Raw genomic sequence first — 55,191 nt, forward strand, 5'->3', positions numbered from 1 at the left:
ATGGACATCACCGCCGCCCTGCCCCTGCGCCATCTGGCCGTTCGCGACATCGCCATCCGTCGCCCGGGAGCCACGGCCGTCTTCCGTCGCTTCAAGATCGACTACTGCTGCGGCGGCGGGGCGTCGCTGGCGTCGGCGGCGGAGAAACGCGGCGTCGAGGTCGACAGGCTGATCGCCGCGCTCGAGGCGGCGACGCCGACGGACGAGCCCGCGCCTACCGAGACCGCCGCGCTGATCGACCATCTGCTGGAACGCTATCACGAGGTCCATCGCCGCCAGTTTCCTGAGGCGATCCGCCTGGCCGCTCGCGTCGAGGCGGTGCACCGCGACGACCTCGACTGCCCCACCGGCCTCTCGCAGCACCTGGCCTTCATGTTCGACGACCTGGAGATGCACCATCAGAAGGAGGAGATGGGCCTCTTCCCGATGATGCGGCGTGGCGACGCCGACGCGGCCGGCCCGATCGCCTGCATGGAGGCCGAGCACGAGGACGTCGTCGAGCAGCTGAAGGGCCTGGCCCGGCTGACGCACGACTTCGCTCCGCCCCCCGAGGCGTGCAACACCTGGCAGGCGCTCTACGCGCTGTGCCGCGAGATCGACGCCGACCTGCGCGACCACATGCACCTGGAGAACAACATCCTGTTCCGACGTTTCGGCTAGGGCCTGTCTAGTCGGGCTCCCTGACCGACAAGGCCATGCGCACGAGCTCGGAGAGGCTGCGCGCCTGCATCTTGGTCATCAGGTTGGCGCGGTAGATTTCCACCGTGCGCGGGCTGATGCCCAGGTCGTAGGCGATGACCTTGTTGGCCTTGCCTTCGACCAGGCCGCCCAGCACCTCGCTCTCGCGCGGGGACAGGGCGGCGATGCGCTTGCGGGTCTCCGACAGGGCGGCGTCCTGCTCGCTCTGGGCCTTGCCCTGCTGCAGCGCCGTGCGGAGCGCGGACAGCAGCAGCTCTTCGTCGAAGGGCTTTTCGATGAAGTCTACCACCCCGGCCTTCATCGCCTCGATCGCCAGCGGCACGTCGGCGTGGCCGGTCATGACGACCACCGGCGCGCGATAGCCCCGCTCCTTGAGACGACGGACCATCTCGATGCCGTTCATTTCGGGCATGCGCACGTCGGTGAGAACACAGCCGCCATCCTCGGGCAGGTCCTCCAGGAACGCCACGGCGGACTCGAACAGGCGATACGGGATGCGATTGACCTGCAGCAGGAAGCCCAGCGAGTCGCGCATGGCCGCATCGTCGTCGATGATGTGAACGACACCCTCACTCAAGATCCAGGTCTCCTTCCACGGTCTTCAGGGTGAACTTGAAGGTCGCGCCGCCGCCTTCGGTGGCTTCGACCCACAGCCGGCCGCCGTGCGCCTCGATGATCGTCCGCGAGATCGACAGTCCGACACCCATACCGGTTCGCTTGGTGGTCATGAACGGCGAGAACAAGCTGTCGGCGATTTCTGGGGCGATTCCAGGCCCCGTGTCGCTGACCGTGACCAGAGCCTCGTCGTCCAGGCGCCCGACGCTGATGTTCAGCTCGCGCCGCTCGCTCTCTTCCATGGCGTCGACAGCGTTACGGACCAGGTTGACGATCACCTGCTGGACCTGGACCCGGTCGGCCAGCACCTGGTCGACCTCGTTGTCGTAGCCGAAGCGCACGTCCACGCCCAGCTCGCGCACCCCGACCAGGGCCAGGGCCGCGGCCTCCTCGACCATGCGCTTGAGGCTCTCGATGTGCTTTTCCGTTTCGCCGCGAGCCACGAAGTCGCGCAGGCGGCGGATGATGGCCCCCGCGCGCAGAGCCTGTTCGCCGGCCTTGTCCAGCGCGCCGCCCAGCAGGGCGCGGTCGATCTCGGGCTCCTCCAGCAGCCGACGGCCGCCCTTCAGGTAGTTGGCCATGGCCGAGAGCGGCTGGTTGATCTCGTGCGCCAGGGCCGAGGCCATCTCGCCCATCGAGGTCAGGCGGGCGATGTGCACCAGTTCGCCCTGCAGCTCCTGAAGCCGGGCCTGGGTGCGCTGGGTCTCGGTCAGGTCGCGCACGAAGCCGGTGAAGAAGCGACCTCGCCCGGTCCGAATCTCGCCGACCGCCAGCTCCATCGGAAAGGTCGAGCCGTCCTTGCGTTCGCCGATCACCACGCGCCCCAGGCCGATGATCCGCCGCTCGCCCGTGGCGTAGTAGCGCTGCAGATAGCCGTCATGCGCCGAGCGGTAGGGTTCGGGCATCAGCCGGCTGACGTTCTGGCCGGCCATCTCGGCCGCCGTCCAGCCGAACAGGCGCTCGGCGGTGGAGCTGAACGACCGCACCAGACCCGCCTCGTCGATCAGCACCATGGCGTCGGGCACGGTGTCGAGGATCGAGGCCAGGTGGGCCTCGCGCAGTAGGAGATCCTCGGTCACCCCGTCCCCCCGCCGGCGCGCGATGCGGAACCGCTCGCCGCCGAAGCTGATGGCGCCGCTGACGGCCACATAGAGCCCCGCGCCGATCCAGTCGCCCAGGTCCAGGCCGTCGTGTCGGCTGCCCAGTCCCAGCAGCGCGACCAGCCCCAGGGCGCTGGCCAGCAATCCGCCCGCCAGCCCGCGATAGGCCGCGGCGGCGACCACCGCCGGAAAGAAGAAGAGATAAAGCCCGCGATCGCCCAGCAGCGGCTCGAACAGCAGGCGCGTGGCCGCGCCCAATATGACGAGCCCCACCGCGATGCCCGCGGCCATCGCCCATTCCCGCACGGGGTCCGGCCGCGATTTGAGGAACTCGTCGATGGTCATGTCTCCGCGCTAGGGCCCGTCGACGAGCCTGGCCACCCAGGGATTCTCCTTAGGGTCAGACCAGAATTTTTCGACCAGCCGCGCGGCCGTATCAAGCTTCTCATCGGGCGGCCAAGGGCTCGTCACCTGTATAAGGGCAGCGGCCATGACTGGTCCCCAAATTAATCTGGACGTCCACCACCGGCCCAAGGGCGTTTCGGACGTCGTCGCCTTCGGTTTCGTCAAGGCCCTGCGCTTCTGCGCCGACACCTTCTTCGCCAAGCGCTACGGCCACCGCGCCGTGGTCCTGGAAACCGTCGCGGCGGTGCCCGGCATGGTCGGCGCCACGCTGAACCACCTGAAGTGCCTGCGCCGGATGGAAGGCGACAAGGGCTGGATCAAGACCCTGATGGACGAGGCCGAGAACGAGCGCATGCACCTGATGACCTTCATCGAGGTGGCCAAGCCGACCCTGTTCGAGCGCTTCGTGGTCGTCGCCGCTCAGTGGGTCTTCTACATGTTCTTCTTCGGCCTCTACCTGGTCAGTTCGAAGACCGCCCACCGCGTGGTCGGCTACTTCGAGGAAGAAGCGGTGATCAGCTACACGCACTATCTCGCCGAGATCGACGAAGGCCGCAGCGCCAACGTTCCGGCGCCGCAGATCGCCCTCGACTACTGGAACCTGCCCGCCGGCAGCACCCTGCGTGACGTGGTCGAGGTCGTCCGCGCCGACGAGGCCCACCACCGCGACGTCAACCACGGCTTCGCCAACGAGCTGTGCGGCCTGCCCGCGGGCGAGGTGGCGCCCTGCCCGCCGCACGTGGTTCTCGAACCGAACTGGAAGGCGGCCGCCTGATCTCCCTCTGACGGCGACGTCGAAAGGCGTCGCCGTCCTCGCCCCGGAACCGTCCCGTGTCCATCGCCCTCTCTCCCAACGCGCCGCGCGTCCTGCTCCTCGACCAGGACGTGGCGGTCCGTCAGGCGCTGTGCTTCTCGCTGGCCCTGGACGGCTACGCCGTCGAGCCCTTCGGCGATCCGCGCAGCTTTACCCAGCGCCTGGACGCCGAGGTCGTCGACGCCGTCATCATCGGCCACGCCCCGCCGACGATCCCCGGGCCGCAACTGGTCGAGCAGGTGCGCGCGCGCAACGCCAGCACCGCCGTGCTGATGACCGCGACCAATCCCACCACCGAACTCAGCCGCGCCGCCCTGCGGGACCACGTGTCGCTGATCGAGAAACCCCTTCTGGGCGATACCCTGCTCCAGGCCCTGGACGCCGCGCTCGCCCGCTGAAAAAGCGGACCTGTTCAAGCAGGTTTGTCGACGCACAACGACAAGGCCCGTCCTCGTCCTAGAGTCGATCCATGTCCACCGCCCAACAACGCCGCGCCTATGACGGCCCCGCCCTATTCAGCTACGGCTTCAGGCCCTTCTTCTTCTCGGGCGCGATCTGGGCGGCGCTGTCCGTGCCGCTATGGATCTGGTCGCTGATGGGCGGGCCCGCCATCGCCGGACACCGCGACTGGCACATCCACGAGATGCTGTTCGGCGTCCTGCCGGCGATCGTCGCCGGCTTCCTGACCACGGCGGTGCCCAACTGGACGGGCCGGATGCCGGTGATCGGCGGCAAGCTGGCCGCCCTGTGGGCGCTGTGGCTGGCCGGTCGTCTCGCGATGCTGGCCGAGGCGTTCATCGGCCCCGTCGCCATCTGGATCGACGCGGCCTTCACCATCGTCTTCGCCCTGGTGATCTGGCGCGAGGTGCTGTCCGGAAAGAACTGGCGCAACCTGCCGATCTGCCTGCTGACCAGCCTGCTCGCCGGCGCCAATATCGCCTTCCACCTGGACGCGACGTTCGAGTTGCAAGGCTTGGGCTGGCGCATGGCCATGGCGGCGGCGACCGGCATGCTGGCCCTGATCGGCGGCCGCATCACCCCCAGCTTCACCACCAACTGGCTACGCCAACGCGGCGCCACGCTGCTGCCGACGCCCTTCAACACCCTGGACAAGGTGGCGGTGGTCGGCGCGGCCGTCGCCGCCCTGGTCTGGACGGCGTTCCCGACCCAGCCCGCCGCCGGCGTCCTGCTGCTGGCGGCCGGCGTCGCCAACCTGGCCCGCATGAGCCGCTGGCAGGGCCAGAAGACCACGGCCGAGCCGCTGCTGACGATCCTGCATGTCAGCTATGCCTGGCTGGCCCTGGGTCTGGTCCTGCTGGGCGCCAGCGTCCTGACGCCCTTCGTTCCCCTGGCGGCCGGCGTCCACGCCCTGTCGGCCGGCGCGATCGGCGTCACCTGCCTGGCGGTGATGTGCCGGGCCACGCGCGGCCACACCGGCCGCCCGCTGACCGCCGACAGGGCGACCGTCGGGATCTTCGTGGCGATCAACCTGGCCGCGCTGATGCGGGTCGCCGCGCCGTTCGCCGGAGCGTTCCAGCCGGGCCTGCTGGTCCTGGCCGCGCTCTGCTGGAGCCTGGCCTATGGCGGCTTCGCGATCGCCTACGGCCCGATGCTCACTCGCCCCCGCAAGTGATCCAGATCAAGGCGAGGCCGCTTCGAACCGCGCCTACTGAGCAAGACCGCAACGGAGCCGCCGCATGAAGATCGCCCTGATCCTGGCCCATCCCTCGTCCGCCAGCTATGGCGCGGCCCTGGCCAAGGTCTGCGTTCAGGTCCTGAGCGAGGCCGGCGCCGACGTGGTCGTTCGCGACCTCTACGCCATGGACTTCGATCCGCGCCTGTCCGCCACCGAGCTGGCTGGCGGCGGACAGCGCCCCGCCCCCGACGTCGTGGCCGAACGCAGCCTGCTCAGCGCCGTCGACGGCCTGCTGCTGGTCTATCCGCTGTGGTTCAACGGCCCGCCCGCGATTCTCAAGGGCTATGTCGACCGCGTCCTGAGCGCCGGCTTCGGCTACCAGCCGACCGCGCACGGCGCCGACCCGCTGCTGGTGGGCAAGACCTTGATGAGCGTCACGACCTCGGGCGCGCCCGACGTCTGGGTCGAGAAGACCGGCGCCCTGAACACCCTGAACCGGCACTTCGACCTGCACCTGTCGGCCATGACCGGCCTGCGCGTGGTCGGCCATGAACACGTGGGCGGCGTCGGTCCCGACATGAGCCCCGACTTCGCCGAGCGCGGCTTCGATCAGGTGCGCGCTTCTGTCACGGGCGCGATGCTGGGAACCGAGCTCGGCTAAGTAGAACTCCCAATGGAGGCGAGCCCCTCGCCGACCCTAGGCTTCGCGGAGCCCTGGGGGATTCCATGCCGGTTCAATACTTCCAAGATCCTGGCGGCCCAGCCGCGACCCGACGGGCCGAAGCGGCCTTCGCGGCCCTCGCCCACGTCCAGCGTTTCGAGGCCGGCGAGGAGATCTACGGCCAGGAAGCTCCCACCGAGGCCTTCTACAAGGTCGTCAGCGGCGTCGTGCGCGGCACCTGCCTGATCTCGGACGGCCGCCGGCAGGTCGCCGCCTTCTACTTTCCCGGCGACATGTTTGGCCTCGAGGTCGGCGCCCGTCATCGCCAGGCCGCCGAAGCCCTGACCCACTGCGAGGTCCAGATCGTCAAGCGCCGCGCACTGGTCGTGGTCGAGGCCGGCGCCCAGATCGAGCGGATGATCTGGCGGGTGACCAGCGAACAGCTGGAACGGGCCCAGGAGCGCTCGATGGTGCTGGCCCGCCGCAACGCCTACGAGAAAGTCGCCTGCTTCCTGATCGAGATCGCCGAGCGCGGCCCGGGTCCCTGGGCCAGCCTGCCGATGTGCCGCCAGGACATCGCCGACTATCTGGGCCTGACGATCGAGACGGTGTCTCGCATGCTGACCCAGCTGCAGCACGACGGCCTGATCTGCCTGGACGGCTCGCGCCGCTTCCAGATCGTTCGCCCCCGCCAGCTGGCCTCCAGCCTGGCCGCCTGAGGCTCCCCCTCCCCCGAAAAAGGAAAGCCCCCGTCGACTGGGCCAGTCGACGGGGGCTTACGGAAGAACGCCCGTGCATGGAGGAGGTCGGACGCTCTGGCCGATCTCCTTAGAACTGACGCGAAATGCCGATCGAGCTGACCAGCGGATCCAGGTTCACCTTGGCCTTCAGCGCGCCGCCGTTGATCTTGGCGTCGGTGTCGAAATAGACCTTCTTGACGTCGGCGTTGATCAGCCAGCTGTTCTTCAGCTTGATGTTGACGCCCGCCTGGATCGCGTAGCCGACGCCGTCGTCGACCTTCACGGTGAAGCCGTTCTTGTTCTTGTCGCTGTAGAACAGCATGTAGTTCAGGCCCGCGCCGACATAGGGGCTGACGCGCGCGTTGGGCAGCGGGTGGTACTGCAGGGTGACCACCGGCGGCAGGACCCAGGTCTTATGAACCAGGACGTCCGTGCCCGGACCTTGCGCCCGGATGTCGTGCTGGGTGGTGCCCAGAATGGCTTCGACGGCGACCTTGTCGGTCAGGAAGTAGGTAAAGCCCAGGGTCGGCTTCACGTCGTTCTCGACGTGGGCCTTCAGCCCGCTCGCCACGCCAGCGGCGGTGACGATCGAGGCGTCCTTGGCCGGCGCCACCTGAGTCACCCGGACGTGGACGATCAGGTCGCCCTTGGCGTTCGGCTTGAAGTCTTGAGCTTGAGCCGCGCCGGCGAACAGCAACGTGGTCGCGGCGGCCGAAATCAGGAGGCTCTTCATTCTCTATCCCCGTACATTTGGCGACATCAATCACGTCGCAGTACTGTTCTAGAGATTGCCCAAACCCGAAACCTTGATCTCAATCAGCTTTGTATGCGACCGCCCCTCAGGATGACTACGTAAGACCTGAACGACTTTATTGGTCGCTTTCAGGTCCTTCATCCAGGTGATCATAGAGGATGCGCTCGGCGTCGCCCTTCGGATCGTCGTACTGGCCCGAGCGCATGGTCCAGAAGAAGGCCAGCAGGCCCAAGGCGCCCAGTCCGACCGAAAAGGGCGCCAGGAAAAGGACGATGTTCATCGACGGCTCCTCAGGGACAGGCGCGCCTGGGAAACACTTGGACGGGCGGCGTTCAGCAGCACCACCATCGACGAACCCGACATGGCCAGGGCCGCGATGAAGGGATTGATGAAGCCAAGCATAGCCGCCGGCGCGGCGACCAGATTATAGAGCGCCGAGAACCCGAAGTTCTCAAGGGCCCGGCGACGCGCTTCGCGCGCCGTCTCGATCGCCTCGACCACCACGCCCAGACCTTCGCCGGTGAACACCAGGTCGGCAGCGTTCTGGGCGGCGTCGACCGCCGCGCCCGGGGCCATCGAGGCATGCGCCTTGGCCAGGGCGGCGGCGTCGTTCAGGCCGTCGCCGACCATCAGCACCTTGCGACCGTTGGCCTTCAGCGCGTCGACGATCGAAGCCTTCTCGAACGGCGTCAGGCCGGCGCGCCAGTCGGTGATCCCGGCGCCATGGCAGATATCCCGCACGGGACCGGCCAGGTCGCCCGACAGCACCTCGACGGAAAGGCCCAGGCGGCGCAGTTCGGCGATGGTCTCGGCCGCGTCGGCGCGGGGCTGGTCCTCGAACACGAAGCGGATCTTCACGTCCCCCTCGAAGCCGAACCACAACTCGGTCTCGCGAGCGTCCCCGCCCTCGACGCCGACGAAGGCCGCGCGGCCCAGGCGCGCGCGGCGGCCGTCGATCAGGCCTTCCACGCCCAGCCCGGCGGTCTCGACGCACTCGGCGGCCACGAGACCGACGCCGGCCTCCAGCGCCATGGCCTTGGCCAGGGGGTGACGCGATGCGCGCGCCAGCGGCGCGGCCAGGGCGAGCAGATGGGCGGGCGCGTCGATCAGGCGGGGCCGGCCCTCGGTCAGCACGCCGGTCTTGTCGAAGACGACGTGATCGACCTCGGCCAGTCGCTCCAGCGCCGCGCCGGACTTGACCAGCACGCCCTTGCGGAACAGGCGGCTGCTGGCGGCGATCTGCACGGCCGGCACGGCCAGGCCCAGAGCGCAGGGACAGGTGACGATCAGCACGGCGGCGGCGCGCAGCAGCGCCTCGCGCGGCCCCAGGCCAAGCGCCCAGCCACCGACGAAGGTCAGGGCCGCGATCGTGTGGACCACCGGGACGTAGAGTGCGGCGGCCTTGTCGGCCAGGCGGACATAGGCCGAACGGGTCTGGGCGCCGGCTTCCATCAGCCGGGCGATGGCGGCCAGGGTCGAGTCCTCGCTCCTGGCCGTCGCGGTCATGACCAGGCGGCCCGACAGGTTCAGGGCGCCCGCATGCAGGCGCGCGCCGGCGCCGACCGGGGCCAGAGCCGTCTCGCCGGTGATCAGGGCGTTGTCCAGATCCGAGCGCCCGCTCTCGACCAGGCCGTCCACGGGCACGCGCTCGCCCGGCGCGACGACCAGACGGTCGCCGACCGCGACCTCGGCCACGGGGATCCCCTGCTCGACATCGCCGGTCAGGCGCATGGCCACCGGCGTCTGCAGGGCCAGCAGGTCGCGCGCGGCCGAGCGGGCGTTGGCGCGCAGACGATGATCCAGATAGCGGCCGATCAGCAACAAGAACAGCAGCGTCACCGCCGCGTCGAAATAGGCGTGCTGGCCGTGCAGGATCGTCTCGGAGAAGCTGACAATCAGGGTCAGGATGACACCGATCGAGATCGGCACGTCCATATTGGCCTTGCCGCGCTTCAGCGACGCCCAGGCCGAGCGGAAGAACGGCCGGCCGGCGAACAGGGCGCACGGCGTCGCGACGATCGCGGCCATCCAGTACATCAGGGTCAGGGTCGAGGCGTTCAGCTCCTGGCCGAACAGGCCCGCCCATGCCGGGACCGTGAACATCATGACGTTGCCGGCGCCGAATCCGGCCACGCCCAGGGCCAGGGCCAGCTCGCGGCCTTCGCGATCCTGGGCGGCCTTGGCCTCGGCCGGGTCGAACAGGCAGGCGCGGTAGCCCAGGCCCTCGACCGTATCGACCACGGCCTGCGGATCGGCCTTGCCCGGCTCCAGCTCGACAGCCAGCTTGCCGGTGGTGAGGTTCAGGCGCGCGGCGCTGACGCCGGGCACGCCGCGAACGGCCTTCTCGATCTTGCTGATGCAGCCGGCGCAGCGCGCGCCATTGACCAGCAGTTCGACCCGCCCTCGCCCCGCCTCGTCGCGCTCGACAAAGGCCTCGAGGTCACGATGCAGCGCTATGCTCATGGCGCCACCAGTCGGGTTTCGATCTCGATCATGTCGCGCGAATTACGGGCTACGCCGCGCAGGTCCCAGGCCCCGTCCAGCCGGGCCTGGGCTTGATAACGGCCCTGGCCGAGCGGCTTGAAGTTCAGCGTCTGACGCCCGGTCTCGGTAGCCGGACGTTCCAGCGTGCCCGTCACCGACAGGCCGTCCAGCGGCTTACCGGCGCGGTCGGCGAGCGTGACCACCACCGTCTTGCCGCCGGTCGTCTCCACCCCGGCCGACCAGCCCAAGGCCGCCTCGCGACGGCGTTGGGCCAGGGTCTTGTTGAAGGCCAGGCCCGCCTCGTACGGGTTGGACGCGACCTCGCCCGAGAAGCTGCGATAGGCCTTGACCATGAACAGCGTATCGACGGCGATTACGATGCCGAAGAACAGCACCATGCCGATCAGCACGTGCCAGCCGGTGATGCGCCCCTTCTCGGACGCGGGCTTGTCGAGGGGATGGGCGGCGACGGTCATTGCGGGTTCGCGGCTCCAGAGAGGAAGACGGTCTTGGTCTCGGCCCGGACGTCGCCGGATCGGATGACGAAGCGGCCGGGAACACTCGCGGGCCGTTCTCCCTCCAGGTCCGGCGGCGCGGTGACGAAGACGCGCAGCGGCGCGACCTGGTCGGCGGGCACGACGACGCTGACCGTGCGGCCAGTCTGACCGGGTTGGCTCAGACGCGCACCGGGCACGCCCTCGAACGTGATGTCGAAGGTGCGCGGCTCGAAGGTGCGGTTGCCGATCTTCAGCGTGTAGCCGTCACGCACCGCCCCGTCGTGCATGCGCACGAAGATCGGATTGCGGTCGCGGATAACACTGAGATCCGCCTTAGGTCGGGTGACCAGCGACCACAGCGTCAGGCCGCCGACGACGGACATGGCCAGGGCGTAGTAGATCGTCCGTGAACGGATCGGCTTGTAGACGGCCTTCTCGCCCTTGCTGCGGGCCGCGACGACATAGTCGGAGTCGTAGGCGATCAGGCCGGTGGGGCGGCCCACCTTGATCATCATCTCGTCGCAGGCGTCGACGCAGAGGCCGCAATTGATGCACTCCATCTGCGCGCCGTCGCGGATGTCGATGCCCATCGGGCAAACGACCACGCACTGGTGGCAGTCGATGCAGTCGCCGCGGCCCTCCCAGCTCTGGCCCTTCTTGTGGGGACCGCGGGTCTCGCCACGATAGGCCAGATAGGTGACCTGCAGCGAGTGGTCGTCCAGCATGGCGCCCTGGATGCGGGGCCACGGGCACATGTAGGTGCAGACCTGCTCGCGCATCCAGCCGGCGAAGATGTAGGTGGTGCAGGTGAGCAGGAAGCAGGAGGCGTAGGCCGTGATCGGCGCGTCGCCGGTCCAGAACGTGCGGATCAGGTTCGGCGCGTCGTGGAAGTAGAAGATCCAGGCGCCGCCGGTGCCGAAGGCGATGCCCAGCCAGACCAGGTGCTTGCCGGTCTTGCGCCAGATCTTGTCGAACGACAGCGGCGCGGCGTCCAGGCGCATGCGGGCGTTGCGGTCGCCCTCGAACAGGCGCTCGACCACGATGTAGAGGTCGGTCCACACGGTCTGCGGACAGGCGTAGCCGCACCACAGGCGGCCGAACAGCGCGGTGACCAGGAACAGCGCCAGGGCCGCCATGACCAGCAGCCCGGTGAAGATGTAGACTTCTTGGGGCCACAGCTGGATGTCGAAGAAGTAGAAGCGCCGGCCGGTGAAGTCGACCAGCGCCGCCTGCTGCGGGAAGCCGTCCGGCCTATGCCAGCGGATCCACGGCGTGATGTAGTAGACGGCCAGGGTGAAGATCAGCAGCGCCCACTTCACCGCCCGCCACTTGCCGTGCACGAGCTTGGGATAGATGGGCTGGCGCGGCTTGTAGAGCTGCCCTTCGGGCCCGCCTTTGCCCTTCGCCCGGGCGGCGGCCGAGACCGCCGACCGGGCGTCGGATTTTGGACGCGTATTGTCGATTACCGTGGGCATAGCCCTTACTGACCGCCAGCGTTGGAGTGAATATAGACCGCCAGGGCCTTGATGGTCTCGGGGCTCAGACGACCCTGCCAAGTCGGCATGACGCCGCCGTTGCCGGAGAAGATCTGGCCTCGGATGGCCGTACGATCAGCGCCATACAGCCAGTCGGCGTCGGTCAGGTTCGGCGCGCCGAGCTCGACCATGCCCTTGCCCTCGACGCCGTGACAGGCCGAGCACTGGGCCTCGAACAGCGGCTGGGCCCGCGCCACCGCGGCGGCGTCCGCCGGACGGTTCGACAGCTTGACCACGTACTCAGTCAGGTCGTCGATCTGCGCGGGCTGCAACATCTCGTCGCGACCGAAGGCGGGCATCATAGACATGCGCGCGCCGTCGGCGCCGGTCCGCACGCCGTGGGTGATGGTGTACTGGATGTCCTCCAGCTTGCCGCCCCACAGCCAGACGTCGTCACGCAGGTTGGCGTAACCCTTGCCGCCCGTGCCGCCGATGCCGTGGCAGGTGGCGCAGTTGTCGCCGAAGACCGACTGGCCGACCTGCTGGGCGTAGGCGTTGAGCTTCGGATCCTTTTCGATCTGCTCCAGGCTGGCGGTGCGCAGCTGGGCCGCGCCCTCCCCGCGCTTGATGTCCAGGGCGGTCAGTTGCTTGCTGACTTCGACGCGGTCGGACTGGTGCAGCAGGCCCTTGGTGTAGCCGTGGATGCCGGGCCAAGCCGGCATCAGGATCCAGTAACCGATCGACCAGGCGATCGACGCGTACCAGACCCACAACCACCAACGGGGCAGCGGATTGTCCAACTCCTTGATGCCGTCCCACTCGTGACCGGTGGTGTCGACGCCGGTGACCTCGTCGGTATCTTTTTCGTGAGCCATTAGACCAGCTCCTCGTCATCCAGCGGCATACGCGCGGCGTGTTGGAATTCAGCCTTCTTGGAAGGCCGCAGGGCGTAGACGACGCCCGCGAGGAAGATCAGGCCGAAGTAGATCAGCCCGCCTTGCTGCGCGATGCGCGCCACGGTCTCGTAGGTCAGGCCGCTCATCGCTGGTTCTCCGGCGACTGGGCCTTGTAGGACTTGAAGTCCACCATGGTGCCCAGCATCTGCAGGTAGGCCACGAGGGCGTCCATCTCGGTGATCTTGTTCGGATCGCCGTCGAAGTCGCGGTTGACGATCTTCTCGCCGTAGCGGGCGCGCAGGGCCACCGCGTCGGTCGAGAACGGATCGGCCTGAGCCTCGAGATCCTTCTTGGCGTTGGTGATCATGTCGGCGGTGTAGGGGACGCCGACGGCGTGCTGAGCCTTCATCCGGTCGACGATGTCGCCATAGTCCAGCTCCTTCTCGGCCAGGAACTTGTAGGGCGGCATCACCGACTCCGGCACCACCGAGCGCGGATCGATCAGGTGGTCGCGGTGCCAGCTGTCGGAATACTTGCCGCCCACGCGGGCCAGGTCGGGACCGGTGCGCTTGGACCCCCATTGGAACGGGTGGTCGTACATGCTCTCGGCGGCCAGGCTGTAGTGACCGTAGCGCTCGACCTCGTCACGCAGCGGGCGAACCATCTGCGAGTGGCAGAGGTAGCAGCCTTCACGGACATAGATGTCGCGGCCGGTCAGCTCGAGCGGGGTGTAGGGACGAACGCCCTCCACCTTCTCGATCGTGCTCTGCAGCCAGAACAGCGGGGCGATTTCAACGAGGCCGCCGATCGACACGACGACGACGATCCCGATGAGGAGCAGCAGCGAGTGCCGCTCGAACTTGGCGTGGTGTTTCCAGAGAGACATCGGAACCTCAGGCGATCGCGGTGGCGGGAGCGGTCGACGTGTCGTCGGTCAGCTCGGCGTCAGCCGTTTCGGGATTGGGGGTCGCGATCGTCAGCCACATGTTGACGATCATGATCACGGCGCCGGCCAGGAACATCAGGCCGCCGATGGTGCGGATGACGTTCTCGATGTGCTTGGCCGAAACCGTCTCGATGAAGCTGTAGGCCAGGAAGCCTTGGGGCGTGTATTCGCGCCACATCAGGCCTTCCATGATGCCCGACACCCACATCGCGGCGATGTAGAGCAGGATGCCGGTGGTCGCGATCCAGAAGTGCCACTCGATCAGCTTGGTCGAGTACATTTCCTTCTTCTTCCACAGCCACGGCACCATGCAGTAGATCGCGCCGAAGGTGATGAAGCCGACCCAGCCGAGGGCGCCCGCGTGAACGTGGCCGATGGTCCAGTCGGTGTAGTGGCTCAGCGCGTTGACGGCGCGGATCGACATCACCGGACCTTCGAAGGTGGCCATGCCGTAGAAGGCCATGGCGACGACCATCATGCGGACGACGGGGTCGGTGCGCAGCTTGTCCCACGCGCCCGACAGGGTCATCAGGCCGTTGATCATGCCGCCCCACGAGGGCATCCACAGCATGATCGAGAAGGTCATGCCCAGGGTCTGGGCCCACTGCGGCAGGGCCGTGTAGTGCAGGTGGTGCGGGCCAGCCCAGATGTAGATGAAGATCAGGGCCCAGAAGTGCACGATCGACAGGCGATAGCTGAAGACCGGGCGCTCAACGCGCTTGGGCACGAAGTAGTACATCATGGCCAGGAAGCCGGCGGTCAGGAAGAAGCCGACGGCGTTGTGGCCGTACCACCACTGGGTCAGGGCGTCCTGGACGCCGGCCATCACGCCGTACGACAGGTGGTTCAGCGGGCCGACCGGAACGGCGGCGTTGTTGACCAGGTGCAGCAGCGCGATGGTGACGATGAAGGCCAGGTAGAACCAGTTGGCCACATAGATGTGGGGTTCCTTGCGCTTCCAGATCGTGCCCAGGAAGACCAGCAGGTAGGCGACCCAGACGACCGTCAGCCACAGGTCGGTGTACCAGACGGGCTCGGCGTATTCCTTGCCTTGCGTGGCGCCCATCAGGTAGCCGGTGCCGGCCAGCACGATGAACAGCTGGTAGCCCCAGAACACGAACCACGGCGTGATGCCGCCGGCCAGGCGCGCCTTGCAAGTGCGCTGGACGACCCAGAACGACGTGGCGATCAGGGCGTTGCCCCCGAAGGCGAAGATCACCGCCGAGGTGTGCAGCGGGCGCAGGCGGCCGAAGTTCAGCCAGCCAGCCTCGGGAAAGTAGAAGATCCTCGGCCAAGACAGCTGGGCGGCGATGATCACGCCCACGAGCAGGCCAGCGGCGGCCCAGAACATCGTGGCGATGACGCCGGCCTTGATGACGTTGTCCGAATATTTGCCGGGGTAGTCGAGCAGCTTGCCGCCCGACAGACCCGAAGCGAGGGCGAACGACGCCAGTATGCCGCCGATGGCGGCGGTGCCGGCCTGCAGCCGGAAGATCGGATCGTGGGTCAAGCCCGCGCCGAGAATCGCCAGAAACGTTCCGACGACACTGATGATGAGTAGCGCGCCAGAGCCCGCGGGCGGGCTTGCGCTGCCTGGGCCCGCGGACGGACCGGCGGCATTGAGAGTGGACGGGGCGGACATGCGGACTCCGTGCGGCGAACCTTGACCCCTCAGGTCTCACGCTCCCGCGAGTTGGGCTTTGATCCTTGTCAAAGCCGGCCGTCTCGGATCCGACCATGGTGAGAGCGCACTGGGAGACCGCCATGTCAGCCACGTTCGAAAACATCCGCCGTCGCGTTCCGCCGATCATCGGCGTGGCCGCCCTGTTCGGCTGGCTGATCGCCTATGCCGAGGCCATGCCGCGCCTGGCCGCCGGACCGCTGTGCAGTTCGCGCGACGACCTCCTCACCCTGGCCGGCCATTGCCCGGCCTGCGGCGTCGCGGCCGCCCTGACCCTGGCCTTCATGGCCAGCGCGGCGCTGCTGCGCCGTCCGGCCCTGGCCGCTCGCCCCGTGCGCGTCGCCGGCTGACACCGCCCGCGTGGCCGAGAGCTTTTCGTCCGATCGCGACGACATTCCGGCTTTCGCCGGCGACGATGTCGTCCGGCTGTTCACCACCACCTATCTGCCGTTATGCCGCGCGCTGCATAGCGCCGGCGCGATCGATCCCGCCTCCCTGGCGCGTCGTATAGCCGCGGGCGCTGCCGCCGATGCGGGCGCGCCGTGGACCACCCTCGCCCACGCCTTGGCGGGCGTGCTGTGCGACGACGCGGCCAAGACCGGCGCCTGATCCAGGAAAAAGACCAAGGTCATGAGCGAACGCGATCCGCAGGCGCCGCAGGTGACCTTCAGCTCGACGGATCTGGTCAAGCTGATCGCTGCGACCTACCTGCCGCTGTGCGACGAGCTGGAAGCCAACGGCGTGCTCGATCGCGGCCGCCTGGCCGACGCGATGGGGCTGTATATGGATCCTGACGAGATCAGCGCCAGCGCCGCCTTGATCTCGGCGCTGCGGATCGTCCTGCGTCGTCCCCGGCCCGACCAGCCCGAGACGCCGAGCGCCACGCACGAGGTGGTCCTGCGCCTGATTCCGGGCGGGCGGGACGACTAGGGCGTTAGGCGACCAGCGCCGTCTGGCCCGGCCGGGCGTCGGCCTCGATGCGGAAGCGGCCGATGCGGCCGGCCAGGGTCTCGGCTTCCGAGGCCAGGGCGTGGGCCGCGGCGGTGGTCTCCTCGACCATGGCCGCGTTCTGCTGCACCACGCGATCCATCTCGCTGACCGCGCCGTTGACCTCCCCGAGGTTCTGGGCCTGGTCTTGGGCCGAACGGGCGATCGCGTCGACCTGGACATCGATCTCGGCGACACGGGCGACGATGCGCTGCAGCGCCTCGCGCGTGCGGTCGACCCGCTCGACGCCGGCCTGCACCTGAGCGCCCGACGCGGCGACCAGGGTCTTGATCTCGCTGGCGGCGTCGGCCGACCGCTGGGCCAGGGCCCGCACTTCTTGGGCCACGACCGCGAAGCCCTTGCCCGCGTCGCCCGCGCGCGCGGCCTCGACGCCGGCGTTCAAGGCCAGAAGGTTGGTCTGGAAGGCGATCTCGTCGATCACGCCGATGATCTTGCCGATCTGGCCCGACGAGGTCTCGATCTGAGTCATGGCCTCGACCGCCTCGGTCACGACCGGGTCGGAATGCTCGGCCTCGCGACGGGCGGCGGCGGCGGCGGCGTTGGCCTGACGCGCGTTCTTGGCCGTCTCGTTGACGGCGGCGGTGACCTGGCCCAGGGCCGTGGCGGTCTCGACCAGGCTGGCGGCCTGTTGTTCGGTGCGGCGAGACAGCTCGTCGGTGGCGCTGCTCATGTCGCCGACGCCCGCGCTCATGCTGCGGGCGTTGACCGTGATCTCGCCCATGGTCGCCTGGAGGCGCTCGAAGGCGCCGTTGAAGGTCTCGCGCAGGGCCTCGTAGCGCGGCGCGAACGTCCGGCGCAGGCGCCAGGTCAGGTCGCCGCCCGCCAGGCTCTCGATCGCCTTCTCCAGTTCGGCGACGACCAGGGACTGCTCGGCTTCCATCGCCGCCTTCTCGGCCGCCTTCTCGGCGTTCGAGGCGTCACGCGCGGCGCGTTCGGCCGAGGCCGTGGCGTTGGCCGCCTCGGCGTCGTGGACGGCGGCCTCGGCGCGTTCGGTGCGCGCCGACACGGTGACGAACAGGCGCGAGACGCCGGCGGTCAGCCAGATCAGCGACCAGGCCGTGGCCAGGGTGACGCCGATGCCGAACGCGATCGACCAGACGCTCGAGGCGGCCGAAAGCTTATGAGGCGCGACGAACGGCGCCAGCACGTCGATGCCGATGATCGCCGCGGCGGCCGCCGCCACGATCCGCCACTCGCCGAACGCCACCAGCAGCGCCAGCCCCGCCAGATAGGCCATGCGGGCCTCGGCCTGCAGGGGATGCCCCTGGAACGCGAGGACGAAGAGCGTGATCTGGGCCACCAGCATCATCGCCGCTCCCAGCCGTTGGCCGAAGCGGTCGGTCCACAGCCGGTAGGCGACCAGCGCCACGGCGGCCAGGCCGGCCGTCATCAAGGTCGAAACCAGGTCGAACCGGCCGGTGAAGGCCTGAGCGGCGGGAATGAGGCCAGCCATCGCCACCTGGCAGGCGACGATGAGCTTTCCGCCCGTACGGCGTTGAGCCTCGATACTGTCGAACTCGATCACGGAAACACTCTCCCAGGTCGCGGAGAGTCTCGACGCTAGCCGTTAATTCGAAGTGACCGTGACCAATGATTGGCGAATACAGCGCCTACGTAATTCCACCTAAAAAGATACCTGCGGTAGGCATCTTAGACTGAACCAATAACGGCGATCCGCCACTCAGGCGCCCGCGCCATCGCGCAGGAGACGTTCGATCATGTCGCCCAGGGCGGCCTCGATGATCGGCTTCCGCAGCACGCGGGCGTATCCGGCCGACCGGGCCGCCTCTTCCAGGTCCCGCGTCGTCTCGGACGTGAGCAGGATGGCCACGCCCCGCCAGTCCTTGGCGCGCAGCGCGGTCAGCAGGCCCAGACCGTCGCCGTCGGGAAGCTTGTATTCCGAGACCAGCACCGCCGCCTCGCCGGCCGCGCCATCGGCCAGCACCGGCCGGCAGGCCCCGAAGGCCCGCACGTCGAAGCGGCGCGCGCGCAGATGAAGCTGCAGAGACCGGCGGATGGCGGGATCGTCCTCGACTAGCAGGACCGATGTCCGGCTTTCGGAGGCGCTGGGCGGCGAGGTCATCTGGCATCAAGGCGGCGAGTCGAAACTGACTGTCCGAACCCTTGCCCGACGCGAAAGTCGCTGTCGTTACGTAGACCCCCTAGGTGATCGAGGCGTCCAGGCCCGCCGCGAACGCCAGCCGTAGGGCCTCGGACAGGTTGCGCACCCCCAGCTTGGTCATCAGGTTGGCGCGGTGCACTTCGACGGTCCTGGGCGAGATGCCTAGGTCGAAGGCGATCGACTTGTTGGGCAGCCCCCGCACCATGCCCTTGAACACGTCCAGTTCGCGGGGACTGAGCCCCGCCAGGATCGTCGACGCCTCGCCGGCGCGCAGGATCTTGGTCTCGGCGGCTTGCAGTCGCTCCAGGCCGCGCTCGATGGCGTCGATCAGGTCGGCCTGCTCGAAGGGCTTTTCCAGGAAGTCGACGGCGCCGGCCTTCATGGCCCGCACGGCGACCGAGACATCGCCGTGGCCCGTCAGCACGACCACCGGCAAGGCCAGGCCTCGGGCGATCATCTCGGCCTGCACCGCCAGCCCGTCCATGTCGGGCATGCGCACGTCCAGCAGCACGCAGCCCGGCTCCAGCCCCTTGGCCTCCTTCAGGAAGGCGACCCCGGAGGCGTGGGTGGTGACGGCGTAGCCGGCGGTGCGCAGCAGGAAGCTGGCCGAGCGCCGGACGGCGTCCTCGTCGTCGACGATGTGGACTACGCTCTTGTCAGCCATCGACCTGCTCCGGCTCCGCCCGGACGAGCGTGAAATGGAATTGCGAACCGCCGCCCGGCCGCGGTTCGAACCAGATCCGGCCGCCGTGCGCCTCGACGATCGTACGGCAGATCGAAAGACCCAGGCCCATGCCTTCGGACTTGGTGCTGACGAAGGCGCTGAACAGGCCGTCGATGACGTCGTGGGGGACCCCGGGACCGGAATCCGCGACGGTCAGGCGGACCAGCCCGCCCTCCTGGGCCTGGCTGCTGAACCAGAGGCGGTGCTCGGGCGAGTCGGCCATGGCCTCGACCGCGTTGCGGGCCAGATTGACCAGCACCTGCTGGATCTGGACCTTGTCGACCAGCACGCGGCCGATCGCGGGATCCAGGCTCACCTCGGCCTCGACGCCGTGCACCCGCGCCCCGACCAGGCCCAGCGTCATCGACTCGCGGACCAGGGCCGAAAGGTCGTGGGCGGTCTTGTCAACCTCGCCGCGCGCCACGAACTCGCGCAGGCGGCGCACGATGTGGCCGGCGCGCAGAGCCTCGCTGACGGCGTCGTCCAGCGCCTCCAGGATCATCGGCAGGTCGTCCGGCTCGTGTCGTGTCAGCAGGCTGCGGACACCCTGCACGTAGTTGGCCACGGCCGTGATCGGCTGGTTCAGTTCGTGCGCCAGGGTCGAGGCCATGGCGCCCATGGCGCTGACCCGCGAAACGTGGATCAGCTCGGCCTGCAGGGTCTCCAGCTTGGCCTCGGTGCGATAGCGCTCGGTGAGGTCGCGAATGAAGCCGGTGAAGACGCGCTGTCCCTCCCCCTTGGCCTCGCCGACCGCCAGTTCCATCGGGAAGGTCGAGCCATCCCGCCTCTGGCCGGTGACCACACGGCCCAGGCCGATGATCCGCCGCTCGCCGGTCTCGACATAGCGCTGCAGGTAGCTGTCGTGCCGCTCGCGGTCCGGCGAGGGCATCAACACGCGGATATTGGCCCCGACGACGTCCGCCTCCGCATAGCCGAACAGCCGCTCGGCCGCCGCGCTGAAGGACAGGATCAGGCCGTGGTCGTCGATGACGATCATGGCGTCGGGAACCGTCGACAGGATCGATTGCAGGTGGTTGGCGCTGGCGCGCAGGGCCCGCTCGCTGGCGCGCTGGTCGGTGGCGTCGCGCACGACCACGCCGTAGCCCTCGAGCTTGCCGCCGCCGTCGCGCAGGGCCGTGACCGAGACGTGGGCCAGGAACTCCGAGCCGTCCTTCCGGACCCGCCAGTCCTCCTCCTCGAACCGGCCCTGCTCGCGGGCGCGGGCTAGGTCGGCCGCGGGCTTGTCACGGTCCTTGGCGTCCTCGGGATAGAAGACGGCGGTGTTCTGTCCCAGGATCTCGGCCTCGGCCCATCCTTTCAGGCGCTCGGCGCCGGCGTTCCAGATCAGCACGTCGCCCTTGGGATCGAGCATGTAGATGGCGTACTCGGCCGCGCCGTCGATCAGGAGGTTCAGCTGGTGCGCGGCCGCGCCGGCCGGTGCGGCGTCGCGGCGTCGCCTCGCCTTCAGGCCGAGGGCGACCGCGGCCGTCGCGAAGCCCGCCAGGGCCAGGCCATAGGCGATCAGATGCTGAACGTCGGCCAGTCGCGACGCCTTGCCGATATCCATGCGGTCCGCCGAAATCCTCGTCGCGCCGATGATGGCCTGCGTCGGATGGCGGGATCAAGCGTCGGGCGCCCGACTAAAGCCTCCGGCGCCTGCGCGCTGATCCGGGAAACTACGTCGGGGGTACTACCGAATGGCGCGGGCGCCCCCTCCCGCGCGACATTGAGGGCGACAGAACGAGGCCCTCCCATGCCCAAGCACGACACCGACACCGACACCCTAGCGCGCGACCTGACGGTCGTGGCGCGCACCCAAGGCGGCCTTGACGTTCGCATGCGTCCGGCGACGTCGGCCGATCACGACGCGCTGGCCGCCTTCTTCGCGGACCTGAGCCCCGAGGACCGGCGCCACCGCTTCCTGGCCAGCCTCAAGACGGTCGACGAGCGGCAACTGGCGCTGATGATCAGGAACGACGACGGGCCGGACAGGACCTTCGTGTCGTGCGACGCCGCCGACGGCGCGATCCTCGCCGTGGCGACGCTGGCGACCGGCCTCGACGCCGAGCGCGCCGAGGTCGCGGTGTCGGTCCGTTCCGACCTGAAGGGTCGCGGCCTCTCCTGGTCGCTGCTGAAGCACGCCCTGACCTACGCCCGCGCCGTCGGCGTCAAGGTCGTGGAGTCGATCGAGACGGCCGACAACCATCCCGCCCTGGATCTGGAGCGCGAGATGGGCTTCACGGTCCGCCCGGTGTCCGACGACCACGGCCTGCGCCTGGCCGAACGCGCCGTCTAGACGGCGATGCCGACCGTCACCGTCGCCGTATAGCCGGCCGAGACACTGCCCGTCACGGTCGGCGTCATGGCCGTGATCTGGGCCGAGGTGTTGTCACCGAAGACATTGTCGCTGGCGATCGTGATCGCCGCGAGGTTGGTGACGCTGGACGAATAGCCGCTGGCGCCGTTGTAGACGGTGCTGGACACGCTGGACGGCATGGCGAACTGCGAGGTCAGCGTGGCGTTGCGCTGGGTCGTCGCGCTCACGAGGCTCGGGAAGACCTCGAAGTGGATGTGCGGCCAGCGGCCGGAATAGCAGCCCGGATAGATGGTCGTGAACGTCACTTCGCCGTTGGAGTCGGTGACCTGCACGCCGCGCAGATAGTTCTGGTTCGTGACCGTATAGAGTGAATAATTGCCTTCGCGCGTGCAGTGCCAGATGTACACGGCGTAGCCCGACAGGACCGCGCAGCTGGAATTGGTGTTCACCACCTTGATCGTGATCGTCAGCGGCACGCCATCGGCCGTGCCGCTGTAGCTGCCGAAGCTGGAGCGGATGTCGCTGCGCACGATGCCGCTGGTCGTCAGGCTGTTGGAGATCACGCCGTTGACGCTGTTGGTGCCATCCGACGGATAGGGCCCGTTGGTCTCGGTCGGATCGGCCACGCAGCTGGTCGTCGTCGTGGTTCCGGTGGTCGTCCCGGTAGTCGTCGTGCCCGTGGTGGTCGTCGTCCCAGTCGTCGTGGTGGTCGAGGTCGACGACGCGGCGCTGCTGGAGTCCGAACCTCCGCCGCCGCACGCGGCGATCAACGCGCCGGTCCCGCCAACCGCGAACAGGCTCAGCAGACGACGGCGCGCCAGGGTGTGCTTGGCCATGACCTCCAGGTCGTGATTGAGGCCCAGATCATGGTCTTCGAGATGGTCGTGTTCGTGCATCGGCCTGCGCTCTCCCTTGAGTTCGACCGCCGCGCGGTCTTGAGGCAGCAGTGCCTTTCCGCTGAGTTCTAAGTACGGCTCCACTGTATTGCGTTCGTATCGGCGCCGAGACGGGCTGATACAAAGGCAATACGAAGGCGCCCGACTGCTCTCACAATCGGATCGTCTACTCCGCATCACCGCCTTCAGAAGGGGTGGTACGGAGACAAGAGACGTGAAAGCGCCCGCCCAGACCTGTATCGCGACGCTCGCCGCCCTGGCGATGGCGTCGGCCGGCGCGGCCCGCGCCCAGGTGCTGCAGATTGGTGATGACGGCGCGGTCCAGAAGATCGGCGGCGGCTGGGCCAAGCCCGCCGAAACCGCCTCTTCGAAATCCACGGCTTGGCGCGCCGAGTTCGAGGCCGCCGCCGCCGCGAACGACCTGGATCCCGACTTCCTCGCCGCCGTCGCCCGGACCGAGTCCGCCCTCGACCCGCGCGCGGTCTCCGCCGCCGGGGCGATCGGCCTGATGCAGCTGATGCCGGCCACGGCCCGTGACCTGGGCGTCAATCCCTGGAACCCCGCGCAGAACATCATGGGCGGGGCGCGCTACCTGCGCGCCCTGCTCGACCACTTCGACGGCCAGATCGACCTCGCCCTGGCCGCGTACAACGCCGGCGCCGGCGCGGTGACGCGATACGGCGGCGTGCCGCCCTACGCCGAGACCCGGACCTATGTCGGCCGCAACCTCGACCGCCTCGCCGACCTGGCGGACGCCAACACCACCGGAGAACACGCTCAATGAAGGATCCCGCGGGCTCGGGCCCGATCATCGCCGCCCTGGGCTGGGTGCAAGGCACGCTGCTGGGTAACGTCGCCACCGCCGTCGCGGTCATCGCCGTGGCCATGGTCGGCTTCATGATGCTGACCGGCCGGATCAACTGGCGCATGGGCGCGACCGTGGTCCTGGGCTGCTTCATCCTGTTCGGCGCCACCACGATCGTCGGCGGCATCCAGGCGGCGGGCTGACGCCATGACCGCCCTTTCGCGCGCGCCGATCTTCCGGGCCCTGACCCAGCCGCAGATGTTCGGCGGCGTGACCTACTCGTTCTTCATCATCAACGGGGTGGTGACGACCGAGGCCTTCCTGGTCACGCGCAGCTTCTGGGCCCTGGGCGCGGCCGCCTTGATCCATGCGATCGGCTACCTGGCCTGCCTGCGCGAGCCCCGGATCTTCGACCTGTGGCTGACCCGCGTCAGCCGCTGCCCGCGCACGCCCGACTGGCGGCGCTGGCGTTGCAACAGCTACGCCCCCTGAAGGCCCCCACCATGCGCCTGTTCCAACGCCAAGACCCGCGCGCCGGCGACCGCCTGCCCTACGCCAGCCTGATGGGCGGCGACACGGTGGTCCTGCGGGACGGCGCACTGCTGCAGGTGCTGCACCTGGCCGGCTTCCCGTTCGAGACCGCCGACACCGCCGACCTGAACCACAAGCAGGCCGCGCGCGACGCCGCCCTGCGAGCCGTCGGCGACTCCCGCTACGTCGTCCATCATCACATCATCCGCCGCCGGGTCGAGGCCGGGCTGGAAAGCCGCTTCGACGACCCCGTCTGCGGCGAGATCGACCGTCGCTGGCAGGACCGCCTGAAGTCACGACGGCTGTTCGTCAATGACCTGTTCGTCACGATCCTGCGCCGCCCCGCCAAGGGCAAGGCCGGCGCGGCCGAGCGGCTGGCGAGCCTCTTCACCAAGGGCATGTCCGCCCAGACGCAGGCCGCCGCCCAGGCCCGCGAGCTACGCGAACTGGACGGCGCTCGCGAGGCGCTGATGGCGGCGCTGGCGCCCTACGGTCCGCGCCTTCTGGGCGAGTACGAGACCGTCCACGGCCGCTGCTCGGAACCGCTGGAGTTCCTGTCGGCGCTTTACAATGGCGAGATGCGGCCGGTGCTGACGCCGACCGGCGACATCGGCCATCACCTGCCCTATCGCCGGATCAGCTTCGGCCACGAGACCCTCGAGCGCAAAGGCGCGGCGGCGGCCAAGGACTTCTGCGCTATCCTGTCGCTGAAGGCGTACCCGCCGTACGCCACGCCCGGCATCCTGGACGCCCTGCTACGCCTGCCGTTCGAGATGACTCTGGCCGAGGGCTTCGCCTTCCTCGACCGCCAGACCGCCACCGAGCAGGTCTCGCTGGCCCTGCGCCGCTTCCGCGCCGCCGACGAGGACAGCGCCAGCCTCAAGCGCGGCCTGGTCGATGCCAAGGACGACCTGGCCTCGGGCAAGTCGGGCCTGGGCGAGCACCAGTTCAGCGTGCTGGTCCGCGCCGAGAGCTTGGAGGCCCTGGACCGCGCGGTCGCCGACTGCGCCGCCGCCCTGGCCGATGTCGGCGCGATCGCGGTGCGCGAGGACCTGGCCCTGGAGCCGACCTTCTGGGCCCAGCTCCCCGGCAACGAGGCCTACGCCGCCCGCAAGGCCCTGATCTCGACCGGCGCCTTCGCCAGCCTGGCCTCGCTGCATGGCTTCCCGATCGGCCGGGCCGAGGGCAACCACTGGGGTCCCGCCGTGACCGTGCTGGAGACCACCTCGGGCACGCCGTACTTCTTCAACTTCCACGAAGGCGACCTCGGCAACTTCACGATCATCGGCCCGTCCGGCTCGGGCAAGACGGTGGTGCTGAACTTTCTGGCCGCCCAGGCCCAGAAGTTCGCCCCGCGCACCATCTGCTTCGACAAGGATCGCGGCGCGGAGATCTTCCTGCGCGGGGTCGGCGGCCACTACGCCACGCTGCGCCCCGGCCAGCCGACCGGCTTCAACCCGCTGCAACTGCCCGACAGCCCCGCCAGCCGCGCCTTCCTCCGCGCCTGGGCCGCGCGCCTGGTCTGCAAGCCGGGCCAGACCTTGTCGGCCGAGGAAGAGAAGATCGTCGCCGACGCGGTCGACGCCAACTACGACCAGGAGCCGGCCTACCGCCGCCTGCGCTATTTCCGTGAGCTGCTGGGCGGTCTGCGCCGGCCCGAACCTGGCGACCTGGCCGCCCGCCTGACCCCCTGGTGCGGCGAAGGCGACCGCGCCTGGCTGTTCGACAACGCCGCCGACCGCCTGGACCTGTCACAGGCCACCCTCGGCTTTGACATGACCGAGGTCCTCGACGATCCGATCCTGCGCACCCCGGCCCTGATGTACCTGTTCCACCGCGTCGAGGAGCGGCTGGACGGCACGCCGACCCTGATCCTGATCGACGAGGGCTGGAAGGCCCTGGACGACGAGGTCTTCGCCGCCCGCATCCGCGACTGGATGAAGACGCTGCGCAAGCGCAACGCCATCGTCGGCTTCGGCACCCAGAGCGCCCGCGACGCCCTGGAGAGTCGGGTGGCCACGGCGATCATCGAGCAGACCGCCACCCAGATTTTCATGCCCAATCCCCGGGCCCAGGCCGCCGACTATTGCGACGGCTTCGGCCTGACCGAGCACGAGCTATCGCTGGTCCAGGGCCTGCCGGCCCACGCCCACTGCTTCCTGGTCAAGCACGGCAACCACAGCGTCGTGGCGCGCCTTGACCTCTCGGCCATGCCCGACCTGCTGACCGCCCTCTCGGGTCGCGAGGCCAAGGTGCGGACGCTGGACGACCTGCGCCGGCGACTGGGCGAGCATCCGGCGCGGTGGTGGGAGGCCCTGATCGGCGCGGCCTACCCGGGCGTCGAGCCCGAGGCCCCCGCCCCACGGCTGCGGAGCGTGTCATGAGCTGCGCGCCCCTGCTGATCGACGACAACGCCAGCTTGGCCAGTTCGCTGCAGTCGCTGGACTGCCAGGTCAACGGCGCGGTGGCGGCCAGTTATGGCCACCTGTTCGGCGCACACGGCGTGCTGGGCGCGGTGCTGACCACGGCCCTGACCCTGTATGTGGCGATCCTGGCCCTTGGCCTGATCACCGGCCGCACCCGCCTGACGCTGAAGGCCCTGGGCCCGCGCGTGCTGGCCCTGGGCTTCATCCTGGCCTTCGCGACCGCCTGGCCGGCCTATCACGCGGTGGTCTACGGCCTGCTGACCGGCGGGCCGGACCAGATCGCCTCGGCCCTGCTGGGCGCGCAGTCGGGCGCGACCCAGGCTTTCGCCGGGCGACTGGACCGCCTGTTCGGCGCGGTCTTCGAGATCGGCCAGAGCCTGTCGGTCAGTCCGCGCTCGCCCAAGCTGGACATGGCTGTGAACCTGATCTGGTCCAGCGCCTTTCTGATCCTGCTGTCGACCCTGGGCCTGCTGGTCATCGCCAGGATCATCCTGGCGGCGCTGCTGGCCCTGGGCCCAATCTTCATCGCTTTCGGCCTGTTCGCCGGCACACGCGGCCTGTTCGAGGGCTGGCTGCGGCTGACCGTCGGCTTCGCCTTCACCCCGCTGCTGATCGTGGTCGGCGGCTCGGGCCTGCTGTCGGTGCTGGGGCCCGCCATCGCCGCCATCGCCGAGGATCCGGCCGGCGCCGTCGAGCGCATGCGGCCAATCGCGACCTTGTTCGGCGTGTCGGTGATCTACACGGGCCTGCTGCTGGCCCTGACCGGCACGGCGATCGCCCTGACCCGCGGCTGGCGCCTGCCCGCCGCCGGCGCGGCGGAGGTCTCGACCGAGACCGCCCACACCCCCTCGGTCGAGCGCGAAACCCATCGCGCGGGCGCTGCGCCCGACCTCCGTCTGGCCAACGACCAGCGGGTCAGCGGCATGGCGGCGGCGCTGCTGCGCGAGGACTCGCGGACCGCCGACCGCCGCGTCGAGGTCGCCGTCGAGGCCCTCGCCCCCGCCGCCTCGCCCTCGCGCGCGGCCACCCAGCGCCGCGTCGCCGGCCTTGGCCAAACCTTCCGTCCGGCCGCGCCCGGACGCTCGCTCTCCGGGACCATCGGAACATGAGACCCGCCCTCGCCCTTTCTGCAGCCGCGCTGCTGACCGTCACGACCGGCCAAGCCCTGGCCGACGGCCGCATCCGCAAGCTGGCCTACGACCCGGACACGATTGTACGGCTGGAAGGCTGTTTCGGCTTCCAGACCATGGTCGAGTTCGGAGCCGACGAGCGCATCGAGAACGTCGGCCTGGGCGAGGCCGCCCAGTGGCTGGTTTCGCCAAACAAGCGGGCCAACATGCTGTTCGTGAAGCCGGCCTACCGGACCACGCACTCGAACATGACCGTCTCAACCGACCGCCGCCGCTACGCCTTCGAACTGGTGGCGCGCGACACGGCCGCCTGCCGTCAAGGCCGCGTGGCCTACAGCGTACGCTTCACCTACCCGGAGGAGCCAGCCGCGCCGCCGCTGGTCACGGCCGACGCCGCGCCAGCCGCGGCGCCCGAGCCCGTCGTCCCGCCGCCCGAGCAGCGCAACGCCGCCTACACCTTCAGCGGCGCGCGCGAGAACATCCCCCAGCGGGTGTTCGACAACGGCCGGGCGACCTTCTTCCGCTGGAGCGAGGGCGCCGCCACGCCGGCCGTGTTCGCCCTGGCGTCCGACAAGTCCGAGACGCCGGTCAGCTTCACCAGCCAGGGCGACTACCTGGTCGTGGCCCAGGTCGCGCCAGCCTACGTGCTGCGCCGGGGCAACGCCGTGGCCGTGCTCTACAACGACGCCTACCAGACCCCCAGCTTGGACGCCGGCTCGCCCCAGCCGCGTCCCGAAGCGGTGGCCGAGACCACCCATCGCGACCTGTTCGGCCGCCGGAGGACCGCCCGATGAGCACGCTGAGCCTGGGCCGCGAGGCCCGTGACCCGCGCCGGGATCTCACGCCAGAGGAACTGGCGGACGCCTCGCGCCGCGCCGCGCCGCAGGTCGGCAAGGTTCAGGGCGGCGTGGATGTCGGCATGCTGGCCGGCGGCGCCGGGGCCCTCGCGCTGGGCGCCCTGACCCTGGCGACGATGTCCGGACACTCGGCGGGCAAGACCGCGTCCTCGCCGCCGATCGAGACTTCAGCGGCGACCCAGCCCATGCCCCCGGCCGTAGCCCAGGCTATCCGCGCAATAGCCGCGCCGTCGCCATCCGCCCAACCGGCGGCCGCAGGGACGCCGGCCAATGTCGTCGATCCGAACCAGTCCCGCGCCCAGCCGCTGATCATCGACAACACCGACGGCCTGGCCTCCCTCGGCCCCGCCAAGCCCGCCTCGGCCAACGAGGCCAAGCCCAACGCCGCCCTGTCGGCCGACGAGCAGTTCTCGCTCCGTGTCGGCGGCGACGGCGGTCCGGCGCGCAGCGAGAGCCTGGGCGACCCGGCCCGCACCGTGGTCCAGGGCACGATGATCCCAGCCGTGCTGGAGACGGCGCTGAATTCCGACCTGCCCGGCTACGCCCGCGCCATCGTCAGCCGCGACGTGCGCGGCTTCGACGGGTCCGGCGTCGTCATCCCGCGCGGCAGCCGCCTGATCGGCCAGTACAAGAGCGGCCTCGCCTCGGGTCAAAGCCGCGCCTTCGTGGTCTGGACCCGCCTGATCCGGCCCGACGGGGTCTCGATCGCCCTGGGCTCGCCGGTCATGGACGAGAGCGGCCAGACTGGCCTGGGCGGCAAGGTCGATCGCCATTTCCTGCAGCGCTTCGGCGGGGCGATGCTGCTGTCCGTGGTCAGCGCCCTGCCCAGCGCCCTGATCGGCGGAAGCTCGACGGCCCTGGTCATCAATTCCGGCTCGGACGCCACCGGCGCGGCGAGCCAGGCCCTGCAGAGCGACGCTCGCATCGCCCCGACGATCCGCGTGCCGCTGGGAACGCCTGTCCAGGTGTTCGCCGCCCGCGACCTGGTGTTCGAGCGCCGCTGATGCAGGCCGAGCCCATCCTCTTCGAAGGCGTCTATCTGCGCAGCTACCTGCGGCCGTTCGCGCGCTGGCTGGAACGTGACGACGTCAGCGAGGTGCTGGTCAATCGGCCCGGCGAGGTGTGGATCGAGACGGCGGGCCAGCCGCTGATGCAGCGCTTCGACGCGCCCGAGGTCACCGACGACCTGATGGGCCGGCTGGCCGCCCAGATCGCCCGCGCCGGACATCAGGCCGTCAACCGCCAGAGCCCTCTGCTGGCCGCGACGCTGCCCACGGGCGAGCGGGTGCAGATGGTCGGCCCACCGGCGGCGCGCTCTTGGGCGATGGCCATCCGCCGCCACCTGACCACCGACCTGGCGCTGGAAGCCTATGACCGAGGTCCCCTGCCCGCCTCGCCCCCCCAGGCCGAGACGGCGGACGACGAGACCGAGGCCAGGCGTGATCCTATCGGTTTCCTCAAGCGGGCCGTGGCGGCGCGAAAGACGGTGCTGGTCTCGGGCGGCACCTCGTCGGGCAAGACCACCTTCCTCAACAGCCTGCTGAAGATCGTCCCGGCGCACGAGCGGATCGTGCTGGTCGAGGACACGCCCGAGATCGCCGTCCGCCAGCCCAACGCGCTTGGCCTGACCGCCGTGAAGGGCGAACTGGGCGAGGCGCGGGTGGGCGTCGATGATCTGCTGCAGGCGGCCCTGCGCCTGCGCCCTGACCGGATCATCGTCGGCGAGATTCGGGGCGGCGAGGCCGTCACCTTCCTGCGGGCCATCAATACCGGGCATCCGGGCTCGTTCACCACCGTCCACGCCAACACGCCCGAGGGCGCGCTGGAACAGATCGCCCTGATGGTGATGCAGGGCGGCCTGGCGCTCCCCAGGGCGGAGATCCTGGCCTATGTCCGCTCGGTCGCCGACGTGGTGGTGCAGCTGGACCGAGTCGGGGGCGAGCGCCGCATCGTCGACCTGAGGCTGCTGCGCCCATGAGCGTTGCGACGACACATCGGGCGCCATCGCCGCGAAGCCCGCCGACGGAGCGGGCGCGACGTTCGGTCCCGCTTCGAACCGGAAACGATGTGACCCCGCGCTCACGCTCGTGGTTTACTGTCGGCGCCATGAGTCCGAAGACCGAAACGTCTCCCGTCGCCGAAATATTGCTGGTCGAGGACGACCTCGAGCTGAGGCGCGAAATGACCGCCTATCTCAGCGAGAACGGCCACGTCGTGCACGAGGCGGGCGACGTGCCGACCGCGCGGCGGATCCTGGCCGAGCGCGCCATCCAGGTGGCGGTGCTGGACGTGAACCTGCCGGGCGAGGACGGCCTTTCCCTGTGCCGGACCCTGGCCGGGGGCGACGGCCCCGCCATCCTGATGCTGACGGCCCAGGGCGATCCCATCGACCGGATCCTGGGCCTGGAGCTCGGCGCCGACGACTACGTGGTCAAGCCGATCATGCCGCGCGAGCTGCTGGCCCGCGTGAAGGCGCTGCTGCGCCGTCGCCCCGCCGGCATGGCGGTGCGCAAGACCAGCATCTATCTGTTCGCCGACTTCCGTCTGGACCTGGCGGCCCGCCAGCTGCGGGCGCCGAACGGGGCCATCCTGCTGCTGACCCGCAGCGAGCTGGCGATCCTGGGCGCCCTGCTGGATCGCGCCCGCCAGGTGGTGCCGCGCGAGGACCTGATCGCCCTGCTCCGCTCGGACGAGGCGGACGAGATGGGTCGCGCGGTCGACCTGCACATCAGCCGTCTGCGTCGCAAGATCCAGGACCAGACCGAGCGCGAACTGATCCGCACCTATCGCGGCGTCGGCTATATGCTGGACGCGGGAGTGATCGGCGAATGACCTGGCGCAGACGCTTCAGTCCGCCCTTGTGGGCCCGCATCCTGGCCATCGTGGTCGGCGCCCTGGCCGCCGCCCAGGTGGTGACCCTGGTCCTGACGGTGTTCTTCCCGCCGGCCCCGCCTCAGCAGTACAGTCTCTCGGACATCGGCGCGGCCCTGCGCGGCGGCGACACGCCGGACGATCGCGACCGTCCGCTGGTCCTGACCTTCGAGGACACCGCGCCCAGCCTGCAAAGCCCCGGCTGGGTGGTCTCGCCGCCCGCCACCCGCGACCTGGCCAGGCTGATCGGCGTGGCCGAGACCGACGTGCGCCTGCTGTTCTACGCCCCGCCGCCGCTGGCCGGCGCGCCGATGCCGCCTCCCGTCCACGCCGAGGCGGTCCGCTCGCGCTTCATGTCGGGCGTGGTGCAGGTCGGGCAGGCCGGCCCCGCCGCTGGCCCGGGCGGTCCGCCGCCCATGGTGATGTTCCCCCGCGGCCCGGGCGGCGTTCCCGTCGTCCGCCCCGGCGCCATGGGTCAGCCCGGCGGCGCTTTCCCGTCCGCGCAGCGCTTCCCGCGCCCCTCCATGCAGCAGTCCCGCCCCGATCGCTCGTCGGGCGCCTTCCCGTTCCCCGGCGGCGCGGCCTCGCCGTCCGGCGCGTCGGCGATCTGGGGGCCGAGCGGCGCAACGCCGGCTATGGGGCCGGCGATCGGCCAGGCCATGCCCGGTCGGGTGTCCGGCGCGCCCGACGCCCTGAACGGACCCGCGCGCGGCCCGATCATCCGCTCGCCGCTGGACGCGGCCGTTTTCGCCCGGCCCACGACGCGCTTCGTCTTCACGACCACCGCGACCAGCGAGACGCCCGCGCGCGCGCCTACCACCACCGTCGCCCCGCCGGCGCCCGCCCCTGTCGTCGTCGCGCCCGCGGCCGCGCCGCCCGTCTCCACGCCCGAGCGGATCGAGCCGGCCCGGCCCGCCACCGAGACCACGATCGCCCGCATTCCGCCGACCCGCGTGGCCGAGGTCGCCTCGCCCGCCGTGGCCGAGCGCACCTTGCCGCCGCCCAGCGTCACCAACGGATTCCGCCTGGGTCGCGCCCCCTATGTCGAGGGCGAGTTCGTCGCGGCCATGCGGGTCGCTGACGGCCGCTGGGCCACCGTGCGCCCGCAGCCGGAAGGCTTCCCCAACAGCTGGCAACGCCGCGTGCTGCTGTGGTTCGGCCTGTCGGTGGCCCTGATCGCGCCGGTGGCCTTCTACGTCGCCTGGCGATTGGCCGCGCCGCTGAAGGTCTTCGCCGAGTCGGCCGACCGCCTGGGCCGCGAACCGTCCGCCGACCTGCCGCCCCTGTCGGGCCCGGCCGAGATCGGCAAGGCCGCCGACGCCTTCAACCTGATGCAGCGGCGACTGAAGCGCTATGTCGACGATCGCACCGGCATGATCCGCGCCATCTCGCACGACCTGCGCACGCCCCTGACCCGCATGCGCTTCAAGCTGGAGCGCGCTTCACCGGCCCTGCGTTCGGCCATCGGCCGCGACATGGACCAGATGGAGGAAATGATCGCCTCGGTCCTGGCCTTCATGCGCGACGAGACCCATGTGGCGGCCCGCCAGATCGTCGACCTGCGCTCGCTGCTCGAGGTGGTGGTCGACGACGCCCAGGGGCCCGCCAAGCTGGAGCCCGGCCCGGCCGTGCTGGCCGAGATCGACGTGGTCGGCGTGCAGCGGGTGGTCGAGAACCTGATCGACAACGCCCTCAAGTACGGCGACCAGGCGACCGTCAGCCTGGACGTCCGCGACGGCGAGGCCTTCATCGAGGTCGCCGACAAGGGTCCGGGCCTGTCGCCCGACGACCTGGAGCGGGTCTTCCAGCCGTTCTATCGCAGCGAGGCGGCCCGCGCCTCGGGCAAGTCCGGAGTAGGCCTTGGCCTCTCGGTCTCGCGCTCGACGATCCGGGCCCATGGCGGCGACCTGCGCCTGCGCCCGGCCGACGCTGGCCTGATCGCCGAACTGCGGCTGCCGCAGGCGCGCACCGCGCCTCCGAGGGCCGTCGCCGCCTAAGGCGCCGGAACGCGCTCCACGGGGACGGTGAACAGATAGCCCGCGTGGCGGACGGTCCGGATCAGCCTGGCCCCGCCCTCGGCGCGGGACAGCTTCCGTCGCAGGCGGCTCATCGCGACATTGATCTGGAAGTCGCGCGCCCGCGCTTCCTCGCCCGTCTCCGCCGGCGCCAGGTCGCGGCGGGCCACGACCTCCTGGGCCTTGGACACCAGGACCCGCAGCAGCTTGAACTCCGTCGGCGAAAGGTCGACAGCCCGGTCGCGCGGATCGAACAGTTGGTGGGTCGCGGTGTTCAGCCGCCACCCGTCGAAGCGATAGCTCTCCGAGCGGTCGTGCGCGCTGGTCAGGTGGACCGTCTCCTGGCGACGGCGCAGCACCGCCCGCAGGCGCGCCAGCAGTTCCCGGGCGCGATAGGGCTTGGTCACGTAGTCGTCGGCGCCGATCTCGAGCCCGACCACGATGTCGGCCTCCTCGGCCGCGGCGCTGAGCACGATGACGCCCGGGGCCAAAGCGCGTTCGCGCAGGCGGCCGCAGATGGTCAGGCCCGGCTCTCCCGGCCGCATCAAGTCCAGCACGACGGCGTCGACCTCGGTCTTGCCCAGGACGTCATCCATCTCGCGCGACGACGACGCCTCGAACACCTCATAGCCATGAGACGTCAGAAAGCCGCCGAGCGTCGACAGCGCGTCTCGATCGGAGTCGAGAAGAAGGATCCTGTGCCGCACGATCGAAACGCCCGCTACTTTTCGGATCGGTTCGGCTTAGCCAGCGTCGAGGGCGAAAAGAGAGACCCTTTGTATTGCCAGGGCGCCGATTGCGGCGCGATTGCGGCGACCTACAGGGCCGAGGCGGCTTCCAGGCACAGCTTCAGCAGCCAACCGTTCGGCGAATCCGCGCCGTCGGTCGCCCGTAACACCGCGCCGAAGGGGGTCGGCGTCGGAGCGTTCGGCGGTTCGACCATCGCCACCTTGCCGCGCTCGGCGGCCATCTGGGCCAGGCGGCGCGGCAGGATGCAGACCATGTCCGAGCGGCTGATCATGTTCAGGGCGCTAAACGAGTCCTGGACCGAGAACGGCTGGTACGGGTTGTCGCCCAGAGCGTAGCGCTCGCCCCACGAGGTGACTCGCCGCAGGCCCAGATGGCCGGCCGAGGTGCGGTCGGGGTCGTCGTTGCCGCCGGTCACGCCCAGGCGCGGCAAGCCAGCCAGGGTCTCGTGGTCGAGACCCGCCGCCACTGCCGGGTGATCCCGTCGCAGCACCCAGACCCCCGTCTCCTCGAAGAGCTGGGTGTGGGTGAACCGGCCCGGGATCGCCTCGAAGCAGCCGATCACCATGTCCAGGCTGCCGGTGTCGAGATCCTCGGTCATGCCGGCATAGAGGCTGCGAAAATGGATCTGGACGTTCGGCGCGGCGGTCAGCACCCGCTCGGCGATCAGCGGGCCCAGCACATACGAGATATAGGTGCCGGCCGCGATGTTGAAGACGTGGTGATCCGTGCTCGGATCGAACTTCTGGGCCGAGACGGCGGTCTCCAACAGCTTCAGGGCCGTGCGGGCGGTGTCGGCGATCTCGAGGGCGCGCGGCGTCGGGCGCAAGCCCGTCTGGCCGCGGATGAAGAGGTCGTCGCCCACCATCTCGCGCAGACGGCGCAGGGCGTGGCTGACCGCCGACTGGGACAAGCCCAGGCGCTCGCCGGCGCGCGTGGCGTTCTTCTCTTCCAGCAGGGTGACGAACACCCTGAAGAGGTTGAGGTCGGCGGTTCTGAAATTCACGGCGTTCATGGCTGTCGTGAAGAGATATCATTTCCCTCATGACAGGCGGAGTCCTATTTCGCCGGCCAAGGTTCGCGCACCGAACGAACCTCGAGGATTCCCCAAAACCTATCGAGACGTGGAGCAGCGCGTGAGCGACGCTGAAGGTTACGACGCCATCGCCGAGGCCGAACTGAACGCGGCCAATCGGCGGCGGACCAGGACGCTGGGTCAGCGGCTGCGCTGGCCGCTGATGGTCGGGGTCCCGCTGGTGATCCTGGCGGGTGTCGGCTTCGTCGTGCTGACCGGCGGCAAGTCCGAGACCACCGACAACGCCTACGTCCAGACCAGCCGCACGGCGATCAGCACCAGCATCGACGGCCGCGTCGTCGAGATCGACGTCCGCGAGAACCAGATTGTGAAGAAGGGTCAGGTGCTGTTCCGCCTGGATCCGGCCGACTACCAGGTCGCGGTGTCCGAGGCCGAGGCCGCCCTCGCCCAGGCCCGCTTCGACGTCCAAGGCAAGCGCGCCGTCTACGCCCAGCGCCTGGCCGACCTGGCCGCCATCCAGGAGACGGCCGCCTACGCCCAGCGCGAGGCCGCGCGCCAGCGCGACCTGGCCGCCGCCGGCGTCGCCACCAAGGCGCAGGCCGACGAGGCCCGTCACGCCGCCGACCAGGCCCAGCGCCAGATCGCGGTGGTCAAGCAGCAGGTGGTGACCGCGCTGGCCGACCTGGGCGGCGACGCCAACGCCGCCACCGAGCGCCAGCCCGCCGTGCTGGAAGCCGCCGCCAAGCTGGAACGCGCAAAGTTGGACCGCTCCTATTCCGCCGTGGCCGCCCCTGCCGACGGCGTGGTGGCCAAGGTCGAACAGCTGCAGGTCGGCGCCCGCGTCACCGCCTCGCAGCCGGTGTTCTGGCTGATCTCGGGCCAGCCCTGGATCGAGGCCAACTTCAAGGAAGACCAGCTGGCCCACATGCGCGTCGGCCAGCCCGCGACGATCAAGGTTGACGCCTACGACAAGCCGCTGAAGGCCCACGTGGCCAGCTTCAGCCCCGGCACAGGCTCCAGCTTCGCCCTGCTGCCGGCCGAGAACGCCACCGGCAACTGGGTGAAGGTCGTCCAGCGCCTGCCCGTCCGCCTGACCCTGGACCAGCCCCCGCCGGCCAACCTGTCGGCCGGCCTCAGCGCCAAGGCGACCGTGGACATCCGGTCGGGCCGCCACGGATGACCCCCAAGGCGCTCCAGGAGGGCCACGCGCGCGACGTCGCCAACCGGATCCCGATCACGATCTCGGTGATGCTGGCGACAATCATGATCTCGCTGGACACCACGATCGCCAATGTCGCCCTGCCCCACATCCAGGGCAGCGTCTCGGCGTCGGCGGACCAGATCACCTGGGTGCTGACCTCCTACATCGTGGCCTCGACGATCATGACGCCGCTGACCGGCTTCCTGACCGAGCGTATGGGCCGCAAGATGGTGCTGATCGTCTCGATCATCGGCTTCACCGCCGCCTCGATGCTGTGCGGCGTGGCCCAGAACCTGGTCGAGATCGTCCTGTTCCGCCTGCTGCAGGGTCTGTTCGGCGCCGCGCTGATCCCGCTGTCCCAAGCCGTGCTGCTGGACATCAATCCGCCCGAGCGTCACGGCCAGGCCATGGCCGTCTGGGGCGCCGGCGCGGTGCTGGGTCCCCTGCTGGGTCCGGGCCTGGGCGGCTGGCTGACCGACAATCTCGACTGGCGGTGGGTGTTCTTCATCAACCTGCCGATCGGCATCCTGGCCTTCTGCGGCGTCTTCGTCTTCCTGTCCGAGAAGAAGAGCAGCGAGAAGCGCCGGTTCGACACCCTTGGCTTTCTCGCCCTGGCGATCGCCATCGGCGCCTTCCAGCTTATGCTGGATCGCGGACCCAGCCAGGACTGGTTCGGCTCGCGCGAGATCTGGGTCGAGCTGATCGTGGCGATCATCGCCATCTGGGTGTTCGGCGTGCAGCTGGCGACGGCCGAAAAACCCTTCGTGGCCCGCGAACTGCTGGCCGACGGCAACTTCATCACCTGCTGCCTGTTCGGCTTCTTCATCGGCATCCTGCTGTACAGCACCCTGGCCCTGCTGCCGCCGCTGATGCAGACCCTGCTGGGCTATCCGGTCGCCTTCACGGGTCTGGTCTCCATGCCGCGCGGCCTGGGCTCGTTCATCGCCATGTTCGCGGTCGGCCAGCTGATGGGCCGGATGAACATCAAGCTCTTGCTGACCATCGGCCTCTCGATCAGCGCCCTCTCGCTCTGGCAGATGAGCCACTACAATCTCGAGATGGACACGACCCTGCTGATCACCTCGGGCTTCCTGTCCGGCGTCGGCACGGGCCTGATCTTCGTGCCGCTCAGCACCATCGCTTTCGCCAAGGTGCTGCCCCAGCACCGGGCCGAGGGCGCGGGCCTCTTCACCCTGATCCGCAACATCGGCTCGGCCGCCGGCATCTCGATCATGCAGGCCCTGTTCGTCAGCGGCATCGAGAAGCACCACGCGGTGCTGGTCGACCACGCTCGCCCGGACAATCCTCTCTACCAGGCGTACGCGCCGAACGCCTTCTCGAGCGAGGCGGCCATGGCCGCCTTCAACGGCCTGATCGGCCGGCAGGCGGCGATGCTGTCCTATCTCGACGACTTCCGGCTGATGCTGGTGATCACCATCGCCTGCGCGCCGCTCATCCTTCTCATGCGTACCCCCAAGCCCGGGGCGAAGGCCGCCAATGTCTCCGACCACTAGACTCCTGACCGCCCTGCTGGCGGCCTCCAGCCTGACCGCCTGCGCCACCGTGGGTCCGGACTTCAAGGCGCCCGACGCGCCGGCGACCGCCTCGACGCTGGGCGCGGGCGAGACCGCCCCGGCCGCCGCGCGCCTCGACGCCGACGCGGCCAACGCCGGCCCGTGGTGGACGGCGCTGAACTCGCCCGAGCTGGACGCGACGATCCGGCAGGCGCTGAAGGACAGCCCGACCCTGGCCGAGGCCGACGCCACCCTGGCTCAGGCCTCCTCGGCCCTGGCCCAGGCGCGCGGCGTCGCCGGCCCTCAGGTCACCGGTAACGCCGGGATCGCCCGCGAGCGCGCCAACCTGCAGGCCTTCGGCTTCACGGGCTTTGGCGACATCAAGCTCAGCAACCCGACCTTCAGCCTCTATTCGATCGGCGGGGCGGTCAGCTACGACCTCGACCTGTGGGGCGGCAACAAGCGGCGCATCGAGGGCGCGACGGCGCGGGCCGAGGCGCAAGGTCGTCGGGCCGAGGCGGCCTATCTGAGCCTGACCGCCAATGTCGCGCTACAGGCGGCGACCATCGCGACCCTGCGAGCGCAGATCGCCAGCGTCGAGCGGATGATCGCCGACGACGAGGCCAATATCGAGCTGGTCCACAAGGCCAACGCCCTGGGCGGCTCGACCAACCTGGCCAAGGTCGCCGCCGCCAGCCAGCTGGAAGAGGACCGCGCGTTGTTGCCGGCCCTGCAAGGCGTACTGGCCGCCGCGCGCCACGCCCTGGCTGTCCTGGTCGGCAAGGCCCCGGCGGACTGGATCGCCCCGGCCTTCGATCTCCGGTCCATGGCCCTGAGCGCCCCGGTCCCGGTCGCCCTGCCCTCGCGGCTGGTCCGCCAGCGGCCGGACATCCTGGCCGCCGAGGCCGAGCTGCACGCCGCCACCGCCGACATCGGCGTGGCGACCGCCGACCTCTATCCGAACATCAAGCTCTCCGCATCCCTGACCCAGGGGTCGCTGAAGCCTGGCGACCTCTTCTCGTACGACGCCAGCGGCTGGGACGTCGGCGCGGGCCTGACCGCCCCGCTGTTCGACGGCGGCGCTCTGAAGGCCCGTCGGCAGCAGGCGCGCGAGGCGGCCCGCGCGGCCTCGGCCCGCTACCAGCAGACAGTGCTGACCGCGTTCGGCCAGGTCGCCGACGCCCTCTCGGCCCTGTCGACCGACGAGACGGCCCTGGCCGCCCACGGCCGCACCGAGCAGCAGGCGACCGAGCGGCTGCGCCTGGCCAAGGTGGCCTTCGATAAGGGCGGCGGCACGATGCTGGAGGTGATCGACGCCCAGCGCACGCTCAACAGCGCACGCTCGGCCCGAGCCCGGGCCGAGGGTCAGCGCCTGGTCGACGCCATCCGCCTGTTCGCGGCGACCGGCGCCGACTGGCGGACGGGCGTCTAGCTACTCGACGATCGAGGCGCGCAGGCGGGCGGCGACATCGCCCAGCGTGATGGCGGCCAGCGAGTCGTTGACCTCGAGCACGCCCTGGCCGTGCTGCTGCGACAGGTTGCCGGTGAAGTCCGTCAGGGCCGTGATGTGCTGGGCCAGCAAGTCGACCGTGTGCAGTTCCTGCATGACCGACAGACGATGCTCGTCCGGCACGACCTCGAGGATCTTGCCCAGCGCCACGTCCAGATGTCCGCACGCCACGGCCGCGAACGACATCTCCGCGGAGATCGCCTTCAGCACCGTCTCAACGCTCGCGGGCGCCAACTTGTCAGACATCATTACCCCCTGATTCCTGGGAGGGAGGTCAACACGCGTCGCGCCAAGATCGCAAGGCCTTGATTTGTGCGGCTAATTATCGCGCCAGGGCGAAAGCCCCCTGAAACAACGTCAGATGGCGGTACGGCGCAGCAATTCGTCGCGCCGTTCGGCCATCTCCTGGCGCGTGCGTTCCAGGGCGTCGCGCTCGGCCGTCGCCAGCAAGGCCTCGACCGTACGGTTCAGGTGATCATGGATCACCCGGCGCGCTTCCTTGGGATCGCGGTCACGCAAGGTGGCGACGATGCGATGATGGTCCTCGGCGAAGGCCTCCGGCGCGGCCAGCCGCACCCGGCGCAGCTGGTGGCCGCATTCGGGAAACTGCCGACGCAGCGTCCAGATCTCCTCGACCGCCGCGACGATGGCGGCGTTGCGCGTCGCATGGGCCACGGCCAGGTGGAAGTCGTGCTCCAGCCGCTCGCCCTCCTCGGTGGCGGCCAGACCGGCCAGTTCGCGGGCGATGCGCTCCAGGGCCATGACCTGCTCGTCGCTGACGGCGGCGGCGGCCAGGGCGCAGGCTTCGCCCTCGAACAGGCGGCGGGCCTCGGTCAGCTCCAGCGCGCTGACCTCTGCCTCGGTCACGTCGTCCTCGGGCTTGCCCCGCGCGGTGACGTAGACGCCCGAGCCCTGACGGGCCTCGACCAGGCCTTGGAACTCCAGGGCGATCATCGCGTCGCGGATGGTCGGCCGGCTGACGCCGAACGAGTCGGCCAGCCCCCGCTCGGACGGCAGGCGGTCGCCGGGACCATAGCGGCCCTCGGCGATCGAGGCCGCGATCGAACGGGCGACCTGCTGGTAGAGCTTCTGGGGGTCGGGCGCGCCGCGCATCGAGCCTCGCTGTGGATTCTGCGTCGCTATTCTAACGCTTGGCCTGACCTTGGGAAGCCGAGCCCTGAGCAAGCGCCCGAACCTCGCTGGCGGCCAGCAGGAACGCGCCCACGCCATACAGCTGGGTGTCGTCGCGGCCCACCTGGTCGGGCGCCACGCCGACGCGCTGCACCCAGCCCAGGCGGCCGTCCGGCTCAAGGGCCCCTTCCAGCGCCTTCCAGCCCTTGTCGATCGCCGGACCGTACTTGGCGCGCGGCAGCAGGCCGTGGTTCACGCCCCAGGCCAGGCCGTAGACGAAGAAGCCCGTGCCGCTGGTCTCCGGCGTCTTCTGCGGCTCCAGCAGCGAGACGGGCCAGTAGCCCTCCTCGCCCTGCAGGGTCACGATCTTGGCGGCCATCTGCTTGAAGACGGCCTCGTACCTCGGGCGACTGGGATCGTTGGCGGGCAGGTCCTGCAGGATCCGCGCGATCCCGGCGAAGGCCCAGCCGTTGCCACGGCCCCAGAAGATCTTGTGACCGTTGTCGCCGCGCCGCTTGATGAAGCGGCTGTCGCGGAAATAGAGGTGGTCGGCCTTGTCGAACAGATAGTCGTGGGTCGCCCAGAACTCGCTGTCGGCATGAGCCAGGTAGCGCTTGTCGCCGCTGACCTTGCTCAACGCCACCCAGGCCGGCGGGGCCATGAAGATGGCGTCGCTCCAGCACCAGCGGACCTGGCAGTAGGGATCGCCCTTGGCCGGCTTGGGTTCGAAGTCCAGCGAGACCTCGGACGGATCAGCCAGCACCGCGTCGAACCGAGCGCGGATGGGCGTCAGCTTGCCGGGATCCTTGGTGCGGCCCGCCGCCCAGACCCAGACCGCGCCGGTGGCGTCGGCGTCGGCATGGCGCGGACGGTGGTCGAAGCCCCACTGCTCGGCCTCGCCATGCTTCAGGATCGCGCTGGTCAGGTACGGATCCCGGGTCGCGTCGGCGAAGGTGTAGAGACCGATATAGAACGCCGCCTGGATCCAGTCGCGCGGCGCCTCGGTGTCCTTGCGAAACGCCGTGACCGGCACGTAGTCGAAGTTGTCCATATGGGCCAGCTGCCAGGCCGCGACCTTGCGGCCAGCGGCGTCGACGGCCGAACTCGGAACGCCGACAACGGCGGGCTTTTGCGCCGCCAGGGCCGGCGCGGCGGTTCCGGCCAGGATGGCGACGGCCGCCGCGGCCTTCAGCAGGGTCTTGAAGGTCATCTGAGCGTTTTCTCCCCGTTCTTTTTCTTATGCGCCCGGGCCGAGGTCGGAGACGGCCAGGACGTCCATGTCGTCGAACTCGAGGTTCTCCCCGCCCATGGACCAGATGAAGCTGTAGCTGGCGGTGCCGACGCCGCTGTGGATCGACCAGCTGGGCGAGAACACCGCCTCGCCCTCGTCCATGAACACCGCACGCGGCTCGGACGGCTCGCCCATCAAGTGCATGACCCGGCCGGGGCCGGCGTCGAAATACATGTAGATTTCGCTTCGCCGGCGATGGGTGTGCGGCGGCATGGTGTTCCAGACGTTGCCGGACTCCAGCTCGGTGAAGCCCATCACCAGCTGGCAGGTCTCGACGATGCCGGGACGGATGCTCTGGCGGATCACCCGGCGGTTGGCCGTCGAAGCATCGCCCGCCTGGATCGTGCGCGCCTCGTCGCGCCGCACCCGCTTGCTGGGATGGGCGACGTGGGCCGGATAGCTGACGAAATAGTACTTGGCCGGGTCGGCCGCGTCGTCGCTTTCGAAGGTGACCGCCTCGACGCCCCTGCCGATATAGAGGCTGTCGCGGCGCGCCATCTCGAAGCGCTCGCCGTCCAGGGTGATCCCCCCCGGACCGCCGATGTTGATCACCCCGACCTCACGCCGCTCGCAGAAGAAGCGCGAGGCCAGCTCCCGATGGGTCGGCAGGGTCAGGAGCGTGTCGGTGGGCGTGGCCGAACCGACCACCGCCCGCTCGATCTCCAGGTAGCTCAGGCCCAGCTCGCCAGGACGGAACAGACTGTCGATGACGAAGGTGTCGCGCAGTTCGCGCACCGTCATGCGGCTCATGCCGGCTCGGTCGGTGCTCTCGCGGTAATCCATCTGGACGCTCATCGGCCGTCGCCGCGAGGCGATCGATCGCCGCCCGCCGAGCCCATCGGCGGTCGCTTACCAGTGCGCATCCAGTCCCCGTTCGTGTGTGGTTGCTAAACTGACATTACCAATCCGAACCCAACGCCGTAAAGCCCGAACGCATACTGACCACCTGTCCAACGTTGTCACCAACGGTCGCAAGAACCATTCCCTTCGCGATAGGCCAATAAATTCAATCACCCAGGCCATAACAGTCAAGATAACGGCGCTACTTGACAACTGGCCAGACCAAGAGTCATCAGTTGGATATACCAATTCAACGCCAGCAACGAACTGGCGGACATAGCGCGGGAAACAAAAGGGATGACCAACCTTCGATTCTGGCTGCTCGCCTCCTCGGCGGCCGCCGTGCTCGCGGCCGCGCCCGGCGCGGCCCTGGCCCAGACCTCGACCACCGACTCAGCCCAGCTGGAGGAGATCATCGTCACCTCCACCAAGCGCGCCGAGCGCCTCCAGGACGTGCCGGTGTCGGTGACCGCCGTCACCGCCGACGTGCTGGAGCGCAACAACGTCCGCGAACTGGGCGACCTGGTGAAGCTGTCGCCGGGCTTGGTGATCAACTACGGCAGCCAGCCCGGCAACTTCAGCATCAACATGCGCGGCATCGGCACCTTCTCGAACGGCATCGCCGTCGAGTCCGACGTGGCGGTGGTTATCGACGACGTGCCGGTCGGCTTCCAGGCGGCCGCGTTCAAGGACCTGATCGACGTCGAGCGCGTCGAAGTCCTGCGCGGCCCGCAGAGCACGCTGTTCGGCAAGAGCGCCATCGCCGGCGTGCTCAACATCGCCACCGCGGCCCCGACCAAGGAATTCTCCGGCAAGGGCATGATCCTGGTCACCGACGACAGCGAGAAGCGCGCCGGTTTCACCGTGTCGGGCCCGATCAAGGACGACCTGCTGATGCGCCTGACCGTCGCCAGGAGCGACTATGACGGCAACCTCAAGAACCTGACCACCGGCAAGAACGTCAACGGCAGCGCCGGCTTCACCGCTACCGCCAAGCTGGTCTGGACGCCGACCGAGAACCTGACCCTCAGCCTGGCCCCGCGCTACAACCACAATGTTTCGAGCTGCTGCGCCAGCGCGATCACCGAGCTGACGCCGGGCCTGTTCTATCAGGGTGCGCCGGCCTTCCCGGCTACCCTGACCCTGCGCGGCATCACCTTCGACAAGAACAACCACTTCGTCCGGGCCGACGACCGGATCGGCGGCGGCAATTCGGACGTCTTCGGCACAACCGCGCGCATCGACTACGACTTCGGCGACGGCTCGATCCTGAAGGGCCACACCCTGTCGTCGATCACCGCGCACGATCGCTGGAAGATGATCGACTTCCAGGACATCGACGGCACCGACCAACCGTTCCTGCTGGGCTTCCCGGTCGCCAGTCCGTCGGGCGTCAACAGCGGCGCCCATATCGACGGCTACTTCCACGCCGACAGCTGGACCCAGGAGTTCCGCCTGACCTCGCCTGGCGACACGCGCTTCCGCTACGTGGCCGGCCTCTGGTACGCCAAGAACGACCTGGACCGCTATCTGAACCGCGGCCCGGTGCTGCAACTGGCCCGCTACCTGGCCGAAAGCACCAACGAGAACTACTCGGCCTACGCCAACGCCACCTGGGACATCACCGATAGGCTCAGCCTGACCGGCGGCGGCCGCCTGAACCGCCAGAAGATCAGCTACAAGTTCGACAAGACGATCTTCGCCAGCACGGTCCCCGGCGCTGCCACCACGCACCAGCTGTTCGGCAAGTCGGACGAGGACGACGCCTTCACCGGCAAGATCGGCGCGCAGTACAAGGTCACGCCGGACATCATGACGTTCGCGACCTTCTCGACCGGCTACAAGGGCCAGGCCTACGACCTCGTCAGCACCTTTGACGCCCGGATCGCAGCGCAGATGCCGGTGCCGCCCGAGACGGCCAAGAACTACGAGGTGGGCTTCAAGAGCAGCCTGCTGAACCGCCGGGTCTACTTCAACGCCACCGTGTTCCGGGCCGACTACAAGGGCTTCCAGACCTCGGTCACCTCGTTCCTGCCGGACGGCACGTTCCTGACCTTCCTGAACAGCGTCGGCCAGTTGCGCACCCAGGGCGTCGAGCTGGACGCCGTGGCGCGGATCACGTCGAACCTGCGCCTGAACGGCGCCTTCGCCTATACCGACGCCACGGTCGTCGATTTCCCCAACGGTCCCTGCAACAACAGCCAGCCGGCCACCGCCGACCTGCCGCTGCAGCCGGCGGGCTATGTCGGCAAGCCGGGCGAGTGCTACCGCACCCCGACCACCAACGGCCGCGTGCAGAACCTGGCTGGCAAGCGCCTGAACAACACCCCGAAGTTCAAGTTCAACATTGGCGGCCAGTACGACATCGAGCTGCCCGGTATGCCCTTCAAGGGCTTCGTCGGCGCGACCTATCGCTGGCAAGATGACGTCAACTTCTCGCTCAGCCAGGATCCGCGCACGATCCAGAAGTCGTACGGCATCGTGGACCTGAAGGTCGGCGTCACCGACCGCGAGGGCCGCTACACGGTCTCGGCCTTCGCCAACAACCTGTTCGACAAGCGCTACGCCCAGGGCCTGGGCAACGGGACGTCGGGCTACAGCAACCCGGCCATCCCGACGGCCCAGGGCCGCACCTGGTTCCCGGGCCGCGACGCCTTCCGCTACTTCGGGGCGCGTCTCGACGTGAACTTCTAGAGGCTCCTCCCCTTACAGAGCTCCCCCTGCGCGGCCGGGTCCTTCGGGATCCGGCCCTCTTTTTGAGCGGAGCGGAAGGCTACTTCGCGGCGCTGGCCGCGCGGAGGGCGATCTCCTCGCGCTTGGCCGCCAGACTCTCGCGCGTGCGCTCGATGGCTTCCAGTTCGGCGGTCAGCAGCAGGTTCTCGATCAGGCCGCCCAGGTGGGCCTGCATGGCCGCGCGGGCGGCCTTGGGATCACGGGTGCGTAGGGCCTCGACGATCTCCTGGTGCTCGTCCTTCAGCGGACGCTTCCGCACATGCCGGGCCTTTTCCAGCATCTGCATGCATAGGCGCGAGCGGTAGCGCAGGTCCCAGGTGTTCTCGACGATCCGCGCCACGGCGACATTGCGCGTGGCCTGGGCGATGGAAATGTGGAACTGGCGGTCGGCCAGTTCGGACTGCTCCTTGGTCGATTCCTCGCTGTTCATCTCGGTGACCAGGGTCTCGAGATAGGCCAGTTCCTCGTCGGTGATCAGGGTGGCGGCCAGGGCGGCGGCCTCGCCCTCGAACAGACGGCGGGCCTCGGCCTGCTCGAACGCCCCGATGTCGAGGTCCTTCACCGGCGGCGGCGGCTGGTCCAGGCGCACATAGACGCCCGAGCCCTGGCGGGCTTCCAGCAGGCCCCGCATCTCCAGGGCGATCACGGCCCGGCGCACGGTGGGACGGCTGACGCCGAAGTCGTCGGCCAGGTCGCGTTCGGATGGCAGGCGATGACCGGGCTGGAAGACGCCGCTGGCGATCGACGCGCTGATCGAGGCCGCCACCTGCTGGTAGAGCCGCGTGGAGTCCGTGGACGGGGTGCCCGAAGGGGTCGACATCGTGAGCGCCGTAGACGCGCGCCAAAGCCGGCGCGTCGCACAGGACTAACGCCGGTTCGTTCGCCTCACAAGCGTTCGCGCGCAAGTGGCCTTACCAAGACCGGCGAGCGGCCGGAGGGTAAGGACTCCGGCCGCCTTCGTCGTCCGCCCCGGGAGGAGGTTGGCGCAAGGTAAGCAGCGCCTGTGGTCGACGAGCGATCGACCGCGAGGAGGTGGAGCTCCCGACGGTCGCGCCCAAGCACCTTACCGAAACTGGCCAGGCGTGCAATCAAAATGGCCTGACCAATATTGTCAAATTTGTACGACCAATTTGAGAACGCCGACCTAGGCCGCCTGGCGCAGCCCCCAGGGATGGGCGGGATAGAACTGGGCCATCATCCGGCCGACATAGTCGACCAGACGCGGATAACGCTCGGCCTCGCGCCGCAACGGCGAGTCGAAGAAAGGCGTCATGATCGCCGCCAGCATGGCGAAGGCGGTGGCGTCGACGCCAACCGGATGACTATCGCGCATCAGATAGGCCTTGTCCTCCAGAAGCTCGTCCAGCGCTCGCAGCGACAGGGTTCCCAGCCACACCACCTCCTCGCGCAGGTGACGGCCGACGCCGACGGCGCGGACGTTCGTGGCGATCGCCTCCTGCAAACCGCGCCGCAGGTCCTCGCGCATATGCTCAGGCGCTTGGTCAAACCACCGGGCGGCGCCCTTGGCGAAGTTGGCCGGGTCCAGATGCCGGAAATAGGCCGACACCCAGCCCAGCTGGTTTTCCACCATCCGCTCGATCGCCCAGGCCTGGGCCCGCTCCTTGCCAGAGAGGCCGATGTCAAGGTCGACATCGTACCGCTGCTCGATGTGGGCGCGGATGAAGGTCGAGTCGCCGATCGCCTGGGCGGCGTCCTCGATCCACGGCAGCTGGCCCTTGGGCGCGGTCTCGCGGCTCCCCTTGGTCTTCTTGTATTTGAGGCCCGCCATCATCAGCTGGACCTCGGTCTTGGTCACGTAAGGGCTGATCTCGGGCAGCCCGAACCCGGCTCCGGCGGCGAACAGCGTGATCATCATCCCTCTCCGATCTCGAATGTCGTGGTGACCACTTGCTACCGCCAGGCTACTGCCAGCATGCTGTCAGTAGCGATCGCCGATATGTGAAGCCATGAGACGCGCCGAACGCCTTTTCCAGATCATCCAGATCCTGCGCCGCAGCCGCGCGCCGGTGACGGCCGACGCCATCGCCGCCGAGCTGGAGACGTCGAAACGCAGTGTCTATCGCGACATCGCCGCCCTGGTTGGCCAGCGCGCGCCCATCCGCGGCGAGGCCGGCGTGGGCTATGTGCTGGAGGCCGGCTTCGACATGCCGCCCCTGATGCTGACGCCCGACGAGATCGAGGCGGCGGTGCTGGGCGCGCAATGGGTGGCGGGCCGCGGCGATCCGGTGCTGGCCAAGGCGGCCAACGATCTGATCAGCAAGATCGCCGCCGCCGTGCCCGACCGCCTGCGGCCCTATGTGCTGGAGCCGGCGATCGGCGCCTCGCCTGCCTGGAAGCCCGAGACCGACCGCATCGACGTCGCCCAGGTCCGCGCCTGGATCCACGCCGGCCGCAAGATTCGCCTGAACTACAGCGACGAGGCCGGGACGGTCAGCGACCGGGTGATCTGGCCGGTCACTGTCGGCTACCGCGAGACCATCCGCATGATCATCGCCTGGTGCGAGCTACGCGAGGCCTTCCGCACCTTCCGCACCGACCGCGTCGTCGGCGCCGAGTTCCTGGAGGAACGCCACGGCAAGCGCCCGGCGGTGCTGCGCGGCGAGTGGGTCAAGTTCCGCGACGCCGAGATCGCCGCGTGGAAGCTGCGCGAAAAGACCGCCTGCTGACGGACGCTACAATCCGTGGCGCTTGGCGAAGGCCACGAACAGGCCGGGCCAGGCCGACACGGGCTTGTCGGCCGTAAACCGCAGGCCAAAGCCATGGCCGCCTTCCTCGAAGACATGCATCTCGGTCGGCACAGCCTTGGCCTTCAAGGCCGAGAACATGACCAGGGCGTTCTCTACGGGCACGGTCTTGTCGTCGGCCGCATGGATCACGATCACCGGCGACAGCCCCACCCTCACCTGCTTTTCGGGCGACAGCTCCAAGGCGCGCTCGGGCGAGGCGTCCTTGACCAGCAGTTGCTTGCGCGAGCCGGCGTGGGCGATGGCCGGGTCGGTGCTGATCACCGGATACATCAGGGCCGACAGGTTCGGCTTGGCCGGCAGCTGGTCGACGGCGTCGATCGCCGCATAGGTCGGCGCATCGAAGCGGACGGTCAGGTTGGCCGCCAGGTGCCCCCCGGCCGAGAAGCCCATGATCGCCACGCGGTCGGGCGAGAAGCCCATGGAAGAGGCCTTGGAACGGATCAGGCGGATGCCGCGCTGGGCGTCCTGCAGCGGCGCGTCGCCGCCCGCCGCCCAGCCGTCGCCGGGCATGCGGTAGAATAGCACGAAACAGGTGTAGCCGCTCTCGTTCAGCCGGCGGGCCGTCTCGTAGCCCTCCTTGTCCAGCACCACGCGCTCGTAGCCGCCGCCGGGGATCAGCATCACCGCCGCGCCGTTCGGCGTCTTCGGACGGAAGACCACCAGGGTCGGCTTGCGGGTGTGGACCTGGGCCCGATCGCGCGGGCCGCCCGGCGTGGTGCGATCGACGATCGCCTCCTCGGCCGTGACGCCTTCGCCGCCCGGCGCGCCGTTCGGCCAGAGGACGATGACCTCGGTGGGATCCGCTAGAGGGGTCTTGGACTGTTCCACGGCCGCGGCCTCCGCCTTACGCGCCGCCAGGGATCCCAGGACGCCGGTGACAAAAGCCGCAAGGGCGCCGCGACGGTTCAGCATGGGATCGAAGCCTTCTGACGGGTTGGTTGTCTGGCGCGACCCTAAAGCGGCTTCGGCCGATTTGGAAACCGGTTTCCTAGCTTCCCGCGAAGCGAAGGTGGTGCAGGACGATCCCGCTGGTCGTGGCGACGTTCAGCGAGTCGAAGCCGTTCGCCATCGGGATGCCGATGGTCCGCGCACGCGCCATGACCTCGGGCGTCAGGCCCGGCCCTTCCGCGCCCAGCAGCACCGCCGTGCGCGGCGCGGGCTTCAGGTTGGCCAGGATCTCGGTCGCCGAGGGACTGAGCGCCAGACCCTCGAAGCCGGTCGCCGCCAGCAGGTCGGCGATATCCTCACCCCGCTCCAACCGCGCCGTCGGGACCGACAGCACCGCTCCGACCGAAACCCGGATGGCCTTGCGGTATAGCGGATCGCAGCAGTCGGCGTCGAGGATCACCGCGTCGGCCCCGAAGGCGGCGGCGTTGCGATAGATGCCGCCAATGTTGTCGTGGTTGGCGACGCCGCACAGCACCAGCACCACCGCCCTCCCCGGCAATCCGGCCAGCAGATCCCGCGCCGATGTGGGCTCGGGCTTGCGGCCTACCGCCAGCACGCCGCGATGCAGGTGGAAGCCGGCGATGGCGTCCAGCACCGCCTGGTCGGCGAAGTGCACCGGCGTCTCGTCCGGCAGGCCCGCGAACACCTCGGCCAGCTTGTCCTTCCGCTTGGGATCGATCAGCAGCGACACGACGCGCTCAGGCGCGTCGCGGGCGAAGGCCCGCAGGACCGTCTCGCCCTCTGCGATGAACAGACCCTCTCGCCCGACCAGGTCGCGCTCCTTGATCGCCCGGAACGGGGCGACGGCGGGATCGTCGGGGTCGGTGACGACGCGGAACAGCGGCAAGGGGAACTCCGAAGGGCTAGCGCACCCCTCGTATCGGCAGGATCGCCAGACCGCCAGCCAGGGCCAGCCCCGCCGCCATCAGGAAGAAAACGTGGAAGTTCTCGTGGCTGGGTCCCAGGCTCCAGACGGCCAGGGCCGGCGCCAAGGCCTGGGGCAGCGTGTTGGCCAGGTTGATCACCCCCAGGTCCTTGCCCGCGTCGCGCTGCGAGGGCAGCACTTGGGTCACCAGGGCGATGTCGACGGCGCAGAAGCACCCCGCCCCGCAGCCGAACACCACATAGGCCGCCACCAGCACCGGCCAGCTGGGCGACAGCGAGAACACCACCATCGACGCGGCCAGGACCACGGCCGCCCCGAAGGCGAACAGCTTCCGGCGCCGCAGCCGGTCCGACAGCATCCCCCCAAGCATGGCCAGCGTGACGTTGGAGATGGTCGAGACGGTCGTCAGGAACGCCAGCCCCTCCTCGGCGCGACGGCCGGGGAACAGCTTCGGATAGTCCATCACGTCCTGGAGGAAGTAGAGCATGTAGCACTGCACCAGGCTCAGGGCGACCAGCACCATGAACCGCCCCAGCCACGCCAGGGCGAAGTCGGGGTGCTTGCGCGGACTGACCCACAGGCCCGAGATGAAATCCCTCAGATTGAACGGCGGCAGGTCCGCCTTGGCCAGTGGCGGATCACGCAGGCGCAGGACGAACGGCGCCAGGCTGAGCAGCAGGGCGGCCGAGATCGTCGCGTAGCGCTGCCACTCGACGACCAGGAAGCCGCCGATCACCACCGCCCCGACCGCCGTGCCGATAGGATTTCCCAGGCTGAGGAAGGCCGCGACCATGCCCTTCTGATTGTCCGGCACCCGGTCGGGCATCACCGCCACCAGGGCCGAGAAGCATAGATTGAAGGTCAGCTGGAACAGGATCACGCCGCCGATCAGGGCCAGCGGCGTCTTGGCGTTCATGATCGCCAGATAGGCCAGGGAGGCGCCGACCGCGCCCACCACCATCCAGGGCCGCCGGCGGCCGAACCGCGAGGTGGTGCGATCGCTGATCGCCCCCGCCAGCAGGTTGGCGACGCTGGCGACGATGGCGCCGTAGAAGGCCACCTGGCTCAGGACCACCGCCTTCGAGGCATGGTCGATCGACGCTGCCTTCAGGGGCAGCAGGACCTGCAGCAGGGGTTGGAAGGAAACGAAGGCCCCGATCTGGGCAAGGGTGTAGGCGGCGATGAAATTCGCGCGCACCGGCACCTTTGGCCGCGCTCCGTCGTCAGGCGCCATCTCACCTCCCCACACGGTCTTTGCGCCGCGTCGCTGTCACACTGACCGTCAGTCCCTTGCGACACAAGGGGTGGCGTGAGGTTAAGCAGGGAGTTTCCTTCCGGAAGCGACTGGCTTTAGTCTGAGGAAATGGGCGTGAGTCACAAGAAAGTCGGGGCGGACGGATGGCATCGGTGACGATTTACGACGTCGCCGCGAAGGCGGGCGTCTCCATCAAGACCGTGTCACGGGTGATGAACAAGGAGCCGAACGTTCGGCCCGCCATGCGCGACCGCGTCCTGGAGGCCGCCGGCGAGCTCGGCTACAGCCCCAACCTGTCGGCGCGCAGCCTGGCCGGCTCGCGTTCGTTCGTGGTCGCCGTCTTCGTCGACGCGGCCCTGACCATCGACCACTGGCAGAGCGAGCGCGGCGCGGACTACCTGTCCCGCATCCAGCTGGGCGCGACCCTGGTCTGCCGCGAGGCCGGCTATCACCTGTTGATCGAGCTGATCGACAACGACGGTCCGAAGGTCCGCCAGGACGTGGCCGCCTTCCTGGCCGCCCTGAAGCCGGACGGCGTGATCCTGACCCCGCCCTCCTCCGACAATCCCGGCGTGCTGGAGACGCTGGACAAGGCCGGCACGCCCTATGTCCGCGTCGGCCCCGAGCGCGCCGAGGGCCTGGGCCCGCGCGTGCACATGGACGACGTCGCCGCCGCGCGCGAGATGACCCAGCACCTGGCCGATCTCGGCCACAAGCGCATCGGCTTCATCGTCGGCGAGCCGCGCTACGGCGCCAGCCAGGCGCGGCGCGAAGGCTATCTGGAGGCGATGAAGGCGCGCGGCCTGGCCGTGGCCGACGACTGGGTGCGCCAGGGGGACTTCACCTTCCAGTCCGGGCTGGAGCAGGCCAAGGCCCTGCTGGCCCTGCCCGACCGACCAACGGCGATCTTCGCCTCCAACGACGACATGGCCCTGGGCTGCATCGCGGCGATCGCCGAGGCGGGCCTGATGACGCCGGGCGATGTCTCGGTGGCCGGGTTCGACGACAGCCCCAGCGCGCGCTTCAGCCGGCCGCAGCTGACCACCGTGCGCCAGCCGGTGGCGGAAATGTCCTCGGCGGCGGCCAAGCTGCTGATCGCGCAGGCCAGGAGCAGTGACCCGCCTGAACGGCCGGTCGACGTGCTCCTCCCCTTCGAACTGATCCACCGCGCCTCGACGGCGCCGCCGCCGAATTAGGGCCGCTCAGCGTCCCGGACGGGCGAAGGCGGCCACCCGCGCGCGGGCGGCGTGCACCGGGTTCTCGACCGGACGTTCCTGGTAGGTCGACTGATACGTCGAGACGACCTGTGGCCGCCCGCCCAGGCGGAAGGCGCCGACCCGATTCGACAGGTCCGCGGCCTCGACGCGCAGGGCGTGAGTGGCCTCGGTCGACTGCGAGACCATGGCGGCGTTGCGCTGGGTTACCTGGTCCAGCTGGTTCACGGCCGAATTGACCTGGTTCAGGGCGGTGGCCTGTTCGCTGGCCGAAGCCGCGATGGCGTTGACCAGCTCGTCGATGCCGCCGACCTTGGTGACGATGCCGCGCAAGGCCTCGCCCGTCTGGCCGACCAGTTCGACGCCCTCGCCGACCTGGCGGCTGGACTCAGTGATCAGCGACTTGATCTCCTTGGCCGCGTCGGCCGAGCGCTGGGCCAGGGCCCGCACTTCCTGAGCCACAACCGCGAAGCCCTTGCCCGCGTCGCCCGCGCGCGCGGCCTCGACGCCGGCGTTCAGGGCCAGAAGGTTGGTCTGGAAGGCGATCTCGTCGATCATGCCCAGGATCTGGTTCACCTGCTGCGACTGGGCCTCGATCTTGGTCATGGCCTCGGCGGCGCGGCTGACGATCTGACCCGAACGCTCGGCTTCCGCACTGGCCTCGCCGACGCGCGAGGACACCTCGCGAGCGCTCTTGGCGGTCCTGCCGACGGCGCTGGTCAGCTCCTCGACGGCGGCGGCCGTCTCCTCCAGCGTGGCGGCCTGCTGTTCGGTGCGTTCCGACAGGTCCTCGGCGCTGCGGGCGATCTCGTCGGCGCTGGAGCGGATGTCGCCGGCCGAATGCTCGACGGCGCGCATGGCGTCGGCCAGGGCCCCGGCGGCCTGTTCGAAGTCGACCTTCAGGCCCTGGAACTCCGGCGCCAGGTCGCCCTCGACACGCGCCGACAGGTCGCCGGCCGCCAGGCGCGACAGGGCCGAACCGATGGCCTTCACCGCCTCGGCCTGGCGACGCTCGGCCGCCTCGCGTTCGGCTTCCATCGCCTCGCGCTCTTCTTCCAGCAGGTTGAGATAGGTCGAGATCGCCAGTTCCATGTCCAGGAACACAGCCTTAGTCAGGGCTGAAAGGCCATCGGCCAGTTCGGCGTCGGATTTCGCGCCATTGAACAGACCCTTGGCGCGCTTGGCGATCACCGCCCGGATCAGTTCCTCGGCCACCAGGGCGTAGCCGCCAATGTACCATTGCGGCGCCAGGTCGGCCTCGACGTGGGCGCGCCCGATCCGCTCGACATCGCGGACATAGGTCTCGCCGTAGTCGGCCTGGGCGATCCGCCGCCAGTGCGCGGCCTGAGCGCGCTCGGCGCCGGCCATGTGGGCTTCGTCACGGAACTTGGCGCGGGTTTCGGGGAAGACGCGCACCTGGCTGTAGAAGCGTCCCAGCGCGGTCGAGATCTCGGCGTCGATCACCGGCCGGATCGCGCGCAGCGCCGAACGCGAACGCTCGTCGAAACGCATGAAAGCCATGCGCTGATCCAGCTTGGCGTGCGCGGTCATGCGTTGGGTACTCCGACTCGGACGGTAATGATGAGCTGGCGTCGTTCGTGACCGGAATCTGTTAACCAAGATTGAAGTCGGGCGCGATGCGCCCCGTGGACGCACCGATTGCGCGATCATACGGAATCCCCCCGTATTCACGGGCGTTCGGCCACGCTCTCGCCTAGAATAGAACCAAGCTGCACCTTGGCGCGTTTTGGACTTGTCAGGTCCACGGCGCGGCCTGGATATAACCAGGAAAAGACCCTCAAGGACTTCATGGCGCTTCCGGCGGACTTCACCTTGACCGAGCAGGACGGCCGCGCCGCAGTGGTCCTGTCGGGGGACTGGACCGCCCGAGGGCTGTTCGACGCCGGCCTGCGGCTGAGCGACGCGCTGTCCGCGCCGCGCGAGCTGGAACTGGACCTGACCGGGGTCAATCGCTGCGACACCGCCGGCGCCTACGCGATCCTCCGCGCGGCCGGCGATCGCCTCAAGCCCGAAACCGTGAAGGCGCGCCGCGAGGTGTCGCGGCTGCTGGAGCTGGTCGCCGCCGCCATCCAGGTCGAGCCCGAACCCACCGTGCGGCCTGGCGGCCTCCAGGCCCTGCTGGAACGGATCGGGCGCGGGGTCTTCGGCCTGTTCTCGGACGGCTACAACACCATGGTGTTCCTGGGGCACCTGCTGGTCGCCCTGGGCCGCTGCATCGCCGATCCGCGCCGCATCCGCTGGGCGCCGGTGGTGGCCCTGTGCGAGCGCGCGGGACTGGACGCCATGCCGATCGTGGCCACGACGACCTTCTTCATCGGCGCGGTGGTGGCCCTGCTGGGCGCCAACATGCTCACCGACTTCGGCGCCCAGGTCTATTCGGTCGAACTGATCGGCATCTCGGTGATGCGCGAGTTCAACATCCTGATCACCGCCATCCTGCTGGCCGGCCGCTCGGCCTCAAGCTTCGCGGCCGAGATCGGCTCGATGAAGATGAACCAGGAGATCGACGCCATGCAGGTCATGGGCGTGGACCCTTACGAGGCGCTGGTGCTGCCGCGTTTCGCCGCCCTGCTGCTGACCATCCCGCTGCTGACTTTCGTGGCCACGGTCGCCGGCCTGGCGGGCGGCATGCTGGTCGTCTGGATCGTGCTGGACCTTTCGCCGACCTTCTTCCTGCAGCGGATCGTCGACTATGTCGGGGCCACTCACTTCTGGATCGGCCTCTCGAAGGCGCCGGTGATGGCGGCCGTGGTCGCCGCGATCGGCTGCCGCCAGGGCATGGAGGTCGGCAACGACGTCGAGTCCCTGGGCCGACGCGTGACCGCGGCGGTGGTGCACGCCATCTTCGCCATCATCCTGATCGATGCGGCCTTCGCTCTGGTCTACATGGAGCTGGACATATGACCGGCCCCGCCCCCGTCGCGGCGACGCCCGAGATCGAACGCGACTCCGAGACCTATCCGATCCAGGTGCAGGGCCTGGTCTCGTGCT

56 protein-coding genes (1 of these 56 only partly in view) are annotated in these 55,191 nt (G+C 69.2%); 28 read left to right on the forward strand and 28 right to left on the reverse strand.

The features are described 5' to 3' along the window. Entirely contained in the window at positions 1-660 is a 660-nt protein-coding gene (gene ric, locus K8940_RS15380; RefSeq protein WP_223390878.1) for an iron-sulfur cluster repair di-iron protein, read from the forward strand. A 7-nt stretch (positions 661-667) separates the two neighbouring features. Here the strand turns inward: ric and fixJ are convergent, their stop codons facing one another. Both fixJ and K8940_RS15390 read right to left on the reverse strand, forming a co-directional pair. Continuing rightward, a complete protein-coding gene (fixJ, locus tag K8940_RS15385) occupies positions 668-1,276 on the reverse strand; it encodes a response regulator FixJ (protein ID WP_223390879.1) in 609 nt (202 codons plus the stop codon). Beyond that, positions 1,269-2,759 carry a PAS domain-containing sensor histidine kinase gene (locus K8940_RS15390; protein ID WP_223390880.1) on the reverse strand — a complete coding sequence of 497 codons (1,491 nt, stop codon included), beginning with the start codon at positions 2,757-2,759 and terminating at the stop codon, positions 1,269-1,271. The genes fixJ and K8940_RS15390 overlap by 8 nt, the downstream gene beginning before the upstream one ends. 145 nt (positions 2,760-2,904) lie before the next feature. On the opposite strand from K8940_RS15390, the gene K8940_RS15395 reads away from it, so the two are divergent. From K8940_RS15395 to K8940_RS15415, 5 genes are all read left to right on the forward strand, one after another. After that, complete coding sequence (locus tag K8940_RS15395; RefSeq protein WP_223390881.1) at positions 2,905-3,594, forward strand: alternative oxidase; 690 nt, start codon at positions 2,905-2,907, stop codon at positions 3,592-3,594. Between the two features lie 56 nt (positions 3,595-3,650). Then, positions 3,651-4,031 carry a response regulator gene (locus K8940_RS15400; protein WP_223390884.1) on the forward strand — a complete coding sequence of 127 codons (381 nt, stop codon included), beginning with the start codon at positions 3,651-3,653 and terminating at the stop codon, positions 4,029-4,031. Positions 4,032-4,102: 71 nt separating this feature from the next. After that, positions 4,103-5,266: an NnrS family protein gene (locus K8940_RS15405; RefSeq protein WP_223390885.1), complete on the forward strand. Its 1,164-nt coding sequence runs from the start codon at positions 4,103-4,105 to the stop codon at positions 5,264-5,266. A gap of 64 nt (positions 5,267-5,330) precedes the next feature. Beyond that, entirely contained in the window at positions 5,331-5,930 is a 600-nt protein-coding gene (locus K8940_RS15410) for an NAD(P)H-dependent oxidoreductase (RefSeq protein ID WP_223390886.1), read from the forward strand. Positions 5,931-5,995: 65 nt separating this feature from the next. After that, the gene (locus K8940_RS15415; protein ID WP_223390887.1) at positions 5,996-6,649 is read left to right on the forward strand and encodes a helix-turn-helix domain-containing protein; all 654 of its coding nucleotides are present in this window, start codon (positions 5,996-5,998) and stop codon (positions 6,647-6,649) included. A gap of 109 nt (positions 6,650-6,758) precedes the next feature. Here the strand turns inward: K8940_RS15415 and K8940_RS15420 are convergent, their stop codons facing one another. From K8940_RS15420 to ccoN, 9 genes are all read right to left on the reverse strand, one after another. After that, positions 6,759-7,403: an OmpW family outer membrane protein gene (locus K8940_RS15420; protein WP_223390889.1), complete on the reverse strand. Its 645-nt coding sequence runs from the start codon at positions 7,401-7,403 to the stop codon at positions 6,759-6,761. A 136-nt stretch (positions 7,404-7,539) separates the two neighbouring features. Beyond that, complete coding sequence (ccoS, locus tag K8940_RS15425) at positions 7,540-7,704, reverse strand: cbb3-type cytochrome oxidase assembly protein CcoS (protein ID WP_223390891.1); 165 nt, start codon at positions 7,702-7,704, stop codon at positions 7,540-7,542. Further along, positions 7,701-9,887 (reverse strand): heavy metal translocating P-type ATPase, encoded by a 2,187-nt coding sequence (locus K8940_RS15430; RefSeq protein ID WP_223390892.1) that lies wholly within the window; start codon positions 9,885-9,887, stop codon positions 7,701-7,703. The genes ccoS and K8940_RS15430 overlap by 4 nt, the downstream gene beginning before the upstream one ends. Continuing rightward, on the reverse strand, positions 9,884-10,384 hold the full coding sequence (locus K8940_RS15435) for a FixH family protein (protein ID WP_223390894.1): 501 nt from the start codon (positions 10,382-10,384) through the stop codon (positions 9,884-9,886). The genes K8940_RS15430 and K8940_RS15435 overlap by 4 nt, the downstream gene beginning before the upstream one ends. Then, entirely contained in the window at positions 10,381-11,880 is a 1,500-nt protein-coding gene (ccoG, locus tag K8940_RS15440) for a cytochrome c oxidase accessory protein CcoG (protein WP_223390895.1), read from the reverse strand. Before ccoG ends, K8940_RS15435 begins: the two co-directional genes overlap by 4 nt. 5 nt (positions 11,881-11,885) lie before the next feature. Continuing rightward, entirely contained in the window at positions 11,886-12,755 is an 870-nt protein-coding gene (gene ccoP / locus K8940_RS15445; protein ID WP_223390896.1) for a cytochrome-c oxidase, cbb3-type subunit III, read from the reverse strand. After that, the gene (locus K8940_RS15450; protein WP_223390897.1) at positions 12,755-12,922 is read right to left on the reverse strand and encodes a cbb3-type cytochrome c oxidase subunit 3; all 168 of its coding nucleotides are present in this window, start codon (positions 12,920-12,922) and stop codon (positions 12,755-12,757) included. Before K8940_RS15450 ends, ccoP begins: the two co-directional genes overlap by 1 nt. Beyond that, positions 12,919-13,662 carry a cytochrome-c oxidase, cbb3-type subunit II gene (ccoO, locus tag K8940_RS15455; protein ID WP_223390898.1) on the reverse strand — a complete coding sequence of 248 codons (744 nt, stop codon included), beginning with the start codon at positions 13,660-13,662 and terminating at the stop codon, positions 12,919-12,921. Before ccoO ends, K8940_RS15450 begins: the two co-directional genes overlap by 4 nt. A 7-nt stretch (positions 13,663-13,669) precedes the next feature. Then, the gene (gene ccoN / locus K8940_RS15460) at positions 13,670-15,364 is read right to left on the reverse strand and encodes a cytochrome-c oxidase, cbb3-type subunit I (protein WP_223390899.1); all 1,695 of its coding nucleotides are present in this window, start codon (positions 15,362-15,364) and stop codon (positions 13,670-13,672) included. 122 nt (positions 15,365-15,486) lie between these two features. Here ccoN and K8940_RS15465 point away from each other — a divergent pair, with 122 nt between their 5' ends. Genes K8940_RS15465 through K8940_RS15475 form a run of 3 tightly spaced genes read left to right on the forward strand, consistent with a single transcriptional unit; the run spans position 15,487 to position 16,333 of the window. Beyond that, positions 15,487-15,753, forward strand: a complete 267-nt coding sequence (locus K8940_RS15465; RefSeq protein WP_223390900.1) for a hypothetical protein — start codon at positions 15,487-15,489, stop codon at positions 15,751-15,753. Between the two features lie 10 nt (positions 15,754-15,763). Further along, positions 15,764-16,012, forward strand: a complete 249-nt coding sequence (locus K8940_RS15470; RefSeq protein WP_223390901.1) for a hypothetical protein — start codon at positions 15,764-15,766, stop codon at positions 16,010-16,012. A 21-nt stretch (positions 16,013-16,033) separates the two neighbouring features. Continuing rightward, positions 16,034-16,333 carry a hypothetical protein gene (locus tag K8940_RS15475; protein ID WP_223390903.1) on the forward strand — a complete coding sequence of 100 codons (300 nt, stop codon included), beginning with the start codon at positions 16,034-16,036 and terminating at the stop codon, positions 16,331-16,333. Positions 16,334-16,337: 4 nt separating this feature from the next. Here K8940_RS15475 and K8940_RS15480 read toward each other — a convergent pair whose 3' ends face one another. The 4 genes from K8940_RS15480 to K8940_RS15495 form a co-directional block, all read right to left on the reverse strand. After that, entirely contained in the window at positions 16,338-17,936 is a 1,599-nt protein-coding gene (locus tag K8940_RS15480; protein WP_223390905.1) for a methyl-accepting chemotaxis protein, read from the reverse strand. Positions 17,937-18,092: 156 nt separating this feature from the next. Then, positions 18,093-18,494 (reverse strand): response regulator, encoded by a 402-nt coding sequence (locus tag K8940_RS15485; protein WP_223390906.1) that lies wholly within the window; start codon positions 18,492-18,494, stop codon positions 18,093-18,095. Between the two features lie 79 nt (positions 18,495-18,573). Beyond that, positions 18,574-19,197: a response regulator transcription factor gene (locus K8940_RS15490; protein WP_223390907.1), complete on the reverse strand. Its 624-nt coding sequence runs from the start codon at positions 19,195-19,197 to the stop codon at positions 18,574-18,576. Further along, complete coding sequence (locus K8940_RS15495) at positions 19,190-20,824, reverse strand: PAS domain S-box protein (protein WP_223390909.1); 1,635 nt, start codon at positions 20,822-20,824, stop codon at positions 19,190-19,192. Before K8940_RS15495 ends, K8940_RS15490 begins: the two co-directional genes overlap by 8 nt. A 186-nt stretch (positions 20,825-21,010) precedes the next feature. Here K8940_RS15495 and K8940_RS15500 point away from each other — a divergent pair, with 186 nt between their 5' ends. Beyond that, positions 21,011-21,553, forward strand: coding sequence for a GNAT family N-acetyltransferase (locus tag K8940_RS15500; RefSeq protein ID WP_223390910.1), 543 nt, complete (start codon positions 21,011-21,013; stop codon positions 21,551-21,553). On the opposite strand, the gene K8940_RS15505 is transcribed toward K8940_RS15500, so the two are convergent. After that, positions 21,550-22,470: an intradiol ring-cleavage dioxygenase gene (locus K8940_RS15505; RefSeq protein ID WP_223390912.1), complete on the reverse strand. Its 921-nt coding sequence runs from the start codon at positions 22,468-22,470 to the stop codon at positions 21,550-21,552. The two genes, K8940_RS15500 and K8940_RS15505, sit on opposite strands and share 4 nt — an antisense overlap. A 214-nt stretch (positions 22,471-22,684) precedes the next feature. On the opposite strand from K8940_RS15505, the gene K8940_RS15510 reads away from it, so the two are divergent. The 10 genes from K8940_RS15510 (at position 22,685) to K8940_RS15555 (ending at position 33,087) form a co-directional block, all read left to right on the forward strand. Next, positions 22,685-23,254, forward strand: a complete 570-nt coding sequence (locus tag K8940_RS15510; RefSeq protein WP_223390914.1) for a lytic transglycosylase domain-containing protein — start codon at positions 22,685-22,687, stop codon at positions 23,252-23,254. Beyond that, entirely contained in the window at positions 23,251-23,478 is a 228-nt protein-coding gene (locus tag K8940_RS15515; RefSeq protein WP_223390915.1) for a TrbC/VirB2 family protein, read from the forward strand. Before K8940_RS15510 ends, K8940_RS15515 begins: the two co-directional genes overlap by 4 nt. Before the next feature lie 4 nt (positions 23,479-23,482). After that, on the forward strand, positions 23,483-23,767 hold the full coding sequence (locus tag K8940_RS15520; RefSeq protein ID WP_223390916.1) for a type IV secretion system protein VirB3: 285 nt from the start codon (positions 23,483-23,485) through the stop codon (positions 23,765-23,767). Positions 23,768-23,778: 11 nt separating this feature from the next. Next, positions 23,779-26,190 carry a VirB4 family type IV secretion/conjugal transfer ATPase gene (locus tag K8940_RS15525; RefSeq protein ID WP_223390917.1) on the forward strand — a complete coding sequence of 804 codons (2,412 nt, stop codon included), beginning with the start codon at positions 23,779-23,781 and terminating at the stop codon, positions 26,188-26,190. Then, positions 26,187-27,341 (forward strand): type IV secretion system protein, encoded by a 1,155-nt coding sequence (locus K8940_RS15530; RefSeq protein ID WP_223390918.1) that lies wholly within the window; start codon positions 26,187-26,189, stop codon positions 27,339-27,341. Before K8940_RS15525 ends, K8940_RS15530 begins: the two co-directional genes overlap by 4 nt. Then, a complete protein-coding gene (locus tag K8940_RS15535) occupies positions 27,338-28,156 on the forward strand; it encodes a TrbG/VirB9 family P-type conjugative transfer protein (protein WP_223390919.1) in 819 nt (272 codons plus the stop codon). Before K8940_RS15530 ends, K8940_RS15535 begins: the two co-directional genes overlap by 4 nt. Continuing rightward, positions 28,153-29,223, forward strand: coding sequence for a TrbI/VirB10 family protein (locus K8940_RS15540; protein WP_223390920.1), 1,071 nt, complete (start codon positions 28,153-28,155; stop codon positions 29,221-29,223). Before K8940_RS15535 ends, K8940_RS15540 begins: the two co-directional genes overlap by 4 nt. Continuing rightward, a complete protein-coding gene (gene virB11 / locus K8940_RS15545; protein ID WP_223390923.1) occupies positions 29,223-30,197 on the forward strand; it encodes a P-type DNA transfer ATPase VirB11 in 975 nt (324 codons plus the stop codon). Before K8940_RS15540 ends, virB11 begins: the two co-directional genes overlap by 1 nt. Positions 30,198-30,325: 128 nt before the next feature. Next, positions 30,326-31,051 carry a response regulator gene (locus K8940_RS15550; RefSeq protein WP_223390924.1) on the forward strand — a complete coding sequence of 242 codons (726 nt, stop codon included), beginning with the start codon at positions 30,326-30,328 and terminating at the stop codon, positions 31,049-31,051. Next, positions 31,048-33,087: a sensor histidine kinase gene (locus K8940_RS15555; protein ID WP_223390925.1), complete on the forward strand. Its 2,040-nt coding sequence runs from the start codon at positions 31,048-31,050 to the stop codon at positions 33,085-33,087. The genes K8940_RS15550 and K8940_RS15555 overlap by 4 nt, the downstream gene beginning before the upstream one ends. On the opposite strand, the gene K8940_RS15560 is transcribed toward K8940_RS15555, so the two are convergent. Both K8940_RS15560 and K8940_RS15565 read right to left on the reverse strand, forming a co-directional pair. Further along, positions 33,084-33,812 carry a response regulator transcription factor gene (locus K8940_RS15560; protein WP_223390926.1) on the reverse strand — a complete coding sequence of 243 codons (729 nt, stop codon included), beginning with the start codon at positions 33,810-33,812 and terminating at the stop codon, positions 33,084-33,086. The genes K8940_RS15555 and K8940_RS15560 overlap by 4 nt on opposite strands. A gap of 110 nt (positions 33,813-33,922) precedes the next feature. Further along, on the reverse strand, positions 33,923-34,867 hold the full coding sequence (locus K8940_RS15565; protein ID WP_223390927.1) for a LysR family transcriptional regulator: 945 nt from the start codon (positions 34,865-34,867) through the stop codon (positions 33,923-33,925). 121 nt (positions 34,868-34,988) lie between these two features. Between K8940_RS15565 and K8940_RS15570 the strand changes: the two genes are divergently transcribed. The 3 genes from K8940_RS15570 to K8940_RS15580 are packed head-to-tail and all read left to right on the forward strand — an operon-like array spanning position 34,989 to position 39,035. After that, complete coding sequence (locus K8940_RS15570; RefSeq protein WP_223390928.1) at positions 34,989-36,068, forward strand: HlyD family secretion protein; 1,080 nt, start codon at positions 34,989-34,991, stop codon at positions 36,066-36,068. Further along, positions 36,065-37,603 carry a DHA2 family efflux MFS transporter permease subunit gene (locus K8940_RS15575; protein ID WP_223390929.1) on the forward strand — a complete coding sequence of 513 codons (1,539 nt, stop codon included), beginning with the start codon at positions 36,065-36,067 and terminating at the stop codon, positions 37,601-37,603. The genes K8940_RS15570 and K8940_RS15575 overlap by 4 nt, the downstream gene beginning before the upstream one ends. Further along, the gene (locus K8940_RS15580; protein WP_223390930.1) at positions 37,587-39,035 is read left to right on the forward strand and encodes an efflux transporter outer membrane subunit; all 1,449 of its coding nucleotides are present in this window, start codon (positions 37,587-37,589) and stop codon (positions 39,033-39,035) included. Before K8940_RS15575 ends, K8940_RS15580 begins: the two co-directional genes overlap by 17 nt. Here K8940_RS15580 and K8940_RS15585 read toward each other — a convergent pair whose 3' ends face one another. The 4 genes from K8940_RS15585 to kduI form a co-directional block, all read right to left on the reverse strand. Next, positions 39,036-39,359 carry a hypothetical protein gene (locus K8940_RS15585; protein WP_223390931.1) on the reverse strand — a complete coding sequence of 108 codons (324 nt, stop codon included), beginning with the start codon at positions 39,357-39,359 and terminating at the stop codon, positions 39,036-39,038. It lies immediately after the preceding gene. A gap of 111 nt (positions 39,360-39,470) precedes the next feature. Next, positions 39,471-40,226 (reverse strand): FadR/GntR family transcriptional regulator, encoded by a 756-nt coding sequence (locus K8940_RS15590; RefSeq protein WP_223390932.1) that lies wholly within the window; start codon positions 40,224-40,226, stop codon positions 39,471-39,473. Between the two features lie 31 nt (positions 40,227-40,257). Next, on the reverse strand, positions 40,258-41,454 hold the full coding sequence (locus K8940_RS15595) for a glycoside hydrolase family 105 protein (RefSeq protein WP_223390933.1): 1,197 nt from the start codon (positions 41,452-41,454) through the stop codon (positions 40,258-40,260). A gap of 27 nt (positions 41,455-41,481) precedes the next feature. Then, a complete protein-coding gene (kduI, locus tag K8940_RS15600) occupies positions 41,482-42,330 on the reverse strand; it encodes a 5-dehydro-4-deoxy-D-glucuronate isomerase (RefSeq protein WP_223390934.1) in 849 nt (282 codons plus the stop codon). A gap of 342 nt (positions 42,331-42,672) precedes the next feature. Between kduI and K8940_RS15605 the strand changes: the two genes are divergently transcribed. Continuing rightward, positions 42,673-45,069: a TonB-dependent receptor gene (locus tag K8940_RS15605; RefSeq protein WP_223390937.1), complete on the forward strand. Its 2,397-nt coding sequence runs from the start codon at positions 42,673-42,675 to the stop codon at positions 45,067-45,069. Positions 45,070-45,148: 79 nt separating this feature from the next. Here the strand turns inward: K8940_RS15605 and K8940_RS15610 are convergent, their stop codons facing one another. Both K8940_RS15610 and K8940_RS15615 read right to left on the reverse strand, forming a co-directional pair. Continuing rightward, complete coding sequence (locus K8940_RS15610; protein WP_223390938.1) at positions 45,149-45,928, reverse strand: FadR/GntR family transcriptional regulator; 780 nt, start codon at positions 45,926-45,928, stop codon at positions 45,149-45,151. A gap of 324 nt (positions 45,929-46,252) precedes the next feature. Further along, positions 46,253-46,981, reverse strand: coding sequence for a glutathione S-transferase family protein (locus K8940_RS15615; protein ID WP_223390939.1), 729 nt, complete (start codon positions 46,979-46,981; stop codon positions 46,253-46,255). A 94-nt stretch (positions 46,982-47,075) separates the two neighbouring features. On the opposite strand from K8940_RS15615, the gene K8940_RS15620 reads away from it, so the two are divergent. Continuing rightward, positions 47,076-47,795 carry a helix-turn-helix transcriptional regulator gene (locus K8940_RS15620; RefSeq protein WP_223390940.1) on the forward strand — a complete coding sequence of 240 codons (720 nt, stop codon included), beginning with the start codon at positions 47,076-47,078 and terminating at the stop codon, positions 47,793-47,795. Between the two features lie 6 nt (positions 47,796-47,801). On the opposite strand, the gene K8940_RS15625 is transcribed toward K8940_RS15620, so the two are convergent. From K8940_RS15625 to K8940_RS15635, 3 genes are all read right to left on the reverse strand, one after another. Then, complete coding sequence (locus tag K8940_RS15625) at positions 47,802-48,788, reverse strand: alpha/beta hydrolase (protein WP_223390941.1); 987 nt, start codon at positions 48,786-48,788, stop codon at positions 47,802-47,804. A gap of 76 nt (positions 48,789-48,864) precedes the next feature. Beyond that, positions 48,865-49,671, reverse strand: coding sequence for a TrmH family RNA methyltransferase (locus K8940_RS15630; protein ID WP_223390942.1), 807 nt, complete (start codon positions 49,669-49,671; stop codon positions 48,865-48,867). Positions 49,672-49,687: 16 nt separating this feature from the next. Next, positions 49,688-50,944, reverse strand: coding sequence for an MFS transporter (locus tag K8940_RS15635; protein WP_223390943.1), 1,257 nt, complete (start codon positions 50,942-50,944; stop codon positions 49,688-49,690). A 164-nt stretch (positions 50,945-51,108) separates the two neighbouring features. Between K8940_RS15635 and K8940_RS15640 the strand changes: the two genes are divergently transcribed. Continuing rightward, positions 51,109-52,161, forward strand: a complete 1,053-nt coding sequence (locus K8940_RS15640) for a LacI family DNA-binding transcriptional regulator (protein WP_223390945.1) — start codon at positions 51,109-51,111, stop codon at positions 52,159-52,161. Between the two features lie 6 nt (positions 52,162-52,167). On the opposite strand, the gene K8940_RS15645 is transcribed toward K8940_RS15640, so the two are convergent. Further along, on the reverse strand, positions 52,168-53,730 hold the full coding sequence (locus K8940_RS15645) for a methyl-accepting chemotaxis protein (protein WP_223390948.1): 1,563 nt from the start codon (positions 53,728-53,730) through the stop codon (positions 52,168-52,170). Between the two features lie 258 nt (positions 53,731-53,988). Here K8940_RS15645 and K8940_RS15650 point away from each other — a divergent pair, with 258 nt between their 5' ends. Both K8940_RS15650 and K8940_RS15655 read left to right on the forward strand, forming a co-directional pair. Further along, a complete protein-coding gene (locus K8940_RS15650) occupies positions 53,989-55,104 on the forward strand; it encodes an ABC transporter permease (protein ID WP_223390949.1) in 1,116 nt (371 codons plus the stop codon). Beyond that, positions 55,101-55,191, forward strand: the beginning of a protein-coding gene (locus tag K8940_RS15655) for an ABC transporter ATP-binding protein (protein ID WP_223390951.1). It continues 749 nt past the right edge of the window; the window shows 91 of its 840 coding nt (coding positions 1-91); the start codon lies at positions 55,101-55,103; its stop codon lies beyond the right edge, outside the window. The genes K8940_RS15650 and K8940_RS15655 overlap by 4 nt, the downstream gene beginning before the upstream one ends.

Source organism: Caulobacter segnis (genome assembly GCF_019931575.1).
GTDB classification, from domain to species: Bacteria; Pseudomonadota; Alphaproteobacteria; order Caulobacterales; family Caulobacteraceae; genus Caulobacter; species Caulobacter segnis_C.

Excerpts from the sequence above, each read along its gene's own strand:
- ric (WP_223390878.1), top strand. The coding sequence starts at position 1 with ATGGACATCACCGCCGCCCTGCCCCTGCGCCATCTGGCCGTTCGCGAC.
- K8940_RS15390 (WP_223390880.1), bottom strand. The coding sequence starts at position 2,759 with ATGACCATCGACGAGTTCCTCAAATCGCGGCCGGACCCCGTGCGGGAA.
- K8940_RS15395 (WP_223390881.1), top strand. The coding sequence starts at position 2,905 with ATGACTGGTCCCCAAATTAATCTGGACGTCCACCACCGGCCCAAGGGC.
- K8940_RS15405 (WP_223390885.1), top strand. The coding sequence starts at position 4,103 with ATGTCCACCGCCCAACAACGCCGCGCCTATGACGGCCCCGCCCTATTC.
- K8940_RS15410 (WP_223390886.1), top strand. The coding sequence starts at position 5,331 with ATGAAGATCGCCCTGATCCTGGCCCATCCCTCGTCCGCCAGCTATGGC.
- K8940_RS15415 (WP_223390887.1), top strand. The coding sequence starts at position 5,996 with ATGCCGGTTCAATACTTCCAAGATCCTGGCGGCCCAGCCGCGACCCGA.
- K8940_RS15420 (WP_223390889.1), bottom strand. The coding sequence starts at position 7,403 with ATGAAGAGCCTCCTGATTTCGGCCGCCGCGACCACGTTGCTGTTCGCC.
- ccoS (WP_223390891.1), bottom strand. The coding sequence starts at position 7,704 with ATGAACATCGTCCTTTTCCTGGCGCCCTTTTCGGTCGGACTGGGCGCC.
- K8940_RS15430 (WP_223390892.1), bottom strand. The coding sequence starts at position 9,887 with ATGAGCATAGCGCTGCATCGTGACCTCGAGGCCTTTGTCGAGCGCGAC.
- K8940_RS15435 (WP_223390894.1), bottom strand. The coding sequence starts at position 10,384 with ATGACCGTCGCCGCCCATCCCCTCGACAAGCCCGCGTCCGAGAAGGGG.
- ccoG (WP_223390895.1), bottom strand. The coding sequence starts at position 11,880 with ATGCCCACGGTAATCGACAATACGCGTCCAAAATCCGACGCCCGGTCG.
- ccoP (WP_223390896.1), bottom strand. The coding sequence starts at position 12,755 with ATGGCTCACGAAAAAGATACCGACGAGGTCACCGGCGTCGACACCACC.
- K8940_RS15450 (WP_223390897.1), bottom strand. The coding sequence starts at position 12,922 with ATGAGCGGCCTGACCTACGAGACCGTGGCGCGCATCGCGCAGCAAGGC.
- ccoO (WP_223390898.1), bottom strand. The coding sequence starts at position 13,662 with ATGTCTCTCTGGAAACACCACGCCAAGTTCGAGCGGCACTCGCTGCTG.
- ccoN (WP_223390899.1), bottom strand. The coding sequence starts at position 15,364 with ATGTCCGCCCCGTCCACTCTCAATGCCGCCGGTCCGTCCGCGGGCCCA.
- K8940_RS15465 (WP_223390900.1), top strand. The coding sequence starts at position 15,487 with ATGTCAGCCACGTTCGAAAACATCCGCCGTCGCGTTCCGCCGATCATC.
- K8940_RS15475 (WP_223390903.1), top strand. The coding sequence starts at position 16,034 with ATGAGCGAACGCGATCCGCAGGCGCCGCAGGTGACCTTCAGCTCGACG.
- K8940_RS15485 (WP_223390906.1), bottom strand. The coding sequence starts at position 18,494 with ATGACCTCGCCGCCCAGCGCCTCCGAAAGCCGGACATCGGTCCTGCTA.
- K8940_RS15490 (WP_223390907.1), bottom strand. The coding sequence starts at position 19,197 with ATGGCTGACAAGAGCGTAGTCCACATCGTCGACGACGAGGACGCCGTC.
- K8940_RS15495 (WP_223390909.1), bottom strand. The coding sequence starts at position 20,824 with ATGGATATCGGCAAGGCGTCGCGACTGGCCGACGTTCAGCATCTGATC.
- K8940_RS15500 (WP_223390910.1), top strand. The coding sequence starts at position 21,011 with ATGCCCAAGCACGACACCGACACCGACACCCTAGCGCGCGACCTGACG.
- K8940_RS15505 (WP_223390912.1), bottom strand. The coding sequence starts at position 22,470 with ATGCACGAACACGACCATCTCGAAGACCATGATCTGGGCCTCAATCAC.
- K8940_RS15515 (WP_223390915.1), top strand. The coding sequence starts at position 23,251 with ATGAAGGATCCCGCGGGCTCGGGCCCGATCATCGCCGCCCTGGGCTGG.
- K8940_RS15520 (WP_223390916.1), top strand. The coding sequence starts at position 23,483 with ATGACCGCCCTTTCGCGCGCGCCGATCTTCCGGGCCCTGACCCAGCCG.
- K8940_RS15525 (WP_223390917.1), top strand. The coding sequence starts at position 23,779 with ATGCGCCTGTTCCAACGCCAAGACCCGCGCGCCGGCGACCGCCTGCCC.
- K8940_RS15530 (WP_223390918.1), top strand. The coding sequence starts at position 26,187 with ATGAGCTGCGCGCCCCTGCTGATCGACGACAACGCCAGCTTGGCCAGT.
- K8940_RS15535 (WP_223390919.1), top strand. The coding sequence starts at position 27,338 with ATGAGACCCGCCCTCGCCCTTTCTGCAGCCGCGCTGCTGACCGTCACG.
- K8940_RS15540 (WP_223390920.1), top strand. The coding sequence starts at position 28,153 with ATGAGCACGCTGAGCCTGGGCCGCGAGGCCCGTGACCCGCGCCGGGAT.
- virB11 (WP_223390923.1), top strand. The coding sequence starts at position 29,223 with ATGCAGGCCGAGCCCATCCTCTTCGAAGGCGTCTATCTGCGCAGCTAC.
- K8940_RS15550 (WP_223390924.1), top strand. The coding sequence starts at position 30,326 with ATGAGTCCGAAGACCGAAACGTCTCCCGTCGCCGAAATATTGCTGGTC.
- K8940_RS15555 (WP_223390925.1), top strand. The coding sequence starts at position 31,048 with ATGACCTGGCGCAGACGCTTCAGTCCGCCCTTGTGGGCCCGCATCCTG.
- K8940_RS15565 (WP_223390927.1), bottom strand. The coding sequence starts at position 34,867 with ATGAACGCCGTGAATTTCAGAACCGCCGACCTCAACCTCTTCAGGGTG.
- K8940_RS15575 (WP_223390929.1), top strand. The coding sequence starts at position 36,065 with ATGACCCCCAAGGCGCTCCAGGAGGGCCACGCGCGCGACGTCGCCAAC.
- K8940_RS15580 (WP_223390930.1), top strand. The coding sequence starts at position 37,587 with ATGTCTCCGACCACTAGACTCCTGACCGCCCTGCTGGCGGCCTCCAGC.
- K8940_RS15585 (WP_223390931.1), bottom strand. The coding sequence starts at position 39,359 with ATGTCTGACAAGTTGGCGCCCGCGAGCGTTGAGACGGTGCTGAAGGCG.
- K8940_RS15590 (WP_223390932.1), bottom strand. The coding sequence starts at position 40,226 with ATGCGCGGCGCGCCCGACCCCCAGAAGCTCTACCAGCAGGTCGCCCGT.
- K8940_RS15595 (WP_223390933.1), bottom strand. The coding sequence starts at position 41,454 with ATGACCTTCAAGACCCTGCTGAAGGCCGCGGCGGCCGTCGCCATCCTG.
- kduI (WP_223390934.1), bottom strand. The coding sequence starts at position 42,330 with ATGAGCGTCCAGATGGATTACCGCGAGAGCACCGACCGAGCCGGCATG.
- K8940_RS15605 (WP_223390937.1), top strand. The coding sequence starts at position 42,673 with ATGACCAACCTTCGATTCTGGCTGCTCGCCTCCTCGGCGGCCGCCGTG.
- K8940_RS15610 (WP_223390938.1), bottom strand. The coding sequence starts at position 45,928 with ATGTCGACCCCTTCGGGCACCCCGTCCACGGACTCCACGCGGCTCTAC.
- K8940_RS15615 (WP_223390939.1), bottom strand. The coding sequence starts at position 46,981 with ATGATCACGCTGTTCGCCGCCGGAGCCGGGTTCGGGCTGCCCGAGATC.
- K8940_RS15620 (WP_223390940.1), top strand. The coding sequence starts at position 47,076 with ATGAGACGCGCCGAACGCCTTTTCCAGATCATCCAGATCCTGCGCCGC.
- K8940_RS15625 (WP_223390941.1), bottom strand. The coding sequence starts at position 48,788 with ATGCTGAACCGTCGCGGCGCCCTTGCGGCTTTTGTCACCGGCGTCCTG.
- K8940_RS15635 (WP_223390943.1), bottom strand. The coding sequence starts at position 50,944 with ATGGCGCCTGACGACGGAGCGCGGCCAAAGGTGCCGGTGCGCGCGAAT.
- K8940_RS15640 (WP_223390945.1), top strand. The coding sequence starts at position 51,109 with ATGGCATCGGTGACGATTTACGACGTCGCCGCGAAGGCGGGCGTCTCC.
- K8940_RS15645 (WP_223390948.1), bottom strand. The coding sequence starts at position 53,730 with ATGACCGCGCACGCCAAGCTGGATCAGCGCATGGCTTTCATGCGTTTC.
- K8940_RS15650 (WP_223390949.1), top strand. The coding sequence starts at position 53,989 with ATGGCGCTTCCGGCGGACTTCACCTTGACCGAGCAGGACGGCCGCGCC.